General features: G+C 58.4%; 54 protein-coding genes (2 of these 54 cut by a window edge). 36 read left to right on the top strand and 18 right to left on the bottom strand.

Annotated elements, in window-relative coordinates; genetic code table 11:
• The 3 genes from L6D64_RS20275 to L6D64_RS20260 all read right to left on the bottom strand — a co-directional run.
• On the bottom strand, nt 1-10 hold the beginning of the coding sequence (locus L6D64_RS20275) for a TolC family protein (RefSeq protein WP_176510214.1). Its footprint begins 1,244 nt before the window's first position; only the first 10 of its 1,254 coding nucleotides appear in the window; its start codon is at nt 8-10; its stop codon lies off the left edge, out of view.
• A 470-nt stretch (nt 11-480) separates the two neighbouring features.
• Nucleotides 481-1,887, bottom strand: coding sequence for a heavy metal sensor histidine kinase (locus L6D64_RS20265; RefSeq protein ID WP_011953087.1), 1,407 nt, complete (start codon nt 1,885-1,887; stop codon nt 481-483).
• Entirely contained in the window at nt 1,887-2,564 is a 678-nt protein-coding gene (locus L6D64_RS20260; protein ID WP_011953086.1) for a heavy metal response regulator transcription factor, read from the bottom strand. The genes L6D64_RS20265 and L6D64_RS20260 overlap by 1 nt, the downstream gene beginning before the upstream one ends.
• Before the next feature lie 166 nt (nt 2,565-2,730).
• Between L6D64_RS20260 and L6D64_RS20255 the strand changes: the two genes are divergently transcribed.
• From L6D64_RS20255 to L6D64_RS20230, 6 genes are all read left to right on the top strand, one after another.
• Nucleotides 2,731-2,937 (top strand): co-regulatory protein PtrA N-terminal domain-containing protein, encoded by a 207-nt coding sequence (locus L6D64_RS20255; protein ID WP_011953085.1) that lies wholly within the window; start codon nt 2,731-2,733, stop codon nt 2,935-2,937.
• 182 nt (nt 2,938-3,119) lie between these two features.
• A complete protein-coding gene (locus tag L6D64_RS20250; RefSeq protein ID WP_023377932.1) occupies nt 3,120-5,030 on the top strand; it encodes a copper resistance system multicopper oxidase in 1,911 nt (636 codons plus the stop codon).
• A gap of 14 nt (nt 5,031-5,044) precedes the next feature.
• Nucleotides 5,045-5,344 (top strand): hypothetical protein, encoded by a 300-nt coding sequence (locus L6D64_RS20245; protein ID WP_176508570.1) that lies wholly within the window; start codon nt 5,045-5,047, stop codon nt 5,342-5,344.
• The gene (locus tag L6D64_RS20240; RefSeq protein WP_011953082.1) at nt 5,334-6,449 is read left to right on the top strand and encodes a copper resistance protein B; all 1,116 of its coding nucleotides are present in this window, start codon (nt 5,334-5,336) and stop codon (nt 6,447-6,449) included. The genes L6D64_RS20245 and L6D64_RS20240 overlap by 11 nt, the downstream gene beginning before the upstream one ends.
• Before the next feature lie 9 nt (nt 6,450-6,458).
• Nucleotides 6,459-7,238 (top strand): c-type cytochrome, encoded by a 780-nt coding sequence (locus tag L6D64_RS20235; protein ID WP_011953081.1) that lies wholly within the window; start codon nt 6,459-6,461, stop codon nt 7,236-7,238.
• On the top strand, nt 7,228-7,683 hold the full coding sequence (locus L6D64_RS20230) for a DUF411 domain-containing protein (RefSeq protein WP_011953080.1): 456 nt from the start codon (nt 7,228-7,230) through the stop codon (nt 7,681-7,683). The genes L6D64_RS20235 and L6D64_RS20230 overlap by 11 nt, the downstream gene beginning before the upstream one ends.
• A gap of 97 nt (nt 7,684-7,780) precedes the next feature.
• On the opposite strand, the gene L6D64_RS20225 is transcribed toward L6D64_RS20230, so the two are convergent.
• The 10 genes from L6D64_RS20225 to dnaA form a co-directional block, all read right to left on the bottom strand.
• Complete coding sequence (locus tag L6D64_RS20225; protein ID WP_011953079.1) at nt 7,781-8,113, bottom strand: DUF2790 domain-containing protein; 333 nt, start codon at nt 8,111-8,113, stop codon at nt 7,781-7,783.
• Nucleotides 8,114-8,484: 371 nt separating this feature from the next.
• Nucleotides 8,485-8,844, bottom strand: coding sequence for a histone-like nucleoid-structuring protein, MvaT/MvaU family (locus tag L6D64_RS20220; RefSeq protein ID WP_010951431.1), 360 nt, complete (start codon nt 8,842-8,844; stop codon nt 8,485-8,487).
• Nucleotides 8,845-8,900: 56 nt separating this feature from the next.
• A complete protein-coding gene (locus L6D64_RS20215; RefSeq protein ID WP_010951430.1) occupies nt 8,901-10,817 on the bottom strand; it encodes a TniQ family protein in 1,917 nt (638 codons plus the stop codon).
• 75 nt (nt 10,818-10,892) lie between these two features.
• A complete protein-coding gene (locus L6D64_RS20210; protein ID WP_010951429.1) occupies nt 10,893-11,852 on the bottom strand; it encodes a TniB family NTP-binding protein in 960 nt (319 codons plus the stop codon).
• Entirely contained in the window at nt 11,849-13,807 is a 1,959-nt protein-coding gene (locus tag L6D64_RS20205) for a DDE-type integrase/transposase/recombinase (protein WP_011953078.1), read from the bottom strand. Before L6D64_RS20205 ends, L6D64_RS20210 begins: the two co-directional genes overlap by 4 nt.
• Entirely contained in the window at nt 13,788-14,426 is a 639-nt protein-coding gene (locus tag L6D64_RS20200; protein ID WP_011953077.1) for a TnsA endonuclease N-terminal domain-containing protein, read from the bottom strand. The genes L6D64_RS20205 and L6D64_RS20200 overlap by 20 nt, the downstream gene beginning before the upstream one ends.
• Before the next feature lie 834 nt (nt 14,427-15,260).
• Entirely contained in the window at nt 15,261-17,681 is a 2,421-nt protein-coding gene (gyrB, locus tag L6D64_RS20195) for a DNA topoisomerase (ATP-hydrolyzing) subunit B (protein ID WP_176508569.1), read from the bottom strand.
• A gap of 4 nt (nt 17,682-17,685) precedes the next feature.
• A complete protein-coding gene (gene recF / locus L6D64_RS20190; RefSeq protein ID WP_176508568.1) occupies nt 17,686-18,789 on the bottom strand; it encodes a DNA replication/repair protein RecF in 1,104 nt (367 codons plus the stop codon).
• 15 nt (nt 18,790-18,804) lie between these two features.
• Entirely contained in the window at nt 18,805-19,908 is a 1,104-nt protein-coding gene (gene dnaN, locus L6D64_RS20185) for a DNA polymerase III subunit beta (RefSeq protein ID WP_054884436.1), read from the bottom strand.
• Nucleotides 19,909-19,948: 40 nt separating this feature from the next.
• Nucleotides 19,949-21,487, bottom strand: coding sequence for a chromosomal replication initiator protein DnaA (gene dnaA / locus L6D64_RS20180; protein WP_176508567.1), 1,539 nt, complete (start codon nt 21,485-21,487; stop codon nt 19,949-19,951).
• Between the two features lie 583 nt (nt 21,488-22,070).
• Between dnaA and rpmH the strand changes: the two genes are divergently transcribed.
• From rpmH to glmS, 21 genes are all read left to right on the top strand, one after another.
• Nucleotides 22,071-22,205, top strand: coding sequence for a 50S ribosomal protein L34 (rpmH, locus tag L6D64_RS20175; RefSeq protein ID WP_003253163.1), 135 nt, complete (start codon nt 22,071-22,073; stop codon nt 22,203-22,205).
• A gap of 13 nt (nt 22,206-22,218) precedes the next feature.
• Nucleotides 22,219-22,623 (top strand): ribonuclease P protein component, encoded by a 405-nt coding sequence (gene rnpA, locus L6D64_RS20170; RefSeq protein ID WP_082433472.1) that lies wholly within the window; start codon nt 22,219-22,221, stop codon nt 22,621-22,623.
• The gene (yidD, locus tag L6D64_RS20165; protein WP_079230263.1) at nt 22,616-22,861 is read left to right on the top strand and encodes a membrane protein insertion efficiency factor YidD; all 246 of its coding nucleotides are present in this window, start codon (nt 22,616-22,618) and stop codon (nt 22,859-22,861) included. The genes rnpA and yidD overlap by 8 nt, the downstream gene beginning before the upstream one ends.
• Before the next feature lie 2 nt (nt 22,862-22,863).
• The gene (yidC, locus tag L6D64_RS20160) at nt 22,864-24,540 is read left to right on the top strand and encodes a membrane protein insertase YidC (protein ID WP_176508566.1); all 1,677 of its coding nucleotides are present in this window, start codon (nt 22,864-22,866) and stop codon (nt 24,538-24,540) included.
• Between the two features lie 85 nt (nt 24,541-24,625).
• Nucleotides 24,626-25,996, top strand: a complete 1,371-nt coding sequence (gene mnmE / locus L6D64_RS20155) for a tRNA uridine-5-carboxymethylaminomethyl(34) synthesis GTPase MnmE (protein WP_176508565.1) — start codon at nt 24,626-24,628, stop codon at nt 25,994-25,996.
• Between the two features lie 557 nt (nt 25,997-26,553).
• Entirely contained in the window at nt 26,554-28,446 is a 1,893-nt protein-coding gene (gene mnmG, locus L6D64_RS20150; protein ID WP_176508564.1) for a tRNA uridine-5-carboxymethylaminomethyl(34) synthesis enzyme MnmG, read from the top strand.
• Nucleotides 28,443-29,093, top strand: coding sequence for a 16S rRNA (guanine(527)-N(7))-methyltransferase RsmG (gene rsmG, locus L6D64_RS20145; RefSeq protein ID WP_176508563.1), 651 nt, complete (start codon nt 28,443-28,445; stop codon nt 29,091-29,093). Before mnmG ends, rsmG begins: the two co-directional genes overlap by 4 nt.
• An 18-nt stretch (nt 29,094-29,111) precedes the next feature.
• Nucleotides 29,112-29,903, top strand: a complete 792-nt coding sequence (locus L6D64_RS20140; RefSeq protein WP_012316952.1) for a ParA family protein — start codon at nt 29,112-29,114, stop codon at nt 29,901-29,903.
• Nucleotides 29,904-29,912: 9 nt separating this feature from the next.
• Nucleotides 29,913-30,785, top strand: a complete 873-nt coding sequence (locus tag L6D64_RS20135) for a ParB/RepB/Spo0J family partition protein (protein ID WP_054884844.1) — start codon at nt 29,913-29,915, stop codon at nt 30,783-30,785.
• 149 nt (nt 30,786-30,934) lie between these two features.
• Nucleotides 30,935-31,342: a F0F1 ATP synthase subunit I gene (locus tag L6D64_RS20130; protein ID WP_008092225.1), complete on the top strand. Its 408-nt coding sequence runs from the start codon at nt 30,935-30,937 to the stop codon at nt 31,340-31,342.
• A 16-nt stretch (nt 31,343-31,358) separates the two neighbouring features.
• On the top strand, nt 31,359-32,228 hold the full coding sequence (gene atpB, locus L6D64_RS20125; RefSeq protein WP_176508562.1) for a F0F1 ATP synthase subunit A: 870 nt from the start codon (nt 31,359-31,361) through the stop codon (nt 32,226-32,228).
• A 143-nt stretch (nt 32,229-32,371) separates the two neighbouring features.
• Nucleotides 32,372-32,629 carry a F0F1 ATP synthase subunit C gene (gene atpE / locus L6D64_RS20120; protein WP_003097235.1) on the top strand — a complete coding sequence of 86 codons (258 nt, stop codon included), beginning with the start codon at nt 32,372-32,374 and terminating at the stop codon, nt 32,627-32,629.
• 57 nt (nt 32,630-32,686) lie between these two features.
• Nucleotides 32,687-33,157 (top strand): F0F1 ATP synthase subunit B, encoded by a 471-nt coding sequence (locus L6D64_RS20115; protein ID WP_027917106.1) that lies wholly within the window; start codon nt 32,687-32,689, stop codon nt 33,155-33,157.
• A gap of 12 nt (nt 33,158-33,169) precedes the next feature.
• On the top strand, nt 33,170-33,706 hold the full coding sequence (locus L6D64_RS20110) for a F0F1 ATP synthase subunit delta (protein WP_003253191.1): 537 nt from the start codon (nt 33,170-33,172) through the stop codon (nt 33,704-33,706).
• Nucleotides 33,707-33,727: 21 nt separating this feature from the next.
• Nucleotides 33,728-35,272, top strand: coding sequence for a F0F1 ATP synthase subunit alpha (gene atpA / locus L6D64_RS20105; protein WP_085676550.1), 1,545 nt, complete (start codon nt 33,728-33,730; stop codon nt 35,270-35,272).
• Nucleotides 35,273-35,320: 48 nt separating this feature from the next.
• Nucleotides 35,321-36,181: a F0F1 ATP synthase subunit gamma gene (gene atpG / locus L6D64_RS20100; RefSeq protein WP_013974905.1), complete on the top strand. Its 861-nt coding sequence runs from the start codon at nt 35,321-35,323 to the stop codon at nt 36,179-36,181.
• 27 nt (nt 36,182-36,208) lie between these two features.
• Complete coding sequence (atpD, locus tag L6D64_RS20095) at nt 36,209-37,585, top strand: F0F1 ATP synthase subunit beta (RefSeq protein WP_054884840.1); 1,377 nt, start codon at nt 36,209-36,211, stop codon at nt 37,583-37,585.
• A 44-nt stretch (nt 37,586-37,629) separates the two neighbouring features.
• Nucleotides 37,630-38,049, top strand: coding sequence for a F0F1 ATP synthase subunit epsilon (locus L6D64_RS20090; RefSeq protein ID WP_060507758.1), 420 nt, complete (start codon nt 37,630-37,632; stop codon nt 38,047-38,049).
• A 123-nt stretch (nt 38,050-38,172) separates the two neighbouring features.
• The gene (gene glmU / locus L6D64_RS20085; protein ID WP_176508561.1) at nt 38,173-39,540 is read left to right on the top strand and encodes a bifunctional UDP-N-acetylglucosamine diphosphorylase/glucosamine-1-phosphate N-acetyltransferase GlmU; all 1,368 of its coding nucleotides are present in this window, start codon (nt 38,173-38,175) and stop codon (nt 39,538-39,540) included.
• Between the two features lie 170 nt (nt 39,541-39,710).
• Nucleotides 39,711-40,487 carry a DeoR/GlpR family DNA-binding transcription regulator gene (locus L6D64_RS20080; protein ID WP_176508560.1) on the top strand — a complete coding sequence of 259 codons (777 nt, stop codon included), beginning with the start codon at nt 39,711-39,713 and terminating at the stop codon, nt 40,485-40,487.
• 2 nt (nt 40,488-40,489) lie between these two features.
• Complete coding sequence (gene glmS / locus L6D64_RS20075; RefSeq protein WP_176508559.1) at nt 40,490-42,325, top strand: glutamine--fructose-6-phosphate transaminase (isomerizing); 1,836 nt, start codon at nt 40,490-40,492, stop codon at nt 42,323-42,325.
• 140 nt (nt 42,326-42,465) lie between these two features.
• Here glmS and L6D64_RS20070 read toward each other — a convergent pair whose 3' ends face one another.
• Both L6D64_RS20070 and L6D64_RS20065 read right to left on the bottom strand, forming a co-directional pair.
• Nucleotides 42,466-43,635: an MFS transporter gene (locus L6D64_RS20070; protein ID WP_176508558.1), complete on the bottom strand. Its 1,170-nt coding sequence runs from the start codon at nt 43,633-43,635 to the stop codon at nt 42,466-42,468.
• A complete protein-coding gene (locus tag L6D64_RS20065; RefSeq protein ID WP_176508557.1) occupies nt 43,628-44,440 on the bottom strand; it encodes an alpha/beta fold hydrolase in 813 nt (270 codons plus the stop codon). Before L6D64_RS20065 ends, L6D64_RS20070 begins: the two co-directional genes overlap by 8 nt.
• A gap of 125 nt (nt 44,441-44,565) precedes the next feature.
• Between L6D64_RS20065 and L6D64_RS20060 the strand changes: the two genes are divergently transcribed.
• The 7 genes from L6D64_RS20060 (at nt 44,566) to L6D64_RS20030 (ending at nt 52,347) form a co-directional block, all read left to right on the top strand.
• Nucleotides 44,566-45,072, top strand: coding sequence for a MarR family winged helix-turn-helix transcriptional regulator (locus tag L6D64_RS20060; RefSeq protein WP_176508556.1), 507 nt, complete (start codon nt 44,566-44,568; stop codon nt 45,070-45,072).
• Between the two features lie 25 nt (nt 45,073-45,097).
• Nucleotides 45,098-46,036 (top strand): LysR family transcriptional regulator, encoded by a 939-nt coding sequence (locus tag L6D64_RS20055; protein WP_176508555.1) that lies wholly within the window; start codon nt 45,098-45,100, stop codon nt 46,034-46,036.
• A 129-nt stretch (nt 46,037-46,165) separates the two neighbouring features.
• Nucleotides 46,166-47,098 (top strand): TauD/TfdA family dioxygenase, encoded by a 933-nt coding sequence (locus L6D64_RS20050; protein ID WP_176508554.1) that lies wholly within the window; start codon nt 46,166-46,168, stop codon nt 47,096-47,098.
• Entirely contained in the window at nt 47,095-48,576 is a 1,482-nt protein-coding gene (locus L6D64_RS20045; protein ID WP_176508553.1) for an AMP-binding protein, read from the top strand. The genes L6D64_RS20050 and L6D64_RS20045 overlap by 4 nt, the downstream gene beginning before the upstream one ends.
• Nucleotides 48,577-48,587: 11 nt before the next feature.
• Nucleotides 48,588-49,199: a thermostable hemolysin gene (locus tag L6D64_RS20040; RefSeq protein ID WP_176508552.1), complete on the top strand. Its 612-nt coding sequence runs from the start codon at nt 48,588-48,590 to the stop codon at nt 49,197-49,199.
• A gap of 47 nt (nt 49,200-49,246) precedes the next feature.
• Nucleotides 49,247-50,437 (top strand): multidrug effflux MFS transporter, encoded by a 1,191-nt coding sequence (locus L6D64_RS20035; RefSeq protein WP_176508551.1) that lies wholly within the window; start codon nt 49,247-49,249, stop codon nt 50,435-50,437.
• 329 nt (nt 50,438-50,766) lie between these two features.
• Nucleotides 50,767-52,347 (top strand): glycosyltransferase family 39 protein, encoded by a 1,581-nt coding sequence (locus L6D64_RS20030; protein WP_176508550.1) that lies wholly within the window; start codon nt 50,767-50,769, stop codon nt 52,345-52,347.
• Between the two features lie 35 nt (nt 52,348-52,382).
• Here L6D64_RS20030 and L6D64_RS20025 read toward each other — a convergent pair whose 3' ends face one another.
• Nucleotides 52,383-52,805, bottom strand: a complete 423-nt coding sequence (locus L6D64_RS20025; RefSeq protein ID WP_176508549.1) for a DoxX family protein — start codon at nt 52,803-52,805, stop codon at nt 52,383-52,385.
• 328 nt (nt 52,806-53,133) lie between these two features.
• Here L6D64_RS20025 and tcuC point away from each other — a divergent pair, with 328 nt between their 5' ends.
• Together tcuC and L6D64_RS20015 are read left to right on the top strand one after the other, a co-directional pair.
• The gene (gene tcuC, locus L6D64_RS20020) at nt 53,134-54,432 is read left to right on the top strand and encodes an MFS transporter (protein ID WP_176508548.1); all 1,299 of its coding nucleotides are present in this window, start codon (nt 53,134-53,136) and stop codon (nt 54,430-54,432) included.
• Complete coding sequence (locus tag L6D64_RS20015; RefSeq protein ID WP_176508547.1) at nt 54,429-55,199, top strand: substrate-binding domain-containing protein; 771 nt, start codon at nt 54,429-54,431, stop codon at nt 55,197-55,199. The genes tcuC and L6D64_RS20015 overlap by 4 nt, the downstream gene beginning before the upstream one ends.
• On the opposite strand, the gene L6D64_RS20010 is transcribed toward L6D64_RS20015, so the two are convergent.
• Together L6D64_RS20010 and lpdA are read right to left on the bottom strand one after the other, a co-directional pair.
• Entirely contained in the window at nt 55,185-56,093 is a 909-nt protein-coding gene (locus tag L6D64_RS20010; protein ID WP_176508546.1) for a LysR family transcriptional regulator, read from the bottom strand. The genes L6D64_RS20015 and L6D64_RS20010 overlap by 15 nt on opposite strands.
• Before the next feature lie 73 nt (nt 56,094-56,166).
• Nucleotides 56,167-57,353, bottom strand: partial view of a dihydrolipoyl dehydrogenase gene (gene lpdA / locus L6D64_RS20005; RefSeq protein ID WP_176508545.1) — the 3' portion only. It continues 214 nt past the right edge of the window; only the last 1,187 of its 1,401 coding nucleotides appear in the window; its start codon lies beyond the right edge, outside the window — the gene reads right to left on this strand; its stop codon occupies nt 56,167-56,169.

Here is a 57,353-nt window from a genome sequence, read left to right as displayed (position 1 = left end):
GGGGAGTCATGGAAATGATTCCTCAAAAAATCAGCGCGCAAGCGCATGCCATCATCCGGCTGCAAAACAGGACGATGGGGTGAATTTAAGAGGTAATCAGGCGCGGGGTGGCCGCCAAGGGTCAGGAGGCGCCCTGTTTACGAGGCTCACCGCATAGGTATCTACTGGCCTAGGCGCAGAATAGGTGAGCGTGGGGTTAATTATTTCGACCTGAACTGTGCTCGCGGTTCTACACTCCTGGCCCACTTTGCAGGCTTTGGAGTGGTCGGCAGCTGATCCTGGATCAGTATCCTGGCAACAATCGTGATCCATCCCCGCCATCATCTCCATCCCCATGGTTTGCATGGGGCATGGTTCAATGGCTGAGTCGACTCCCGCCATGCCGTTGAGAGGAAGCGATGCGATTAGAAGCAGGATGGTGAACAGTCGTAGGAGCCGGTTCATGATGGCCGAGTATAGGTTACACGCATGAAATGAGCATTAAGCCGTTTGAGGCTTGGAAGTGGATTGTTTGGCGTGCGGCAGAGCGATGTGAAAACTCGTCACGCCGTCAGCGGAGGTACACCAAATTCGCCCACCATGAGCCTCGATGATCGAACGCGTTATGGCCAGACCCAAGCCGGCGTTGCTTGGGCTTCCTTCCCGCCTTGCAGGGTCAGCGCGATAGAACCGGTCGAAGATTTTGTTGATATGTTCCGGATCAATCGTGGCCCCATTGTTCTGGACGGACAGGTTCACTTGATCAGCCGCCTCGACAATCCGGACGGCGATATCGTGGCCTTCGGGGGTATAGCGCAAAGCGTTGGATAGAATGTTGGAAACCGCCCGGTCAATCATTAGCCGGTCACCACGGATCGTACCTTCGCCTTGAAGGGCAAGCCGAATGCTTCGGTCTTCGGCTGCAAGCTGGTAGTACTCAATCAGTCTGGACACTAGCCCGACCAGATCGATATCAACCTGCTCGGGGATGATCAAGCCGTTATCAGCTTTTGCCAGGAACAGCATGTCATCGATCATGCGCGACATGCGCTTGAGGTCTTCAAGATTGGAGTAGAGGTTGTCTTCGTAGGCATCGAGGTCGCGTTTTTTGGTCAGAACGACTTCGGTATGCGTCAGAAGATTACTTACCGGAGTCCGCAGCTCATGTGCGATGTCGGCTGAGAAGTTTGATAGCCGGACGAACGCGTCTTCCAGGCGTGCAAGCATTCCGTTGAAGGAGAGGATCAGCTCCTGCAATTCAAGCGGCACGGGCTCCAATGGAATTCGCTCGCGAAGGGACCGGGCAGACATGGATGTCGCCACCTTGGTGATCTGCCCAACCGGCCGAAGACCGCTCTTGGCCACGATCCACCCCAATCCTGCACTAACCAGAGCGCTGATGACCAAGCCAATGCCGAACCACCATTGCAGCGTCTTGAAAAAGTGGGCATGGCTGGTGACATCCAGCATCAACATGACTGTTACCGGCGCCTGCGCCTGCGCTATAGCCAGTTGAGAGGTAATCCCCCGGAAGTTCCGCGAGTCGATTTGCCAGTCCCAAACGGCGCCAGAAGAGGCCTGCTTAAAGCGCTCAGGGATGCGGGATGCCTTGGAGTCCGAGAACAGGACAGTACCGTCAGCATCAAGAATCTCCGCAGAAAGGTCCTGATGAGCCCCCAACAAAGCACGCAGTTGAGGCTCCTGATCCTCAAGTTCATCACGTGCTGCTGAAAGTGAAAGGATGTGCCGGGTGGATTCGAGTTTCTCGGCCAGGGCTTGCTCATCCAGCATCTGGAAATGGTGCTGACTGAGCATGTAGAAGCTCACGCCGGCAACGACCAATACGGCGATGACCGCGAACATGAACATGAGGGTAAGGCGTTTAACGAGCGACGATTGGGCGCGCATTACTCGGGAACATCCATCAGATAGCCCATGCCACGAACTGTATGTATGAGCTTGGGGGCGAAATCGTCATCAATCTTGGCCCGCAACCTACGAACAGCAACCTCGATCACGTTAGTGTCGCTGTCGAAGTTCATATCCCACACCTGCGATGCGATCAGGGACTTCGGCAGTACCTCGCCGCGTCGGCGCATGAGTAGTTCCAGTAAGGAGAACTCCTTGGCTGTGAGGTCGATCCGCTTGCCATTTCGGGTGGCCCGGCGCTTAAGCAGGTCTACCTCCAGGTCAGCCATCTTCATAGTGGTCTGAGCATAGCCACTGCTGCCTCTTCGCAGCAAAGTGCGCACACGCGCTAGCAGTTCCGAGAATGCAAAGGGTTTGACCAGGTAATCGTCAGCCCCGAGTTCTAACCCTTTCACGCGATCGTCCACGCCATCACGGGCCGTCAAAAACAAGACTGGGACCTCTTTCCCTGCCGCACGTACCATCCGCAGCACCTCCCAGCCGTCTAGCCCCGGCATCATTACATCAAGAATCAGCAGGTCATACGCCTCGCTCAAAGCGTATTGCAGCGCGTCGGTCCCTGTGACCACACGATCGACGGTAAAGCCTGCCTCCGTCAGCCCTTGCTGCAGGTAGGCCCCGATTTTTGGCTCATCTTCGGCTACGAGTAATTTCATCTGCTGCGCCCCCTTGGATGCCCTTCAGTGTGCAGCAAAAAAGGCACCCAACCAGAAGCTGACGGAAAAGTAATGTCGGGCTCAGCTTGCTGACAGTGCCGGGTAGCTAGCTTGAGCACTGTGAACGGCGCCAATCAGGCGAAACTGACCCTTAGAGGAAACGCAAATGAACATGATCAAAGCGATTGTGATGGTAGTCACCTTCGGCATGGCGAGCCTCGCCCTGGCTGAAGGCGGCGCGGATCGCACCTTCGCCAGGATGGAAGCTGCACGTGCATCTTCCATGCAGGCTTACCAGGTTGCTCAGGAGAAAAAAGCAGAGGCTCCTGTTACCGCCCAAAGCCAAAAGCACCCCGGCCACGAGAGCTGCTGAGCTTAGCTTACAGAAATGTAATCACCCCGGAATCTGAACTATGTCAGCTTTCGGGGTATTGCCTCCCGCAATCCTTGTGCTTTGGCGAAAGTCTACGAGGCTTGGGGGAGCTCAATTGAAACCAGATGGCTGCGGATCCCGCAGTCTGGATATCAGCGATCTACCTGATTGGACGCAACGGCATGCAAAGCAAAACCACGAGACGTTCATTCGTCAAAGGCCTGGCTGCTACCGGACTACTGGGTGGGCTGGGCATGTGGCGCGCGCCGGTCTGGGCCGTAACCAGCCCTGGCCAGCCTAACGTACTGACCGGCACCGATTTTGACCTGTACATCGGGGAGCTCCCGGTGAACATTACCGGGGCAGCTCGAACGGCGATGGCCATCAACGGTTCGCTGCCAGGACCAATACTCCGTTGGCGCGAAGGCGACACGGTCACGCTACGGGTTCGCAACCGCTTGAAGCAGGACACGTCCATCCACTGGCACGGCATCATCCTGCCGGCGAATATGGACGGCGTGCCGGGTCTAAGCTTCCATGGCATCGCTCCCGACGGCATGTACGAGTACAAGTTCAAGGTCCACCAGAACGGCACCTACTGGTACCACAGCCATTCGGGCTTCCAGGAGCAGGTCGGTGTTTACGGTGCGCTGGTGATTGATGCCAAGGATCCAGAGCCTTTCACCTACGATCGTGACTATGTCGTCATGCTGAGTGATTGGACCGACGAAGACCCGGCGCGGGTTATGTCCAAGCTCAAAAAACAGTCGGACTATTACAACTTCCACAAGCGCACCGTTGGCGACTTCGTCGACGACGTGAGCGAGAAAGGTTGGTCTGCTGCTGTGGCCGATCGAAAGATGTGGGCCGAGATGAAGATGAGCCCAACCGATCTCGCTGACGTGAGCGGGCACACCTACACCTACCTCATGAACGGCCAGGCGCCAAATGGGAACTGGACGGGAATCTTCAAGCCAGGGGAGAAAATCCGGCTTCGCTTTATCAATGGCTCGGCGATGACCTATTTCGACGTGCGGATCCCCGGCTTGAAAATGACGGTTGTCGCAGCCGACGGTCAGTACGTTAAGCCAGTGTCGATCGATGAATTCCGGATTGCCGTTGCTGAAACCTACGATGTCATTGTCGAGCCTGAAAACGAGCAGGCTTACACCATCTTTGCTCAATCCATGGATCGCACCGGCTATTCAAGGGGTACCTTGGCTGTCCGTGAGGGCCTGCAGGCACCGGTGCCGGCTGTAGATCCAAGGCCTCTCATCTCCATGAGTGATATGGGGATGGACCACGGCAGCATGGGTGGCATGGATCACGGCAGCATGGCCGGTATGGACCACAGCAAGATGGCTGGCATGGACCACGGCAGCATGGCCGGTATGGACCATAGCAAGATGGCTGGCATGGACCACGGCAGCATGGCCGGTATGGACCATAGCAAGATGGCTGGCATGGACCACGGCAGCATGGCCGGTATGGACCATAGCAAGATGGCTGGCATGGACCACGGCAACATGACCGGTATGGACCAAAGCAATATGGCCGCCAGCGGTGCCATGCAGAACCATCCCGCCTCCGAAACAAACAACCCTCTGGTCGATATGCAGACCATGACCCCTACGCCAAAGCTGAGCGATCCGGGGATCGGGCTTCGCGATAACGGGCGTCGGGTTCTCACGTATTCGGATTTGCGTAGCACCTTCATCGACCCTGACGGCCGGGAACCTGGCCGGACAATCGAACTGCACCTTACCGGGCATATGGAAAAGTTCGCTTGGTCCTTCGATGGGATCAAGTTTTCTGACGCAGAGCCGCTGCGGCTCAAGTACGGCGAGCGCCTGCGTATTACCTTGGTCAACGACACCATGATGACTCACCCCATCCATCTGCACGGCATGTGGAGTGACCTGGAGGATGAGGACGGCAATTTCATGGTGCGAAAACACACGATCGATATGCCGCCTGGCTCGAAACGAAGCTATCGCGTAACCGCAGATGCACTCGGGCGCTGGGCCTATCACTGTCACCTCATGTACCACATGGAGATGGGCATGTTCCGAGAAGTCCGCGTGGACGAATGAACTGGAGATACGAGATGAGCAAACCAATGAAACGAAGCGCCTTTTTCCTCTCTGCCGCGATGGTTGGCCTGCTCGCGGTGTACGCCCCGTCTTCCTGGTCCAGTGACAACCATGATCAGCACTCTCAAAAGTCGTCCAACGCGGCGCAATCGAACGGCTCGAAGAGCAAGCAAGCCCAGGGCATGAACCATGAAGGCATGGATCACGGCTCCATGAAAGGCATGGATCATGGTTCCATGGAAGGAATGGATCACAGCAAAATGATGGAATCGCATGGCAGCGACAAAGCTAAGGCAGGGAAAAATGGCCAATAGCGTTGCACGACCATCGCTGCTGGCATTCGCCGTTTCTTTAGGTGTGCTGGGCGTTTCGCCCAGCTTCGCCGCTGAAATGGATCATTCCGGAATGGACCACTCGGCAATGGGCCACGGTGCCATGCAGATGGACCACGCCTCATCACAGGCTGCGATGCCGGGCATGGACCACAGCCAGATGGGCGCGAGCAAGCAACCCACGCAACCTGCACCCGTTGATCACAGCAAAATGGGCCATGGCCAGCCCAAAGCGAAACCCGCCTCGATGGACCACAGCAAGATGGACCATGGAAGCATGAAAGGCATGGATCACGGGTCCATGGAAGGCATGGATCATGGCGCGATGGGTCATTCCACGATGGGAAACGGGAACGCTGATTCGCCGACCCCGACCAGCCGTACGCCAATCCCGGTGCTGACTGATGCCGACCGGCAGGCTGCCTTCCCCCCGCTTGACGGGCACAAAATGGATGACAGCGGGTTCAACAGCTTTTTCTTGCTAGACCAACTGGAATACCAAGATGCCGATGAAGGTAGCACGCTTGCTTGGGATGCATCCGGCTGGGTGGGCGGCGATATCAATAGGCTCTGGATTCGCTCGGAAGGTGAACGAACCAATGGTGTGACTGAAGATGCTGAGCTGCAGCTCCTCTATGGCCGCTCGGTAAGCCCGTGGTGGGATGTTGTCGCCGGCGTCCGGCAGGATTTCAAACCGGAGGATCCGCAGACCTGGGCTGCGTTCGGTATTCAGGGCCTGGCCCTGTATGACTTCGAAGCTGAAGCCACCGCCTTTATCGGCGAGAACGGTCAAACCGCTGCCCGTCTGGAGGGCGAGTACGACATCTTGCTAACCAATCGTTTAATTCTTCAGCCAACCGCTGAGGCCAACTTTTATGGCAAGAACGACCCGGAACGCGGCGTCGGCTCTGGCCTGGCAAACACCGAAGTCGGGCTGCGGTTACGGTACGAGATTGTTCGCCAGTTCGCGCCATACATAGGTGTCACCTGGAGCCGTTCCTACGGCAAAACCGCCGATTTCATTCGGGATGAAGGCGGGGACGTGGACGAAGCTCGTTTTGTGGCCGGTATTCGGATGTGGTTTTGAGAACTCAACATGAAAAAAACAATTACAACGCTGGTGGCGGCAGGTGCTGTTACTAGCGCAGCAGTGCTAGGTGCTGCTTACTTCGGTCTCGTGAACGTTGGTGCGGACGACCCACACTTCCCCGCTGTGCATGCGTTTTTGGCCATGGCGCGGGATCGCTCGATTGAAGTCCGAGCAAGCGACATTGAGGTGCCAAACCTTAAAGATCCTGCTCTCATCCAAGCAGGGGCAGGCAACTACAACGCCATGTGTATCGGTTGCCACCTCGCGCCAGGGGTGGAGAAAACTGAACTCAGCCAAGCCCTATACCCATCCCCACCAAACCTCACCGAGATAGGTGTAAGCGGTGACCCTGCTGCTGCGTTTTGGACCATCAAGCACGGTATCAAAGCGACAGGCATGCCAGCCTGGGGTAAGAGCATGGACGACCAGTACATCTGGGGAATCGTCGCGTTCCTGGACCAGCTACCGCAACTCAATGCTGAGCAGTACCAGATGATGGTCGCTTCCAGTGGTGGTCACCAACATGGCGGTGGCGAAAGCGATATGCATAACCATGAAGGCCAACACGGTGGTGCGAAATCAGGTCATGGAAATCATGATGATTCCGCAGCAAACGGCGTGGCTGAGGAAAGTCATGATCATGGCAGTTCGCATTCGGAGTCTTCATCAGTAGCGGAGCACCACGGTGAACACGAGTCCGGCGAGGCGCACTCGGACCACCACACAGGTTCTACTCCCAAAACCCATGTGCACAAAGACGGGAAGGAGCACACTCATGACAAGTAAGCGCCGCTTCCTCGGTTTAAGTACCGCAGCGTCACTTCTAATCGCCTCAGCCGCCTTTGCTGCGGAGCCCCTGACTATCGATGTGCACCGGGACGCTAATTGCGGTTGCTGTAAGAAATGGATAGCGCACTTGGAGGCAAACGGCTTCAAGGTCGTCGACCACGTTGAAACGGACATGAGGGCGGTGAAGCAAGAGCTAGGAGTAGCTCCGAGGCTGGCTTCGTGTCACACCGCGGTTATCGATGGCAAGTTTGTGGAAGGTCACGTCCCCGCAGCCCAGGTGCAGGAGCTCATAAAGCGCAACGACCTGGCAGGCGTCGCGGTACCTGGCATGCCCGCTGGCTCACCAGGTATGGAGGTTGATGGCATGAAACACGCCTATCAAGTCATCGGCCTCACCAAGAGTGGGGACGATCAAGTAGTTGCCAGTTATCCTGACACGTAATGCAAGATGCCCCGGGGGAAGGGCTTCTGCCGGCCAGCCGACCAGCTGCAGCGCTGGTCGTGGTCAGCTTACTCCAAGACTTACCCTGTCCCTTCGGTCAGTTTTGACCTCTACAGTTAATTCCAGCAGAGCGATATTCGAGGATTTTCAACTCACCTGTTGAGTCCTCGTAATTCATCTGTGTCGGCATCACGTCGCAGCTACCTTTGAGCGAAGTCATACTGATAACTCTCGCCACATCCAGTTTCATTCCGTAGCGATAATGGATCACTTCAGGTGGTTTTTTTCCATTGGCAGCGGCGTAGGCACGCATTGCTTGCTCATTTGCCTGAATCATCTTTCCGTGTAAGCGATCAGATCCTCCTTCAGCTAAAGCGGATGAGGAGGCGATTACGAGCATGAGGGCGGCAATGCTTTTAGCGGTGTTCATTTCTGTTACTCCATGAAGACATGAGTGAAGCTTACCGACTGGGAGCTGTCATCCACGTGATCCAGGAATTACATGTTTGTAAGCAGGCTATCGATAATGATGGCTCTGAATACACGTGAAAGCCGCGTCGTTTCAGGCTGCGACAGTTTTAATTCTCTAGCGAATCAGTCTGAACCGGCGTTTTGGGTGATTGCGACAGTTTTGCGTTTCCTCTCCAAATGGCTGCAGGCCGCGAAAGACGGGACCCTCTAGCGACAGTTTTAATTCTCTAAATCCACCACCCGCAGAAAATTTCGTCACGCCCCAGAATGGGAATTTGCATTCGGGGCGCACCACGATTCATCTCGTGCCAGAAGCCGCCTGCAGTGCAATCAATTGGCGAGCCAAGACTCGACTACCTCAGCGCCATACTCGTTTTTCCAGGCCTTAAGCGTACGCTGATTACCACCCTTGGTCTCAACAACCTCTCCGCTGTGTGGATTCTTGTAGACCTTCACTTCGCGTGGTTTCCGAGAGGTTTTTGGGGCCATATCAGTGGAAGCCACCGCTTGCGGATCGAGGATCAGCACCACTTGGCGCAGGCCGTAGCCATACTCGTTGAGCAAACTGCGCAGCTTCGTTTCAAATTCCATTTCCTGCTTCAGGGCAGAGTCATTTTTCAGCGCTTCCAGCTCCGCCAGTTGGGCTGCGAGCTGTTGTTCGAGCAGGCGGAATTCAGCGAGACGGGACATAAGATTCTCCAAAATGGGTTCGATGATTTTAGCAATCAAGAAAGAAAGCGTGCTAACTATCTTGATCCCACATGCCTGAATCGGCAATCACGAGGCTGAGCGATCGGTGTGGATAAAAACGTGATGGCTTCAGGATCGTCGATCTGGGCGGCTTCACTTGCGAGGTAATCGATCAGCTTTTTGCTTCTTACCCAAACGTACTGCCGGCAAGCCGCGTTTGGAATGGATGGCCCCGCAACGGGGCGAAACCTGGCCTCCCAAAGGTGCTTGAACGCCTCCCTGGTCGACTTCCCCAAATACACCGCAATCTCCGGTCCCAAGATATAGCCACGCCTGAATCTGTCGATGGCTTGAGGCTTAACCATCAATTGCGTACGCCGGCCTCGTTCGACAGCAGTGCTCCATAGCAGACCCAGTCGAACGAACGCGTATGCGCATTGTTCTTTGACGCCTAACAGCGCAGCAGCCTTGACTACCGACAGGCCGGGAAAGACCGGACTCTTGTTCTCAGCTCGGGCTTGTTGCCACGCTGCAAAATCTTGCGGCTTGAGTAACCACGCCCCTACCGCAACCGAGCCATTCTCAGCTGGGCCGTAAGCGCGAAGTTCACCTGCACGTATTGCCTGAACCAACTCGACCAACCCACCCCCCTTGGGCAGAGAATGCTTGGCCAAGTAGTTGATCGACACCAGGCTCTGGTCAGAGCTGGTAGGCAGCTTCTCATCAATCAATTCGTTGATCGAGCGGCAGTCAATCAGCCACCTTTCGCCTGGGCGCGGTTCTCCACCAAAGAACTGGAGGGTACCACCAGCTAGCAGCTGCCTAACCCGATTGCGACAGAGGCTTAGCAAAGTCGAGGTTTCTTTCATATCAGCCACGCCCTGGAGATGCTGCGAGATTGCCTTCAAATGATCCAGGTCCACGACCGTAAAGACTCGATCTTCATGGACCTTCTCCCGATAGGCGATTTGTCCCTCCTGATGAAGGCGTTTTATGACTGATACCCCGAGACCACAAGCTTCAGCAGCAGAATCGAACGACACCCAACGATGTCTCTCAATCGTCTCCTCACTCAAATTGCGATTTCGCTTCGCTAACGGTGCTTCCCACGCATGCTGCAGAAATGATTCGAACTCTCGACGAAGAAAGTCAAAACAAGAGTCATCCAGATCACGGTGGATGTCGTGGTATATCGGGCCGAACGATCTGCTGAGCGTCCAATGTTCGTTATCGGAATGGACTGCCTTGAGGCCACTCAGCAGTTCTCTGAATGCGAGAGGCCAGTTCATGAGAACCACGCCCGCCGCGTTTGCCATAAGCCGCGATATCTCTAGCGAACCCGAATCAGCAACCTTCAGCGGCTGGGTTCTTTCCGTAGGCAAACTTCTGACAGCGAGACGCGATGACAACTCGTGAAACTGTTCGTAGGTGAGGGCCGCCAATCCCGCGTCAGCTGGCAACGAGTCGGCGTAAAACCTATCTTCAAAGCCAGAGGTGAGCCAGGCGGCCGTATCACTCGCCGGCGCGATCTCAAAATTGGTCCCACTCAATGAGGTGCCACACGCTTGGCAACTATTCGCACTCATTGCGCTTGGATCGGTTTCCTTCAGACAGTTGGGGCACCGCCCGTGGAGTTCAGTGCCGTGGACAGAACACGTCGTAACCAGGGTCAAGCCCCAGCTTTCTCTCCAATAACCGGCTTCGCCCAAACAGATCGGACAGTAACGAGCGTGATGAGTCGTCCATAACTTGACCCCCTTGGGCCTTGGATCACGAAACTCAGCAGATACCGCAGGCCAGCTCAGTGGTCCTTCCATCATCTGCAGCCAGTCCGCAACATCGGTCTCGTCGGCTCGTGCAAAGGCGGTGAGCAGTTCCTTTCTGGGTAATCCGTTGGCTTTCGCCAGGCGCTGCAGGTACCCCAAAAGACTTTCGTCTTGGTGTGGTCGTGGGTTGATTAAAAGACCAAACATTCCTACACATCCATGAAATCGAAGACATAAAAATCAGGGGAGTAGAGCCGGGCCGATAAGCCCGGCCCTTGGCCGTCAGGTACTGCTCTCTTCGAACGTCTCAAACGGCTCCCGCTTCCCGAACAGAGGCTGGAAATTGAAGCTCGCACTGAAGGGGTTTCGATCCTCGGTGGCGTAGCTCCAAACCTCGTCTTCAAAAGCCTGGGCCAGCACAGGAAGTTCAATCCCGACAAGGTCCTGGACTTGAACCAGCCAAACAGCCCTGTCCACAATCTTGATGAGGTAGTCGATCAATCCATAGGAAGCCAGGTAGAAGCGTTTAATCATCGCTGGCTCTACAAAACTGATGGTTTGAACAGGCAGTTCGCCCTCGATTGCCTGCAACAACATCACGAAATGAAGAGACGTATTAGCGGAGAAGGTGAAGCGATCGTATGCCACCGTGGCCGAAAACCTGCGTCGCAGTTGCTCGTTTGCTAGCAGGAGATTTTCGGTGCGCTTCAGCCCAATCAGAACAAACGCGATACTGGTTTCATTCATCAGACTCTTGATCCAGTCTGCTGCCTCATACGCACCATTACGACGATAATCGACCAGGTGCTGCGCCTCATCGAGGACCAACATCTCCACGCCAAGGTTCTTCAGCAGCAGGACTACTCGCGCAAATTTAACCTCTGCCGAATGTCCTCGTGCCTCTGCGAAGGGATCCTTCAGCTCTGCCAAAATGGCTGCTGCCAGGTTCTTTTTGGTTGGAGACGAAGGCATCTCGACGAACAGAACTGTCCGCTTCTGTGGGTCATGGCTCTCCAATTCCTCCAATGACCGAATGTACTCCTTGACCAATGTGCTCTTGCCCACTCCGCTTGGACCTTGGATCAGCAACCCTTTACTTGCTCTGGTACGCCGACTATCGCCGTGGATATCGCCTAGTCGCGTCAACGCTCGCTCGACTTGAGGGCTGTGAATAAAACGATCGCGGAGCGTAAAGCTGTATTCACCATGCTCGTAGCATTCGTACAGATTGATGGCGTTCATGGCTTAGAACTCCCAGCAGGGCGACGAACCGAGACCTTGAAGGCTGCTGGCGGAATGTTAGGAATAGAGTCACCGGTCCATTCCACTTCAGCGAGTACCTTGGGTGGAGGCGTGCTTTCGGTCACTCGACCCTCCTTGTCGATTTTCGCTATGGCAGCTGCGCGTCGTTTTCTGAGCGTCTGCGAACGGCGGGCCTCGTCTGCATCTTCCATAATTTCCTGGTAGCACCTGTGCGTAGCCTCGAAGCTAGGCTGCTCATTATATTTTTCTCGCAGCGCTTTCTCGGCAGCCTTCCACACCTCCCTGCTCTTACCGGCCATTCGCTCATCTTTGGCGGGCACTTTGAAGAACAAGTTTCTGAAGCGGTCGTGAACCCAAACGTGCCCGGCTTCGTCTCGATAGCGGACGTTTACCTTTTCTCCGTCTGCCAAACGCATACGGAGCTCAGCAAGTTCCGTAGAGTGGTAGCCCACTTTGGCAACCTCGATGCCGTAATGGTGAACCTTCACCGAGGCCCGCTTGGCCAGAATGCACTCCAACGAGTCCAGGTCGACGGGAAGGCTGATGACATGGTTCGCCTCGCTAGTCCCCCAGACTTGAGCCGGTGTTCTGTTGTCCAGCCCCCGATGAGGAGTCTGGTGGTAACCATCGACGATCCATTTCACTACCACCGCCTCCAATTGAGGGAGCGTGAAACATGCATTCTTCTCCGAGTCGTAATCGCCACGCTGCTGGATATTCGAGAAGGTGGTACCCGGGAGGTTGTGGATAAGCCCCAGGTTCTGTGTGCTGAAAAAGCGTTCGACGGCACCTTTCCTTTGAGGGGCCCTTGAAGCGGGATACATGATCTCGATACCCAACTCGTTGAATCCCATGATGAGATCGCCCGCGTGAAATTCCGCTGCGTTGTCTGGGACTATTCGAGCCGGCAGCCCACGTGCCCACCATTCATTTCTCACTTTCGGAAAGCGCTTCAGCAATTCGGCTTTTGGACGGATTGAGCGTTCGATCACACGAAGCACGGTTTCCGTATTTGGCGCCGACAGGTGGAGCAAATATCCCATCACCATTCGAGAGAAGCGGTCGAGGACGATCGTCAGATAGGGGCGCCCAATGCACAGCCCCGAGGTTTCATCCACAAGCTGGACGTCCAACAAGGTGTGATCAATTTCCCAACGTTCCAAAATCTCATGGACACGTAGGACACCCGCCGCAACACGGTGCTTCTTGTCTGCTGCGTGTTTTCCGAGCCTCTCCTTATCCACAAGGTACGGATCCAGCTTGGCGATGTACCTTCGGACAGTCATTCCGCTTGGGATCTTGAGCTGATCCGAAGGCAAACGACTTTTGTTCCTCTCTTTTATCTGATCCTCGAATTCTGAAACGACCACGCTGACCGCTGGAATCGTATCCTGCAGGTAGGTTTTATTAATCACCCCTTCAAGAATAACTTCGAGCTCTCCCTGTATCGCGGCAGCCCGACCCTTTTTGGCATGCTGAGGGATAAGCTTTACTACGTTCTGGCCAATGTATTTGGCTGCCCAACGTCGAATAGTGGAAACCGAGGGTGCGCACGCATCCCCAATCTTTTTGGCGATATCTCTAAGCTTCTTGATCATGTCTTCGTCACCCGGTAGCTTGTATTTACCGCGCTTAGTTAGGTCGTCCAGATACTTGCGTCGACGCAATGCCTCATCTCCATGTTTTTTGGGGAAGCATGAAATATCTGGAGGGACGTTCCGCACATACGGAACCCTCCCAAGGTATGGCTGATCAGCGGAGATCTCGATCTCGCGCTTCTCGTAGGCCTCATAGAACTCCTTCTCGGATAGCTTCGTGGGCTCACCAAGCTCATCGAAAAAGAGCAGCTTCCGGTCAATAAGCCTCTTCTCAAGCACCATCAGTACGCCACGAACGATGACGACCAATTTCACCCTAAGGGAAAAGGTTTGCATGACGGTGCCCCCCTTGCAGGAAGACCGGGGAGTCAGTGTCAATTGACCTATCAAGGTCAATGCCCACCACCCCAAGGCCTAACAAGCGCCAGGCTTTCCCCTCACCAACCACGTAGAGCAGATCTGCAACGGTCATAGGCGGCCATTCGTTGAAGGTCGCCATTACCTCCTCCAACGCCTGATGCGAAAGCTCTGGACCGCGCCGGTGATACATCAGCCTTCTAAGATTGGTAGCCAGGGGTTCAGCTTCAATTAACTTTTCAGTGATCACCGAAAAGTTACGGGCAGTGGCGTTGAAGTAGCGCTCAGCGGCATCCAGTCGCTGCCTGACGCTGGCAATCTTCAGTCGGTCGTGAGGCTTCACTTCAAACCACCACTCGCGCCCATCCGCGAGGAAAACCTGTACGTCTGGGTAATATTTGAAGTAGCCCTGGAGCGATGGAACACGTTCCTCACTGGGCTGCGGGACGTAGCCGATGACCGCAGGAGACAGCTCAAGAAGCCGAAAAAGAGCGCCTTCGAGCTGGGACTCCCAGGGCACAGGCTTTTTATTTTTGAGCGATGGGAAGTAGCCGCGGTAATGGTTGGACCGCCGCGTGACCACCTTTCGTACTGTCATGAAACACCTCCGAAAATCTCGAAACGAGCGCCGACGCTGCGCCAAAAAATCAAGGCGCAGGGCGGGCGAAGTGAGGCCTTTCGACAGGCAACACTGTGCCGTCGAGTAACCTCGCTAAGGTCGAAAAAATGGGAGAGGATTGACAGTCGCTTCGAAAAAGCAGACATTGCGGGTTCTGAGGACGCAAGTCTGCTTCGCTAAGCGCGGTCAGTCCTCTCGGGATTGATCGCGTTTTTCTACATTTTCAGGTCTCCTTTTCTCTCATTGGTCATGACTCTCATGACTGATCAGAATCTAAAGCAATCGGCTTGCTCTCTTTATTTCTAAACGGCCACTTCGTGATCGCTGGAGCAATTTGGATCAGGTCTGAAGCTCTCGCTTCAAACAGCTGATTTGGCTGAAAATCTTCAGTGCAAAGCGGAAAAGTTGGTCATAGATCTTATTCCAACATCCCTTCGAAATCTACAAAAAATCCAAAATGGCAACTTCCACCAAATTCCATTTCCATACTAAATTGTTCAAATTAATACTTAACACGTACGCTTAATTAATTATTAAGGTGTTCAAATATTAGTTTTAAAGTCCTCTCAATCTCTCTGCTGCTCAGATCCGCCCGCCGACCCTCTCAGCACTTCCAGCGCCCCATCAAATCACTTCCTCAAATCCCCCCATCTGCATCATTTTCCAATGAGCGGAGTAGGGCGCCCCGGCAGGAATTCCAGGCAAAAAAAAGCCCGCGAAGGCGGGCTTGATGGTGACCGACAGGGGCCATGGTTGAAGCCCGGCCGGTCATCTATTTGTGAAAGCGTGCAGCTTTTCTGTGAACCTACAGTATCAGAAGTCCAGGTTCGACACCGACAGCGCATTGCTTTCGATGAAGTCACGGCGTGGCTCCACCGCGTCGCCCATCAGGGTGTTGAAGATCTGGTCGGCGGCTATCGCGTCTTCGATGGTGACCTTGAGCATGCGGCGGACGGTTGGGTCCATGGTGGTTTCCCACAGCTGCTCCGGGTTCATCTCGCCCAGACCTTTGTATCGCTGAATGGTGTGGCGCTTGGTGCTTTCGTTCATCAGCCAGTCGAGCGCTTCCTTGAACTCGGTGATCGCCTTGCGACGTTCACCGCGTTGCACGTAAGCACCCTCGCCGAGCAGGGTAGACAGCTTGGCCCCTACGGTGACCACCGAACGGTAGTCGTTGCTGCCGAAGAAGTCGCGGTTGAAAGTAACGTAGCTGGCAAGACCGTGGGAAGTGACTTCTACTTCCGGCAGCCAGACATTGCGTTCCTTGTCTTCGCGCAGGCTGGCCTGATAGACCAGGCCCGACTTCTGGCTGCTGTTCAAACGCTCCTGGAACTTCACCAGCCACGCTTGCATCACGGCGTGATCGGCCAACTGTTCCAAGGTGATTTCCGGCAGGTAAATGAAGTGCTCGGTGATGTCTTCCGGGTACAGCCGCGACAGGCGCTTGAGGGTCTTCATCACCGCGCGGAATTCGTTCACCAGCGTTTCCAGTTGTACACCGGAAACGGCTGGCGCCGATTCGTCCAGATGCAAGCTGGCATCTTCAAGGGCCGATTGGGTCATGTATTCTTCCATGGCCTCGTCGTCCTTGATGTACTGCTCCTGCTTGCCTTTCTTGACCTTGTACAGCGGCGGCTGCGCAATATAGATGTAGCCGCGCTCGACCAGCTCCGGCAACTGACGGAAGAAGAAGGTCAGCAGCAGGGTACGGATGTGCGAACCGTCGACGTCAGCATCGGTCATGATGATGATGTTGTGATAACGCAGCTTGTCGATGTTGTACTCTTCGCGGCCGATACCACAGCCCAATGCGGTGATGAGCGTGCCGACTTCCTGGGACGAGATCATCTTGTCGAAGCGTGCTTTCTCGACGTTGAGGATCTTGCCCTTCAGCGGCAGGATCGCCTGGGTGCGACGGTTACGGCCTTGCTTGGCCGAACCGCCTGCGGAGTCACCCTCCACCAGGTACAGTTCGGAGAGGGCAGGGTCCTTCTCCTGGCAGTCCGCCAGTTTGCCCGGCAGGCCGGCGATATCCAGTGCGCCTTTACGGCGAGTCATTTCGCGGGCTTTACGCGCCGCCTCACGGGCACGGGCAGCGTCGATCATCTTGCCGACAACGGCCTTGGCTTCGTTCGGGTTTTCCAGCAGGAAGTCGGCGAAGTACTTGTTCATCTCTTGTTCCACGGCGGTTTTCACCTCCGAGGAGACCAGCTTGTCCTTGGTCTGCGAGCTGAACTTCGGATCCGGCACTTTCACCGAAATGATTGCGGTCAGGCCTTCACGGGCATCGTCACCGGTGGTGGCGACTTTGTTCTTCTTGGCCAGGCCTTCCTGCTCGATGTAGCTGTTCAGGCTACGGGTCAGCGAGGAGCGGAAGCCGACCAGGTGCGTACCGCCGTCACGCTGCGGAATGTTGTTGGTGAAACACAGCAGGTTTTCATTGAAGCTGTCGTTCCACTGCAGCGCAATCTCGACACCCACGCCATCGTCACGCTGGACGTTGAAGTGGAAGACCTGCGAGTTGACCGGGGTCTTGTTGGTGTTGAGGTATTCAACGAAGGCCTTCAAACCACCTTCATACTTGAAGAACTCTTCCTTGCCCGAGCGCTCATCCTTCAACAGGATGCCAACACCCGAGTTGAGGAACGACAGTTCGCGGATCCGCTTGGCCAGGATGTCCCAGCTGAAGTGGATGTTCTTGAAGGTTTCAGCCGACGGCTTGAAGTGGATGTGGGTACCGGTAGTTTCGCTGTCACCAACAACGGCCATCGGAGCCTGCGGAACCCCGTGAACGTAGGTCTGCTCCCAGATCTTGCCACTGCGGCGAACAGTCAGCACCAGCTTCTCGGACAGGGCGTTCACGACCGATACACCGACACCGTGAAGACCGCCGGATACCTTGTAAGAGTTGTCGTCGAACTTACCGCCGGCGTGCAGCACAGTCATGATGACCTCCGCTGCCGAAACGCCTTCTTCTTTGTGCACGTCAACCGGAATGCCGCGACCGTTGTCGCGCACACTGATGGATTCGTCCGTGTGGATGATCACCGTGATGTCATCGCAGTGACCGGCGAGGGCTTCGTCGATCGAGTTGTCGACCACTTCGAAGACCATGTGGTGCAGGCCGCTACCATCATCGGTGTCGCCAATGTACATGCCGGGACGCTTGCGTACGGCATCCAAACCTTTCAGCACCTTGATGCTGGAGGAGTCGTACGTTTGATTTTCGCTCATGCCTTCACTCCCGATGGTCGTGGGTCTGGGTGATACGGCCATGTTCCACGTGGAACAAGGCAACTGGCGTTTCCGTTTGCCAGCCTTCCCTCAGTAATTCGTGATCTACACAGGTGATAAACACCTGGCAGCGTAATTCTTCTAGCAAGCGGCACAGTGCGCGACGATGCTGGTCATCCAGCTCGGACGGCAGGTCGTCAACGAGATAAATACAGTGGCCGCGACGAGCCTGACTGACGAGATGGCCCTGTGCGATGCGCAGAGCGCACACCACCAGCTTTTGCTGACCACGCGACAGGATGTCGGCTGCATTATTGGCAGCCAGACGAAGACGCAGATCCGCACGCTGCGGGCCGGCCTGGGTATGGCCCATCTGCTGATCGCGAAGGACAGAGGAGGCGAGTACTTCTTGCAGTTCCCGGTCCTTGTCCCAGCCTCGGTAGTAGCTCAGGGTCAACCCGTCCAGCTCGACCAGTTCGCTCAGGGTTCGCTCGAAGACGGGCTTCAAGGCCTTGATGTAGTTGCGACGGTATTCATCTATTTCCGCGCTGGCCAGGCATAACTCTCTGTCCCAGGCGGCTTGCGAAGCAGGGTCAAGTGTACCATGCCGCAACCATGAGTTCCGCTGCCGCAGCGCCTTCTGCAAGCGCTGCCAGGCAGGCAGAAAACGAGGTTCCACGTGGAACACTCCCCAATCGAGAAACTGTCGGCGGATTTTCGGAGCACCTTCCAGCAACCGAAAACTGTCCGGGTTGATCAGTTGCAGCGGCAACAGTTCAGCCAGTTGAGCGGCGCTCCTGGCATTCTGCCCGTCAATGCGGATAGTGAATTCGCCCGCCCGCTCCCGTGAAACACCCAGGTTGCAGGTACCACCTTCAGCCAACTGCACTTCGCCAAATACCGTACAGGCGGGCTGTTCATACTGAATGACCGGGTTCAACCGGGTACTGCGAAATGACCGGGCAAGGCCAAGCAGGTGCACGGCTTCGAGCACACTGGTCTTGCCGCTGCCATTGGCGCCGTAGAGGATATTGATGCGGGGGGACGGTGAGAGGGTCACCGGGTGCAGATTGCGCACCGCGGTGACCATGATACGTCGAAGGGACATTTCGTCTGCTACGAGTTACAGACGCATCGGCATGACAACGTAGGAGGAATCGTCGTTGCCAGCTTCCTGCAGCAAAGCACTGCTGTTGGAGTCAGACAGAATCAGACGAACTTGCTCGGTAGTCATAACGCCCAGCACGTCAAGCAGGTAACTGACGTTGAAGCCGATCTCCAGCGAGCTACCTTCGTAGTCCACACCGATCTCTTCTTCTGCTTCTTCCTGCTCAGGGTTATTGGCCTGAATTTTCAATTGGCCGGCAGCCAGCTGCAGGCGAATGCCACGGTACTTCTCGTTGGAGAGAATCGCAGTACGGCTGAACGCTTCACGCAGCGCTTGACGGTCACCCACCACCAGCTTGTCACCCCCCTTCGGCAGTACGCGCTCATAGTCCGGGAACTTGCCGTCGACCAGTTTCGAAGTGAAGGTGAACTCACCGGTGGTCGCACGAATGTGATGCTGGCCGAGTACGATGCTGACCATGCCTTCCGGATCGGTGAGCAGGCGCGCCAGTTCAAGGATACCCTTGCGTGGAACGATGACCTGATGGCGATCATCCTGTTCGATCGGTGCGCTCATCGAGCACAGCGCCAGGCGGTGACCGTCGGTGGATACCGCACGCAGGGTGTTGCGCGACACTTCCAGCAGCATGCCATTGAGGTAGTAACGCACGTCCTGCTGGGCCATGGCGAAGCTCGTGCGCTCGATCAGACGGCGCAGTTTGCTTTGCTCCAGGTTACAGGTCAGCGAGCCCGGGCCTTCTTCAACCGTGGGGAAATCATTGGCAGGCAGAGTCGACAAGGTGAAGCGGCTACGGCCGGCTTTGACCAGCAGCTTCTGCTCGTCCACCTTGATGTCGATCAGTACATCGTTGGGCAGGCTCTTGCAGATGTCCATCAGCTTGCGCGCCGGGACAGTGATCTCGCCTGGCTCGGCCGGCTCTTCCAGTTGCACGCGGCCAACCAGTTCGACTTCCAGATCGGTACCGGTCAACGACAGCTGCTGGCCTTGCACGACCAGCAGGACGTTGGACAGCACCGGCAAGGTCTGGCGGCGCTCGACGACACCGGCGACCAGTTGCAGGGGTTTCAACAGGGCTTCGCGTTGAATGGTGAAATGCATGGTCTAGTCCCTTGCCTTCAATTAGCTGCGCTGGCGATCATCACGTCGTCAGCGTCCGCAGCAGGTTCTTGTAGTCCTCGCGGATGTCCGCGTCGGATTCCTTCAATTCATTGATCTTGCGGCAGGCGTGCAGCACCGTCGTGTGATCGCGACCGCCAAACATGTCGCCGATCTCCGGCAGACTGTGGTTGGTCAGCTCCTTCGACAGTGCCATGGCAACCTGACGGGGGCGCGCAACGGAGCGCGAGCGGCGTTTGGACAACAGATCGGCAATCTTGATCTTGTAGTACTCGGCCACGGTACGCTGGATGTTATCCACACTCACCAGCTTGTCCTGCAGCGCCAGCAAGTCTTTCAACGACTCGCGAATCAGCTCGATCGTGATGTCACGACCCATGAAGTGCGAGTGAGCGATCACCCGCTTCAGGGCGCCTTCAAGTTCACGCACGTTGGAGCGAATACGCTGAGCGATGAAGAACGCGGCATCATGCGGCAGCTCGACCTTGGCCTGGTCGGCCTTCTTCATCAAGATCGCCACACGTGTTTCCAGTTCAGGCGGCTCGACGGCAACCGTCAGGCCCCAACCGAAGCGCGACTTCAGGCGCTCTTCCAAACCTTCGATTTCCTTCGGGTAACGGTCGCTGGTGAGAATCACCTGCTGGCCACCCTCGAGCAACGCATTAAAGGTGTGGAAAAACTCTTCCTGGGAACGCTCTTTACGGGCGAAGAACTGGATATCGTCGATCAGCAGCGCATCGACCGAACGGTAAAAACGCTTGAATTCATTGATCGCGTTCAGCTGCAGCGCCTTGACCATATCCGCGACGAAGCGCTCGGAATGCAGGTACACGACCTTCGCATTCGGATTCTTCTTCAGCAGGTGGTTACCCACAGCGTGCATCAGGTGGGTCTTACCCAGGCCGACGCCGCCATAGAGGAACAGCGGATTGTAGCCATGCTTGGGATTGTCGGCGACCTGCCAGGCAGCAGCGCGGGCCAACTGGTTCGACTTACCTTCTACAAAGGTCTCGAAGGTGAACGTTCGATTCAGGTAACTGGTGTGCTTGAGCGCGCCTTCCACCTGAACAGTGCGCTGTTCGGTACGGCTGCCGGCCGCCGTTGCCGAAGGGCTGTCCCCCATGCCGTCGAAGCTGTCACTCGAAGCCGGTTCAACGACCTCGTTCGCTTGCACCGCCTCTGTTGCCGGGGCCTGCGCCGGTTCGGCAACAGTGGTAATCGCAGGCGCAGCGGCCTGTTGCGTCTGGCTTTGCGCAAGTGTGGCAGCCACTGCGGCGCTGACGGGTGCATTAGGTGCAGCACGTGGGGCAGAGCTGCGACGACTACCTATTAACAAGGAAAGGGCGGGCGCAATGCCATCGCCGTTTTCACCCAACAGTTCGAGCAGACGGCCGAGGTACTTTTCATTCACCCAGTCGAGCACGAAACGGTTCGGCGCATAGACGCGCAACTCGTCGCCTTCGGCTTCGACCTGTAGCGGACGGATCCAGGTGTTGAATTGCTGGGCAGGCAGTTCATCGCGCAGAAGCTCCACGCACTGCTGCCAAAGTTCCACTGACACGGATATCCCCTGAGTTGAAAGCCGGATGAGGCAAAAACAAACCGCCATTGTACCGGTCGAGCGATCAGTTATCCACATGTGGAAACATTCTGAGCCATGACAAAACAGCCATTTAGCGGCCAAAACGTCTCTCAGCGACTGTGAATAAGCTCTGTGGATAACCGGCCATGAGGGCTATGCACAACCCAGTGATGCAGTCTGTTGATAACTCTGCTGTGGATAACGACCTTTTCTATCCACAGCCTTTCAGCAGCTCCATCACAAGCGCAGCACCTGTTACCGACAAGGTTTCGGATTTCTGTAGGCCGCGTGATTACAGGGCTGTATTAGGTTATCCACAGAAGGTTATCCACTTAAGATCTATAAGTTCTTCAGAAAAGCTTTTTATATGTCTCTTCTTTTTTTCATTTTGTCGTCCGTCTACGTGACTGAGCAACCCTTCCTGGCCCAGCAGCAGTCAGGACGCCTTCTATAAGGAAAGACTGGTTGGAAATTGACCTATGGGCTTGCTTTCTCTAGAATCGCCGATCTCTTAAAAAGGGGGCCATTCCGGCCCGTAGTCGACAAACCAGGTAACAACGCCATGAAACGTACTTTCCAACCAAGCACCATCAAGCGCGCTCGCACCCACGGCTTCCGTGCCCGTATGGCTACCAAGAACGGCCGCGCTGTTCTGTCGCGTCGTCGTGCCAAAGGCCGTAAGCGTCTGGCCATTTGATTTTTCGGCACAGGTGGTGAGTCAGGACTTCAGTCGGGAAAAGCGTCTGCTTACACCCCGGCACTTCAAAGCGGTCTTCGACTCCCCAACCGGCAAGGTTCCAGGGAAAAACCTGCTGATCCTTGCTCGCGAGAACGGCCTGGATCATCCAAGGCTTGGCCTGGTGATCGGCAAGAAGAGCGTCAAGCTCGCCGTTCAACGCAACCGCCTCAAGCGCTTGATGCGCGATTCCTTCAGGCTCAATCAGCAATTGCTGGGTGGCCTGGATATAGTGATCGTCGCGCGCAAGGGATTGGGTGAGATAGAAAACCCGGAATTGCACCAACACTTTGGCAAGCTCTGGAAACGCCTGGCACGCAGCCGGCCAACTCCAGCGGCAAACGCCGATTCCGCAGGGGTAGACAGTCAAAATGCGTAAACTGGCCCTCGTTCCGATCCAGTTTTACCGTTACGCCATCAGTCCCCTGATGGCCAATCACTGTCGTTTCTACCCCAGTTGCTCCTGTTACGCTCTTGAAGCCATTGAAAACCATGGCCTCTTGCGTGGCGGGTGGCTAGCCGTTCGTCGCCTGGGGCGTTGTCATCCGTGGAACGACGGCGGTTTCGATCCCGTTCCCCCCGCTCCTTCCTCCCGAACTTCTTCGATAGCCGAGTAATCATGGATATTAAACGCACGATCCTGATCGTCGCCCTGGCAATCGTGTCCTACGTCATGGTCCTCAAGTGGAACGAGGACTACGGCCAGGCTGCCCTGCCGACTCAGAATACTGCTGCCAGCACTGCTGCCCCGGCCTTGCCCGACGGTGTGCCGGCCGGTACCGCCAGCGCCGATGTGCCGAGCGCCAATGCCGAATCCAGCCCTGCCGAACTGGCTCCAGCTGCAGTCAGCAAGGACCTGATCCGGATCAAGACCGATGTCCTGGACCTGGCTATCGATCCGGTCGGTGGTGACATCGTCCAGCTGAACCTGCCGAAATACCCACGCCGCCAGGACCATCCGGACATTCCGTTCCAGCTGTTCGACAACGGTGGCGAGCGCGTCTACCTGGCGCAAAGCGGCCTGACCGGCGCCAACGGTCCGGATGCCCGTTCGTCGGGTCGTCCGTTGTACGCTACCGAACAGAAGAGCTACCAGCTGGCTGATGGCCAGGACCAACTGGTCGTCGACCTCAAGTTCAGCGATAACGGCGTCAACTACATCAAGCGCTTCAGCTTCAAGCGCGGTGAGTACGACCTGAATGTCAGCTACCTGATCGACAACCAGAGCGGCCAAACCTGGAACGGCAACCTGTTTGCCCAGCTCAAGCGTGACGCCAGTTCCGACCCATCGTCGAGCACCGCCACCGGCACCGCCACCTACTTGGGCGCCGCCATGTGGACCGCTTCCGAGCCTTACAAAAAGGTCTCGATGAAGGACATCGACAAGGGTAGTTTGAAAGAAAATGTGTCCGGCGGCTGGGTCGCCTGGCTGCAGCACTACTTCGTGACCGCCTGGATCCCGGCCAAGTCGGACAACAATGTTGTCCAGACCCGCAAGGACAGCCAGGGCAACTACATCATCGGCTATACCGGCCCTGCGCTCAGCGTACCGGCTGGCGGCAAGGCTGAAACCAGCGCCATGCTGTATGCCGGCCCGAAGATTCAGTCGAAGCTGAAAGAATTGTCCCCAGGTCTGGAGCTAACCGTCGATTACGGCTTCCTGTGGTTCATTGCCCAGCCAATCTTCTGGCTGCTGCAACATATCCACAGCCTGCTGGGTAACTGGGGTTGGTCGATCATCGTACTGACCATGCTCATCAAGGGCTTGTTCTTCCCGCTCTCGGCTGCCAGCTATCGCTCGATGGCGCGCATGCGTGCCGTGGCGCCGAAGCTTGCCGCGCTGAAGGAACGCTTCGGTGACGATCGCCAGAAGATGTCCCAGGCGATGATGGAGCTGTACAAGAAAGAGAAGATCAACCCGCTGGGCGGCTGCCTGCCGATCCTGGTGCAGATGCCGGTGTTCCTGTCGCTGTACTGGGTACTGCTGGAAAGCGTCGAGATGCGCCAAGCCCCATGGATGCTGTGGATCACCGACCTTTCGATCAAGGATCCGTTCTTCATCCTGCCGATCATCATGGGCGCCACCATGTTCATCCAGCAGCGTCTGAACCCGACGCCACCGGATCCGATGCAGGCCAAGGTGATGAAAATGATGCCGATCATCTTCACCTTCTTCTTCCTGTGGTTCCCAGCTGGTCTGGTGCTGTACTGGGTTGTGAACAACTGCCTGTCGATCACTCAGCAGTGGTACATCACCCGCCGTATCGAAGCAGCCACCAAAAAAGCTGCTGCTTGACGGGCTACTGCGCTAGCCTGTGAATAAAAACGCCCCTTCGGGGGCGTTTTTGCTATCTGTCGTTTTGTCGTAGAGGCTTTCGAGCATGAACACTGTGCGTGAAACCATCGCTGCCATCGCCACCGCCCAAGGCCGCGGTGGCGTCGGTATCGTCAGGCTGTCCGGGCCATTGGCAAGCAAGGCTGGCCAGTTGATCACCGGCCGGACGCTGAAGCCACGCCATGCCCACTACGGGCCATTCCGCGATGAGGATGGCCTGGTGCTGGATGAAGGCATTGCGTTGTACTTCCCTGGGCCCAACTCGTTCACCGGCGAGGATGTACTTGAGTTGCAGGGACATGGCGGCCCGGTTGTCCTGGATATGCTGCTGCAGCGTTGTGTGCAAGTCGGTTGCCGTCTGGCGCGCCCAGGCGAGTTCAGCGAGCGGGCGTTCCTCAACGACAAGCTTGATCTGGCCCAGGCCGAAGCCATCGCCGACCTGATCGAGGCGAGCTCCAGCCAGGCTGCACGCAATGCCTTGCGCTCGCTGCAGGGCGAATTCTCCAAGCGTGTGCACAGCCTGACAGAGGCGCTGATTGCCCTGCGCATTTATGTCGAGGCCGCGATCGACTTCCCCGAAGAAGAGATCGACTTCCTCGCCGATGGCCATGTGTTGTCGATGCTTGATACCGTCCGCGGCGAGTTATCCACTGTACAGCGCGAGGCCGGGCAGGGCGCCTTGCTGCGTGACGGCATGACGGTGGTCATTGCCGGCCGGCCAAACGCCGGCAAGTCGAGCTTGCTGAACCAGCTGGCGGGGCGTGAGGCGGCCATCGTCACCGACATTGCCGGCACCACCCGGGATATTCTGCGGGAACATATCCACATAGACGGCATGCCCCTGCACGTCGTCGATACGGCCGGCCTGCGAGATACCGACGACCATGTGGAAAAGATCGGCGTGGAACGCGCGCTCAAGGCTATCGGCGAGGCCGACCGGGTACTTCTCGTAGTCGATTCCACCGCACCCGAGGCCAGTGACCCGTTCGCCTTGTGGCCCGAGTTTCTTGACCAGCGTCCAGATCCGGCGAAGGTCACGCTGATTCGCAACAAAGCGGACCTCAGCGGTGAGCGGGTAGGGTTGGAGTTGTGCGAAGACGGCCATGTAACCATCACCCTCAGCGCCAAAGGTGACATCCAGGGGCTGCAGTTGCTGCGCGACCACCTGAAGGCCTGCATGGGTTATGAACAGACCGCCGAGAGCGGTTTCAGCGCCCGTCGGCGCCACCTGGATGCCTTGCGCCAGGCCAGTTCGCACCTGGAGCATGGCCGCGCCCAACTGACCCTGGCTGGCGCGGGTGAATTGTTGGCAGAAGACTTGCGGCAGGCACAGCAGGCCCTGGGTGAAATTACCGGCGCGTTCAGTTCCGATGACCTGCTGGGGCGGATCTTCTCCAGTTTCTGCATCGGCAAATAGTCCACAACCAGGCAAATCCAAGGCCGCTCCGTTGGGAGCGGCTTTTTTTTGCCTGCGATTTATCCACTCGTCGGATCTTTAGCACCCACTCTGGCCCCTGTAGGAGCGGCTTTAGCCGCGAAGAGGCCAGTACAGTTCCACATAAAATCATCCACAGACACGATTTCATGTTCAGGAGCCCTGTGGAAAACCCACCTTCAGCCCTCTTGATAAGCAGGCTTTTTTGCTGAGGGCAAATCCGCCTGTGGGTAAACCATCATTTAATCCACAGGCTAAAGGACGTTATCCATAACCCTCATGGTGGGTAAGCCACAGGGTTCAATTTCGATGTAAACCTTACATTGAAAGGGCTACAGAACCTTATCCACAGGTGAGGCTGTGCATAAGAATAAACATAAAAACAAAGCTTTTATAAAATTTTCTTCTTTGATTTCTGTTGTCTGCCATTCATCCACAGACTGGTCAAAATTTGCTCAGACGGTTCCTTTGCAGGGGGTGAAGTCCCTATACTTGTCCGCTTACCTTCTCTATTCGCAAAAACAGGCACGAGGTGCGTGGTGGATTTCCCTTCCCGTTTTGAAGTGATCGTCATCGGCGGCGGCCATGCCGGTACCGAGGCTGCGCTTGCGTCAGCACGCATGGGGGTGAAAACCCTGCTGTTGACCCATAACGTGGAAACCCTCGGTCACATGAGCTGCAACCCGGCAATTGGTGGCATCGGCAAGAGCCATCTGGTCAAAGAGATCGATGCACTCGGCGGCGCCATGGCGCTGGCCACCGACAAGAGCGGCATCCAGTTCCGCATCCTGAACAACCGCAAGGGCCCGGCCGTACGCGCCACCCGCGCCCAGGCCGACCGCGCCATCTACAAGGCCGTGGTACGCGAAATCCTGGAAAACCAGCCGAACCTGTGGATATTCCAGCAGTCCTGCGACGACCTGATCGTCGAACAGGACCAGGTCAAAGGCGTGGTGACCCAGATGGGGCTGCGTTTCTTCGCTGAATCCGTGGTACTGACCACCGGTACTTTCCTCGGCGGGCTTATCCACATCGGCCTGCAGAATCATTCCGGCGGTCGTGCCGGTGATCCGCCGTCAATCGCCCTGGCTCACCGCATGCGCGAACTGCCGCTGCGCGTCGGCCGCCTGAAAACCGGTACCCCGCCACGTATCGATGGGCGCTCCGTGGATTTCTCGGTGATGACCGAACAGCCCGGTGACACCCCGATCCCGGTGATGTCGTTCATGGGCAACGCCGCCATGCACCCCCGCCAGGTGAGCTGCTGGATTACCCACACCAATGCCCGCACCCACGAGATCATCGCCTCGAACCTTGACCGTTCACCGATGTATTCCGGCGTGATCGAGGGTGTCGGCCCGCGCTATTGCCCATCGATCGAAGACAAGATCCACCGCTTCGCCGACAAGGAAAGCCATCAGGTATTCATCGAGCCGGAAGGCCTGACCACCCACGAGCTGTACCCCAACGGTATTTCCACTTCGCTGCCATTCGATGTGCAGCTGGAGCTGGTGCGCTCGATTCGTGGCATGGAAAACGCTCATATCGTCCGCCCGGGTTATGCCATCGAGTACGACTACTTCGACCCGCGTGACCTGAAGTACAGCCTCGAGACGAAAGTCATCGGCGGCCTGTTCTTTGCCGGCCAGATCAACGGCACCACCGGTTACGAAGAAGCCGGCGCCCAGGGCCTGCTGGCCGGTACCAACGCCGCGCTGCGTGCGCAAGGCCGCGAAAGCTGGTGCCCGCGCCGTGACGAGGCGTACATCGGCGTGCTGGTCGACGACCTGATTACCCTGGGTACCCAGGAGCCGTACCGCATGTTCACTTCGCGTGCCGAGTACCGGCTGATCCTGCGCGAAGACAACGCGGACCTGCGCCTGACCGAAAAAGGTCGCGAGCTCGGTCTGATCGATGACGAGCGTTGGGCTGCGTTCTGCGCCAAGCGTGACGGCATCGAGCGTGAAGAGCAGCGCCTGAAATCGACCTGGGTGCGTCCGAACACCGAGCAGGGGCAGGCCATTGTGGATAAGTTCGGCACGCCGCTGGCCCACGAGTACAGCCTGCTTAACCTGCTGGCGCGTCCTGAGATCGACTATGCCGGGCTGATCGAAGCGACCGGCGGTGCAGAAATCGATCCACAGGTCGCCGAGCAGGTCGAGATCAAGACCAAGTACGCCGGTTACATCGATCGCCAGCAGGACGAGATCGCCCGACTGCGAGCCAGCGAAGACACCCGACTGCCTGTGGATATCGACTACACCACGATTTCCGGGCTGTCGAAGGAGATCCAAGGCAAGCTTGGCCAGACCCGTCCAGAGACGCTGGGCCAGGCTTCGCGTATTCCAGGCGTTACCCCGGCGGCCATTTCACTGTTGTTGATTCATCTGAAAAAACGCGGCGCAGGCCGCGAATTGGAGCAAAGCGCTTGAGTTCCCTGGTCACCCCGCAACATGCCGAAGAGTTGTCCACAGGTGCGCGCCAGCTGGGCGTCGAACTGAGCGTCGAGCAGCATGAAAAGCTGCTGGGCTACCTGGCCCTGTTGATCAAATGGAACAAAGCCTACAACCTCACTGCCGTGCGTGACCCGGACGAGATGGTCTCCCGCCATCTGCTCGACAGCCTCAGCGTCATGACGTTTATCCACAGCGAGCGTGACAACTGGCTGGATGTCGGCAGCGGCGGTGGCATGCCCGGCATTCCTTTGGCTATCCTGCATCCGCACAAGCAGGTGACGGTGCTGGACGCCAATGGCAAGAAGACGCGCTTCCTGACCCAGGTGAAGATGGAGCTGAAGCTGGAAAACCTCAGGGTTATCCACAGCCGGGTCGAAGCCTTCCAGCCGTCGCAACCGTTCAGCGGCATCATCTCCCGCGCCTTCAGCAGCATGGAGAACTTCACCAACTGGACCCGCCATCTGGGCGACACCGGGACGCAATGGCTTGCAATGAAGGGGCTGCATCCTGCCGATGAACTGGTAGCATTGCCCGCAGACTTCACAGTGGAAAGCGAGCAGGCCCTGACCGTTCCAGGTTGCCAGGGCCAGCGCCATCTGCTGATACTGCGCCGCAAGGCTTGATTGGGAACACACGCAACAATGGCTAAGGTATTCGCAATCGCGAACCAGAAAGGTGGTGTCGGCAAGACCACCACCTGTATCAACCTCGCAGCATCGCTGGCCGCGACCAAGCGTCGTGTGCTGCTGATCGACCTCGATCCGCAGGGCAACGCGACCATGGGTAGCGGTGTGGACAAACACGAACTCGAGCATTCGGTCTATGACCTGCTGATCGGGGAATGCGACCTTGCCCAGGCCATGCACTACTCCGAGCACGGCGGCTTCCAGCTGCTGCCGGCTAACCGCGACCTGACCGCCGCGGAAGTGGTGCTGCTGGAAATGCAGGTCAAGGAAAGCCGCCTGCGCAACGCCCTGGCGCCGATCCGCGAAAACTACGATTTCATCCTCATCGACTGCCCGCCGTCGCTGTCGATGCTGACGCTCAATGCACTGGTCGCCTCCGATGGCGTCATCATCCCGATGCAGTGTGAGTACTACGCACTGGAAGGGCTCAGCGACCTTGTGGATAACATCAAGCGCATCGCTGCCCGGTTGAACCCGGAGCTCAAGATCGAAGGCCTGCTGCGGACCATGTATGACCCGCGCCTGAGCCTGAACAATGATGTTTCGGCGCAGCTCAAGGAGCATTTCGGCGAGCAGTTGTACGACACGGTCATCCCGCGCAACATCCGCCTGGCCGAGGCTCCGAGCTTCGGCATGCCGGCGCTGGCCTACGACAAGCAATCGCGTGGCGCGCTGGCTTATCTGGCCTTGGCCGGTGAACTGGTACGCCGTCAACGCCGTCAATCACGCACTGCACAGACAACTTAAGGAATCCGCATGGCCGTTAAGAAACGGGGTCTCGGACGTGGGTTGGATGCACTGCTCAGTGGTCCTTCCGTCAGCGCGCTCGAAGAGCAGGCTGTGAAGATCGACCAGAAAGAACTGCAACACCTGCCCGTCGAACTGATCCAGCGCGGCAAATACCAGCCGCGCCGCGACATGGACCCCGAGGCACTGGAAGAACTCGCACACTCGATTCGCAACCATGGGGTGATGCAACCGATCGTGGTCCGCCCGATCGACGGTAGCCGCTATGAGATCATTGCCGGTGAGCGCCGCTGGCGCGCCACCCAGCAAGCCGGTCTCGACACCATCCCGGCGATGGTGCGCGAAGTGCCGGATGAAGCCGCCATCGCCATGGCGCTGATCGAGAACATTCAGCGCGAGGACCTCAACCCGCTGGAAGAAGCCCTGGCCCTGCAGCGCCTGCAGCAGGAGTTCGAGCTGACCCAGCAACAGGTGGCCGATGCCGTGGGCAAGTCGCGGGTGACCGTGGCCAACCTGTTGCGCCTGATTTCGCTGCCCGAGGCCATCAAGACCATGCTCGCCCACGGCGACCTGGAGATGGGCCATGCCCGCGCATTGCTCGGCCTCGAGGAAGAACGTCAGGAAGAGGGGGCGCGTCATGTTGTCGCACGTGGCCTGACCGTGCGCCAAACTGAGGCACTGGTCCGTCAATGGCTCAATGGCAAGCCTGATCCGGTCGAACCGAGCAAACCTGATCCGGACATTGCACGCCTTGAACAGCGGCTCGCAGAGCGCCTTGGCTCCGCCGTGCAGATACGTCACGGCAACAAGGGCAAAGGCCAGTTGGTTATCCGCTACAACTCGCTTGACGAGTTGCAAGGCGTGCTTGCTCACATCCGCTGAAACAATTCCCGTTGTAGCGCGCAGTCGGAAATCACTACCGAAGAGTTGAATAGGGGTTAATCCACCCCTATACTCTGCGCGCATTTTGTCGGCACAAATTATGCCAAGTCATAACTGACTTGTTGGTCGACTTCCGAGGAGCAGTTGTGATGGAAATCCGCACGCCAAACCGCCTGCCTTTCCATCGCTGGGCGGTTTTTCCGGTACTGCTGGCTCAATTCGTCGTACTGCTGCTGGCAACCTTGGTGTTGTGGCAGTGGAAAGGGGCGGTCAGTGGATATTCAGGCCTTTGCGGAGGTTTGATTGCCTGGCTGCCCAATGTGTATTTCGCCTGGAAGGCTTTTCGCTTCAGCGGAGCTCGGGCGGCACAAGCCATCGTCAAGTCGTTTTACGCTGGCGAGGCAGGCAAGATGATTTTGACGGCAGTGCTCTTTGCACTGACCTTCGCAGGAGTGAAGCCACTGGCGCCGTTAGCAGTCTTCGGCGTCTTCGTGTTGACCCTTTTGGTCAGCTGGTTCGCGCCCCTGCTGATGAATAAAAGACTTTCGAGACCTTAGGGCGTTTGAGGCAACCATGGCAGCAGAAACCGCTTCGGGCTATATCCAGCACCACTTGCAGAACCTGACCTACGGTCAACTACCAGACGGCAGCTGGGGCTTTGCCCATTCGGCTGCAGAAGCCAAGGCAATGGGCTTCTGGGCGTTCCACCTGGACACCCTGGGTTGGTCCGTCGCGCTGGGTCTGATCTTCCTGTTCATCTTCCGCATGGCGGCCAAGAAGGCGACTTCTGGTCAACCAGGCGGCCTGCAGAACTTCGTGGAAGTGCTGGTGGACTTCGTCAACGGCAGCGTGAAGGACTCCTTCCACGGCCGTAGCCCGGTAATCGCCCCGCTGGCGCTGACCATCTTCGTCTGGGTATTCCTGATGAACGCCATCGACCTGGTACCGGTCGACTGGATTCCTCAGCTGGCCATGGCAATCTCGGGTGACCCGCACATTCCGTTCCGCGCCGTGTCGACCACCGACCCGAACGCGACCCTGGCCATGGCCTTCTGCGTGTTCGCCCTGATCATCTTCTACAGCATCAAGGTCAAGGGCCTGGGCGGCTTCATCGGCGAGCTCACCCTGCACCCGTTCGGCAGCAAGAACATCTTCGTTCAGATCCTGCTGATCCCGGTGAACTTCCTGCTCGAATTCGTCACCCTGATCGCCAAGCCGATCTCGCTGGCACTGCGTCTGTTCGGCAACATGTATGCCGGCGAGCTGGTGTTCATCCTGATCGCCGTGATGTTCGGCGCCGGCATCCTCTGGCTGAGCGGCCTGGGTATCGTGCTGCAGTGGGCGTGGGCCGTGTTCCACATCCTGATCATCACCCTGCAAGCTTTCATCTTCATGATGCTGACCATCGTCTACCTGTCGATGGCGCATGAAGATAACCATTAAGACCGCCTGGCGTGTCTTGTAGCCTTCCCCGCTCGTTTGGGGGGAGGGCTTTAAAAGTCCGCAAGGGCAGCTGTACCAAACGATTTGTTTTACCGCTTCAACTTAAAAACCTAACCAATACGACGTAAAAGTCGGGAGGAAAGATGGAAACTGTAGTTGGTCTGACCGCTATCGCTGTTGCTCTGCTGATCGGCCTGGGTGCTCTGGGTACCGCCATTGGTTTCGGCCTGCTGGGCGGCAAATTCCTGGAAGGCGCTGCTCGTCAACCAGAAATGGTTCCGATGCTGCAGGTGAAAATGTTCATCGTTGCCGGTCTGCTCGACGCCGTAACCATGATCGGTGTTGGTATCGCTCTGTTCTTCACCTTCGCGAATCCGTTCGTTGGTCAGATCGCCGGCTAATCACTCGTAACCACGAGTTGATGGCTGTGATGAATTAAGACCGAGCGAGGTGTTGGCGTGAACATTAATGCAACCCTGATTGGCCAATCCGTTGCCTTCCTGATTTTTGTACTCTTCTGCATGAAGTACGTATGGCCTCCGGTCATCACTGCTCTGCAGGAGCGTCAAAAGAAGATTGCCGACGGCTTGGACGCTGCCAACCGCGCAGCTCGCGACCTGGAGCTGGCCCAAGAAAAAGTGGGTCAGCAACTGCGTGAAGCTAAAGCACAGGCAGCCGAAATCATTGAGCAAAGCAAGAAGCGCGCTGCTCAGCTTGTCGAGGAAGCCCGTGACCAGGCCCGCGTCGAAGCTGACCGTGTGAAGGCTCAGGCTCTGGCCGAGATCGAACAGGAACTGAACAGCGCGAAAGACGCCCTGCGTGCCCAAGTGGGTGCCCTGGCTGTTGGCGGTGCTGAAAAGATCCTTGGCGCCACAATCGATCAAAACGCGCATGCGGAGCTGGTTAACAAACTGGCCGCTGAAATTTAAGCGAGGGCGATCATGGCAGAACTGACCACGTTGGCCCGACCTTACGCTAAGGCTGCCTTTGAGCATGCCCAGGCCCATCAGCAACTGGCCAATTGGTCAGCCATGCTCGGCCTGGCTGCTGCGGTGTCTCAAGACGACACCATGCAGCGCCTGCTCAAGGCCCCGCGACTGACGAGCGCAGAAAAGGCCGCCACGTTCATTGACGTGTGCGGTGACAAGTTCAATGCACAGGCACAGAATTTCATTCATGTTGCCGCGGAAAATGACCGTCTCCTGCTTTTGCCGGAGATTGCCGCCCTGTTCGACCTGTACAAGGCCGAGCAAGAGAAATCCGTGGACGTGGAAGTGACCAGTGCCTTCGCGTTGAACCAAGAACAGCAAGACAAACTCGCCAAGGTTCTCAGTGCACGGCTAGGCCAGGAAGTTCGCCTGCACGCGTCGGAGGATGCCAGCCTGATTGGCGGCGTCGTCATCCGCGCTGGTGACCTGGTAATCGATGGCTCTGTTCGCGGCAAGATCGCGAAACTGGCCGAAGCATTGAAATCTTGAGTTTGAAGGGGCAGCAGAGCAATGCAGCAACTCAATCCTTCCGAAATTAGTGAAATCATCAAGGGCCGCATCGACAACCTCGATGTGAGCTCCCAAGCCCGTAACGAAGGTACCGTTGTTTCGGTATCCGACGGTATCGTGCGGATCCACGGTCTGGCCGACGTCATGTACGGCGAAATGATCGAGTTCCCTGGCAGCGTATTCGGCATGGCCCTGAACCTGGAGCAAGACTCCGTAGGTGCAGTGATCCTGGGTGCCTATGACACCCTCGCCGAAGGCATGAGCGCCAAGTGCACCGGCCGCATCCTGGAAGTTCCGGTTGGTAAGGAACTGCTGGGTCGCGTCGTTGACGCACTGGGCAACCCGATCGACGGTAAAGGTCCTCTGGGCAACACCCAGACCGACGCGGTCGAGAAAGTGGCTCCAGGCGTGATCTGGCGTAAGTCGGTAGACCAGCCTGTACAGACTGGCTACAAGTCCGTCGACGCCATGATCCCTGTCGGCCGTGGCCAGCGCGAGCTGATCATCGGTGACCGTCAGATCGGCAAGACCGCCATGGCCATCGACGCCATCATCAACCAGAAAGACTCCGGTATTTTCTGTGTTTATGTTGCAGTCGGCCAGAAGCGTTCCACCGTTGCCAACATCGTTCGCAAGCTGGAAGAAGCCGGCGCCCTGGCCAACACCATCGTCGTCGTTGCCAGTGCTTCGGAATCCGCCGCACTGCAGTTCCTGGCGCCATACGCCGGCTGCACCATGGGCGAGTTCTTCCGTGACCGCGGTGAAGACGCCCTGATCGTTTACGATGACCTGTCCAAGCAGGCCGTTGCCTACCGTCAGATTTCCCTGCTGCTGCGTCGTCCACCAGGACGTGAAGCGTACCCAGGTGACGTGTTCTATCTCCACTCCCGTCTGCTGGAGCGTGCATCGCGCGTTTCGGAAGAGTACGTCGAGAAGTTCACCAACGGCGCAGTCACTGGCAAGACCGGTTCCCTGACCGCCCTGCCGATCATCGAAACCCAGGCTGGCGACGTTTCCGCGTTCGTTCCGACCAACGTGATTTCCATCACCGACGGTCAGATCTTCCTGGAATCGGCCATGTTCAACTCGGGCATCCGCCCTGCAGTGAACGCCGGTGTTTCGGTATCCCGCGTAGGTGGTGCCGCTCAGACCAAGATCATCAAGAAGCTGTCCGGTGGTATTCGTACCGCTCTGGCTCAGTACCGTGAACTGGCTGCATTCGCCCAGTTCGCTTCCGATCTGGACGAAGCGACCCGCAAGCAGCTGGAGCATGGTCAGCGCGTAACCGAGCTGATGAAGCAGAAGCAGTACGCGCCAATGTCCATCGCGGACATGGCCCTGTCGCTGTACGCCGCTGAGCGTGGTTTCCTGACTGACGTGGAAGTCTCCAAGGTCGGTAGCTTCGAGCAAGCGCTGATCGCCTACTTCAACCGTGATCACGCCGAACTGATGGCGAAGATCAACGTGAAGGGTGACTTCAACGACGAAATCGACGCTGGCATGAAAGCCGGTATCGAGAAGTTCAAGGCCACCCAGACCTGGTAAGCCGCAGCGGGGGCTCCGGCCCCCGCTTGCTAACCTGATAGGTGATACATGGCAGGCGCAAAAGAGATTCGCAGTAAGATTGCGAGCATCAAAAGCACGCAAAAAATTACCAGCGCCATGGAGAAAGTGGCGGTCAGCAAGATGCGCAAGGCACAAATGCGCATGGCTGCTAGCCGTCCTTACGCGGAGCGTATCCGCCAGGTGATCGGTCATCTGGCCAACGCCAACCCGGAGTACCGCCACCCGTTCATGATCGAGCGCCCTGTAAAGCGCGCCGGTTATATCGTGGTGAGCAGTGACCGTGGTCTGTGCGGCGGCTTGAACACCAACCTGTTCAAGGCCCTGGTCAAGGACATGAACGAAAACCGCGAACAGGGCGTTGAAATCGACCTGTGCGTGATCGGCAGCAAGGGTGCGACTTTCTTCCGCATCTTTGGCGGCAACGTGGTAGCCGCGATCAGCCACCTGGGCGAAGAGCCATCGATCAACGATCTGATCGGCTCCGTCAAAGTGATGCTGGACGCCTACCTGGACGGCCGTATCGATCGCCTTTCGGTGGTTTCGAACAAGTTCATCAACACCATGACCCAAAAACCGACGGTCGAGCAATTGGTACCGTTGGTGGCAACCCCGGATCAGGATCTCAAGCACCACTGGGATTATCTGTACGAACCTGACGCAAAAGAGCTGCTGGACGGCTTGATGGTGCGTTACGTGGAGTCGCAGGTATACCAGGCGGTGGTCGAGAACAACGCTGCTGAACAGGCAGCCCGGATGATCGCCATGAAGAACGCCACAGACAACGCCGGTGATTTGATCAAAGAGCTGCAGTTGATCTACAACAAGGCGCGTCAGGCTGCGATCACCCAGGAGATCTCGGAAATCGTCGGCGGCGCTGCCGCGGTTTAACGGTTCAAAAATTCAGAGGATCCAGCTATGAGTAGCGGACGTATCGTTCAAATCATCGGCGCCGTCATCGACGTGGAATTCCCACGTGACGTCGTACCGAGTGTTTACAACGCGCTGAAAGTTCAAGGCGCGGAAACCACCCTCGAAGTTCAGCAGCAGCTGGGCGACGGCGTGGTTCGTACCATTGCGATGGGCTCGACCGAAGGCCTGAAGCGCGGTCTGGATGTCGTCGACACCGGCGCTGCCATCTCCGTTCCAGTTGGTAAGGCCACCCTGGGCCGTATCATGGACGTACTGGGCAACCCGATCGACGAAGCCGGCCCGATCGGCGAAGAAGAGCGTCGCGGTATCCACCAGCCAGCGCCTTCGTTCGCTGACCAGGCAGGCGGCAACGACCTGCTGGAAACCGGCATCAAGGTTATCGACCTGGTCTGCCCGTTCGCCAAGGGTGGTAAGGTTGGTCTGTTCGGTGGTGCCGGCGTCGGCAAGACCGTAAACATGATGGAACTGATCCGTAACATCGCCATGGAACACAGCGGTTACTCCGTGTTCGCTGGTGTGGGTGAGCGTACTCGTGAGGGTAACGACTTCTACCACGAGATGAAGGACTCCAACGTTCTCGACAAGGTAGCGCTGGTCTACGGTCAGATGAACGAGCCACCAGGAAACCGTCTGCGCGTAGCGCTGACCGGCCTGACCATGGCTGAGAAGTTCCGTGACGAAGGTAACGACGTTCTGCTGTTCGTCGACAACATCTATCGTTACACCCTGGCCGGTACCGAAGTATCTGCACTGCTGGGCCGTATGCCTTCGGCAGTAGGTTACCAGCCGACCCTGGCCGAAGAGATGGGCGTTCTGCAAGAGCGTATCACTTCGACCAAAGAAGGTTCGATCACCTCCGTTCAGGCCGTATACGTACCTGCGGACGACCTGACCGACCCGTCGCCAGCGACCACCTTCGCCCACCTGGACGCCACCGTCGTTCTGTCCCGTGACATCGCTTCCCTGGGTATCTACCCAGCGGTTGACCCACTGGACTCGACTTCGCGCCAGCTGGACCCGAACGTGATCGGCAACGAACACTACGAGACCGCTCGTGGCGTTCAGTATGTGCTGCAGCGCTACAAAGAGCTGAAGGACATCATCGCCATTCTGGGTATGGACGAACTGTCCGAAAGCGACAAGCAACTGGTAGCCCGTGCTCGTAAGATCCAGCGCTTCCTGTCGCAGCCGTTCTTCGTGGCCGAAGTCTTCACCGGTTCGCCAGGCAAGTACGTTCCCCTGAAAGACACCATCGCTGGCTTCAGCGGCATCCTCAAAGGTGACTACGACCACCTGCCAGAACAAGCGTTCTACATGGTCGGCAGCATCGACGAAGCGATCGAGAAAGCCAAGAAACTGTAATCCCGGCGCCCCGCAAGGGGCGCTAATCAGGTTGAGGCAAGCAGATGGCTATGACAGTCCATTGCGATATCGTCAGCGCGGAAGGAGAAATCTTCTCCGGCCTGGTCGAGATGGTAGTAGCGCACGGCAACCTGGGCGATCTTGGTATCGCTCCAGGCCACGCCCCGCTGATCACCAATCTCAAGCCTGGTCCGATCACGCTGACCAAGCAAGGTGGCGATCGTGAGGTGTTCTACATCTCCGGTGGCTTCCTCGAAGTGCAGCCGAACATGGTGAAGGTTCTTGCCGACACCGTGCAGCGCGCTGCCGACCTGGACGAAGCTCAGGCTCAGGAAGCCCTCAAGGCTGCTGAGAACGCCCTGAACGCGAAAAGCTCGGACTTCGACTACGGTGCTGCTGCCGCACGTCTGGCCGAGGCTGCAGCTCAGCTGCGTACTGTCCAGCAAATGCGCAGAGGCAAGTAATCCGGCGTTGGCCGCATACTTCCGTTGCGATTGAGTTAAAGGGTAGCCTCGGCTACCCTTTTTCTTTTTCCGAATTCTTCCCAGGTCACACATCCCTGACCGCCCAGGATTGGTAGCCAGTCAATGTCCCTTGATATCGTTATTCTCGCCGCCGGCCAAGGTACCCGCATGCGCTCGGCGCTGCCCAAGGTGCTGCACCCGGTAGCCGGCAATTCCATGCTCGGCCACGTTATCCACAGCGCGCGCCAGCTCGAGCCGCAGGGCATACACGTGGTCATCGGCCACGGTGCCGAGCTGGTACGCGAGCGCCTGGCCGCCGACGACCTGAATTTCGTCATGCAGGACAAGCAGCTGGGGACGGGCCATGCCGTTGCGCAGGCATTGCCGGCGATCACCGCCGACACGGTGCTGGTACTGTATGGCGACGTACCACTGATCGAAGTGGAAACACTGCAGCGTCTGCTGGCCAACGTCAGCGACCAGCAGTTGGGCCTGCTCACCGTCACCCTGCAAGACCCGACCGGCTATGGCCGCATCGTGCGTGATGCACAGGGCCAGGTCACCGCTATCGTCGAGCACAAGGACGCCAGCGAAGCGCAAAAGGCGATCAAGGAAGGCAACACTGGCATCCTGGCCATGCCGGCCGCGCGACTGGCCGACTGGATGGGCCGGCTGTCGAACAACAATGCCCAGGGTGAGTACTACCTCACCGACGTCATCGCCATGGCGGTGGCCGATGGGCTGGTGGTCGCCACCGAACAGCCGCACGACCCGATGGAAGTGCAGGGCGCCAATGACCGTCGCCAGCTTTCGGAACTCGAGCGCCATTACCAGCTGCGTGAAGGCCGCCGCCTGATGGCCCAGGGTGTCACTTTGCGCGACCCGGCCCGTTTCGATGTGCGTGGCGAAGTGACCGTGGGTCGCGACGTGCTGATCGACATCAATGTCATCCTGGAAGGCAAGGTGGTCATCGAGGACGACGTGCAGATCGGCCCGAACTGTGTGATCAAGGACAGCACCCTGCGCAAGGGCGCGATCATCAAAGCCAACACGCACCTCGACGGCGCGGTGATGGGCGAGGGCAGCGATGCTGGCCCGTTCGCCCGCCTGCGCCCGGGCAGCGTGCTGGAAGCCAAGGCCCATGTGGGTAACTTCGTCGAACTGAAAAACGCCCACCTGGGTGAAGGCGCCAAGGCCGGTCACCTGACCTACCTGGGCGACGCCGAGATCGGCGCACGTACCAACATCGGCGCCGGTACCATCACCTGCAACTACGATGGTGCGAACAAGTTCAAGACCGTGATGGGTGAGGACGTGTTCATCGGCTCCAACAACTCGTTGGTGGCGCCCGTGGAAATCAAGGCCGGTGCGACTACTGCCGCCGGTTCGACCATCACTCAGGCCGTCGAAGCGGGCGAGCTGGCGGTAGCGCGTGCGCGCCAGCGCAATATCTCGGGCTGGAAGCGGCCGGAGAAGATCAAGAAGAGCTGAGTTATACACAGCTGTTTCGATCGAAAGCCGACTTATGTGGATAAGTCGGCTTTTTTTTGCCTGATCCACAGGGATATGTGTAGCCAGGAATTTTGTTCCACACCTTGACGAACCGGCGAACTTAGGTTTTGATTGCAACCAATATCTTTCGAATCGAAACTTATCAGAACATGTCGAAACGAAACACCCCCCAGCGCCGCCACAACATCCTGGCCCTGCTCAGCGAGCAAGGCGAGGTGAGCGTCGACGCCTTGGCCAAGCGTTTCGAAACCTCGGAAGTCACCATCCGCAAGGACCTTGCCGCGCTGGAGGCCAACGGCCTGTTGCTGCGCCGCTACGGCGGTGCGGTGCCGGTACCCCAGGAGATGCTCGTTGAGATCGCGCAACCTGTCTCTGCCTACAAAAAGGCGATCGCTCGTGCAGCGGTCGGGCGTATTCGCGAGCATGCGCGGATCATCGTCGACAGCGGCAGCACCACCGCGGCGATGATTCCGGAGCTGGGCCGCCAGCCCGGTCTGGTAGTGATGACCAATTCACTGAATGTGGCCCGCGCCATCAGCGAGATCGAGCACGAGCCGGTGCTGCTGATGACCGGGGGTACCTGGGACCCGCATTCCGAGTCGTTTCAGGGTCAGGTCGCCGAGCAGGTACTACGCTCTTACGATTTCGATCAGCTGTTCATCGGTGCCGACGGCATCGACCTGCAGCGCGGCACCACCACCTTCAATGAGTTGCTTGGCCTGAGCCGAGTAATGGCCGAGGTAGCCCGCGAAGTGATCGTGATGGTCGAGTCGGACAAGGTCGGGCGCAAGATCCCCAATCTCGAGCTGCCGTGGGGCAGCGTGCACACCCTTATTACAGACGAACGCCTGCCCGCAGCGGCACGCGAACAGATTCAAGCCCGCGGCATCAACCTGATTTGCGCCGCGATCAGCCAGGAGCAATAAACATGTGTGGAATCGTTGGTGCCGTAGCCGAGCGCAATATCACTGCCATTCTCATCGAAGGCCTCAAGCGTCTTGAATATCGTGGTTACGACAGTGCTGGCCTGGCTGTCTACACCCAGCAGGGCGAACTGCAGCGCCGCCGCCGGATCGGCAAAGTTGCCGAGCTGCAGGCCGCTGTTGCCGCCGAGCCGCTGAACGGCCAACTGGGCATCGCCCACACCCGCTGGGCCACCCACGGAGCACCGACCGAAGGCAATGCCCACCCGCATTTCTCCGGCAACGAAGTGGCGGTGGTGCACAACGGCATCATCGAAAACCACGAAGAGCTGCGTGAAGAGCTGAAAGGTCTGGGCTACGTGTTTAGCTCGCAGACCGACACCGAAGTCATCGTGCACCTGATCCACCACACCCTGAAGACCCTTCCGGACCTTGCCGATGCGCTTAAATCGGCAGTGAAGCGTCTGCACGGTGCCTATGGCCTTGCGCTGATCAGCGTGGCACAACCTGACCGCCTGGTAGCCGCACGCAGCGGCAGCCCGCTGGTAATTGGCCTGGGCCACGGCGAGAACTTCCTGGCTTCCGACCAACTGGCCCTGCGCCAGGTCACCGACCGTTTCATGTACCTGGAGGAGGGTGATATCGCCGAGATTCGCCGCGACCAGGTGAAGATCTGGGACCAGGCTGGCCACCCGGTACAACGTGAGACCGTGCAATATCACGAAGGCGCCGAGGCCGCCGACAAGGGCGCCTATCGTCACTTCATGCTCAAGGAGATCCACGAGCAGCCGACCGTGGTCCAGCGCACCCTGGAAGGCCGCCTGGGCAAGGACCATGTGATGGTCCAGGCTTTCGGCCCGCAGGCGGCCGAGCTGTTCGCCAAAGTGCGTAACGTGCAGATCGTCGCCTGCGGTACCAGCTACCACGCCGGCATGGTCGCCCGTTACTGGCTGGAGAGCCTCGCTGGCATTCCATGCCAAGTCGAAGTGGCCAGCGAATTCCGTTATCGCAAGGTAGTGGTGCAGCCAGATACGCTATTCGTCTCGATCTCCCAGTCTGGCGAAACCGCCGACACCCTGGCTGCCCTGCGCAACGCCAAGGAGCTGGGCTTCCTTGGTAGCCTGGCCATCTGCAACGTCGGCATCAGCTCGCTGGTGCGTGAGTCCGACCTGACCCTGCTGACCCTGGCCGGCCCGGAAATCGGCGTGGCCTCGACCAAGGCCTTTACCACCCAGCTGGTCTCGCTGATGCTGCTGACCCTGGCGCTGGGCCAAGTGCGCGGCACCCTCGAAGCGGGCGTCGAAGCCGAGTTGGTGGAAGAGCTGCGTCGCCTGCCAGCGCGCTTGGGTGAGGCCCTGGCCATGGACAGCACCGTAGAGAAAACTGCCGAGCTGTTTGCCGACAAACACCATACCCTGTTCCTCGGCCGAGGTGCGCAGTACCCGGTGGCCATGGAAGGTGCGCTGAAGCTCAAGGAAATCTCCTACATCCACGCCGAAGCCTACCCGGCCGGTGAGCTCAAGCACGGTCCGCTGGCGCTTGTGGATAACGACATGCCAGTGGTCACTGTAGCGCCGAACAACGAACTGCTGGAAAAGCTCAAGTCCAACCTGCAGGAAGTGCGTGCCCGCGGTGGTGAGCTGGTGGTGTTCGCTGACGAGAATGCCGGCATGAGCAACGGCGAAGGCACTCACGTGATCAAGGTGCCGCACATCGTCGACGAACTGGCGCCGATCCTCTACACCATACCGCTGCAACTGCTTTCGTACTACGTGGCGGTGCTCAAGGGTACGGACGTCGACCAGCCGCGTAACCTGGCCAAGTCGGTGACAGTGGAGTAAGCGAATTCCACCTGGAAAGTGGTTTCCGACAATAAAAGCCGTCATGCGCGATCACGGCCCCCTTTAGGGGGGCGTGGTCGCGTCAGTTCAGAAAGGATGGGGCGGCACGGTGAAGTTCATCGGCCGCGTGGTCAAGCTGACTAGGCACCGCTCGCTTGCGTCGCTGGCACTACCGGTGGGCGCAGCAGTGTGGCCAGGCCCAGCAGGCACAACGCGCCGATGACCATGATGCCCCAGGCCCAGTGCAACGAGCTCAGCTGATCGCGCACGATACCGGCGATCAGTGGCACGCTGGCCGCGATCAGGTAGCCACCGCCTTGTACGAAGGCCAGCAGCGCACCGGCTTGGGCCGGTGAGTCAGCGTGGTCGAGAGTGACGATGAGCGACAGCGGAAACAATGCGCCGATGCCAAGGCCCAGGCAAAGGGTGGCGAAGATCGCCAGTTGCAGCGGTGCGCTCATCAGGCAGATCAGACCGGCCAGCAACAGCAGAATGACCAGCGTCAGTGGCTGGCGACGGTCCGGATAGCGATGGATCAGTGCCGACACCATCAGCCCGGCGGCCACCTCAGTGAGGGTCAGGGCACCCAGCAAATAACCGGCCTCGGCAGCGCTCCAGCCAAGCTCCACATAGAACGGTGGCAACCACGCCAGCACCAGGGTGTAGGCACCGGTGCCGATGCCAAAGAACGCCAGCAGCAACCAGGCCCGCGCGCTGTCGTACGGCAACCTCGCATCGGTGGTACGCGCCGGGGCGCTACCGGCGGCCAGCACCCAGGCGATCAAGCCGGTCAGCGCAGGCAAGGCCGCCCAGCCGAGCGTCAGCTGCCAGCCGAAGGTTGCTGCGCCGGGCGCCGCGAAAGCAGCCGCCAGGGCCGCACCGGCCATGATTCCGGTGGTGAACAACCCCATGAGCATGCCGGCGCTCTGCGGGTGGCTGCGCTTGAGAAACGCAGGCATCAGCGCCTGGATCACCGCGATGCCCACGCCGCCGAGCATGGCCGTGGCGATCAACGCTGCGCCAGAAGTGATATAGGCGCGCGCCGCGCAACTGATGGCGATCAAGGTGATGCCCAACGCTACCCCTTTGATCTCGCCAATCAGGCGTAACAACCAGGGGCCGCAGAGGGCGAACAAACCCATCATCATCACCGGCAAGGTAGTCAGCAGCCCGGCCTGCGCGTTGCTCAGGCCAAGGTCCTGCTGCAAGGTGCCGAGCAGCGGGCCGATGGCCGCCATGATCGGGCGCAGATTCAGGCCAATCAATACGGCCAACAGGCCGACACAGGCTTTACTCGGTACGTTACTCATGCTCAGGTTGCTCCCGCAGAAAACTGCCCATCGCCTGGTTGAACGCTGGGGCGAGCGGAATGTTGAAGACGTGACCGTCGCCTGCCAACGTCAGCAGCTGGGCATCGCCGATGCGCTCACTCAGAAGCTCGGCTTCCGAACGCGGGCTGAGCTGGTCGCCTGTGGCCGCCAGCACCAGGGTCGCGGCCTGGATCGCCGGCAGCTGCTCCCTGAGGTCGTACTGCTGCATGCCCTGGCACCAGTTCACCTGGTTGGCGGTGGTCAGCTGCGCGGCCTGGGCATGCCAAGCCTGGTACAGCCGTTGACCACGACGGGTAGCGGCGAACTCGGCTCCGACCAATGCTGGCCAGGTCGACTTGAAGCGCTTCAAGCACCCATCGGTTTGCCGCAGGCCGTCGGCCCAGTCGCTGAGCGTGGCTTGGCGGTGGCGATCGTTCATGTGGGCGAAGGTGCCGGCGACGATCAGCTTCTGCACGGCATGCGGCGCATGACAGGCCATCTCCAGCGCCACCATGCCGCCGAGTGACAGGCCGATGACATGCGTGGATTCCAACCCCAGGTGATCGAGCAGTGCAAGCATCTGCAGTGCCTGGGCGTGGGCTGTGATACCTTCCGGCGCTCGGCTGGAGGCGCCGTGGCCCAGCAGGTCAGGTACGATGACACGGTGACCCAGGCCCAGCAGCGCGCTGACCTGGGGCATCCAGGCGCGCCCACTGTTGCCCAGGCCGTGCAGCAACAGCACCGGGCTTCCGGCCCCGGCATCGTAGTAATAGTGGCGGTGCGGCCCCTGTGTGAAAAATGCCATGTGTCTCTCCTGATCCTTCAGTCGCATCTTCGTCAAGATAACTTAACGTTAAGATACTTTAAAGGTGCAGGGGTTCAGGTTTGTGTGCGGGTTAACAGTGATGAAGGGCTCGGTCGAGGAAAACGATGGACGATCATGTGGATTTCGTGGTGGCGCAGTGGGCGCAGGCGATGCCCGAAGTGGACGTTTCTTCCATGGCGATATTCGGGCGCATGATGCGCATCCATAAGCATCTCGAACGCCTGCGCGCCGAGGCGTTGGCCCAGTATGGCTTCAAGGAGGGCGAGTTCGACGTGCTGGCCACGTTGCGGCGCGCAGGGGCGCCGTATCGGCTCACCCCCACCGAGCTCTACCGCTCGCTGCTGGTCACCTCCGGAGCCATGACCAATCGGCTGGCACGGCTGGAAAGCGCCGGCATGGTCGAGCGGATCGCCGACAGCCAGGACAAGCGCAGCTCGCAAGTCGCGCTGACCGCAGGGGGTAAGGAATTGATCGACCAGGCCGTCCTTACCCATACCGAAATACAAGAGTTGGTATTAGCCCCTTTAAGTGAACAACAGCGCGCAGACTTCGCCCAATTGTTGAAGCACGTGCTCGTGCATTTACCCGGCGAGGGCGCGCCAACGCCATGAACTGGAATATTCAGGAGGAATTTCCATGCTCCACAGCAACTACCTCAAACAGTTGGATCTGCAGGACATCGTGGTGTTTCTCAACTTGCTGGAGTTGCGCAGTGCCAAACGCACCGCCGAGCTGATGAGCGTGAGTCAGCCGACGGTCAGTTATTGTTTGAAGCGGCTGCGCGGCTGCTTCGACGACACGTTGTTCTCTTCATCCCAAGGGGTGCTGCAACCCACCAGCAAAGCTGAGAAGATCGCGCCTTATTTGCGCGTGGTGGTCGAGTCGGTCAACCGCTGCGCTGAAGACGAAAGCCAGGCATCTGCGCAAGCCGTGCGCAAGGTCTGGCGGCTCTGCGCGCCGGAGTATTTCGAGTTGTCGTTCCTGCCGCAAACCCTGGCGATGCTGTCGCGCACTCATGCCAATACATCGCTGCACCTCGATCGCCTGAGCCGCGACCTGCCGGTGGATCAGTTGATGTCAGGGGAAATCGACATCGCCATCGGCTTTGGCCCGGGCTACCACCAGATGCACCCGGAGTTGCAATGGCAAGCGGTGGTCAACGACGACTTTGTCTGCCTGACCAGTCAAAACGGCTTGGCCAACGACGCGGTCATGAGTCTGGATGAATTCTGCGCCTCGCCCCATGTATTCCCGACACCGTGGATTTCGGAAAAGAACATGGTCGACAGCTGGCTGGATAAAGTCGGCCGTTCGCGCAATGTGCTGGTGCGCGCCAATGGCTACCAGGCCTGCGTCAACATCGTCGCTGCAGTACCGGCCACGCTCGCACTGCCGGCGCGCCTGTTGCCGCACCTGCGCATTCCGTCATCAGTGAAAGTCTGCCAGCCGCCGCTGGGTTTCCCAACGTTCACCTTGGACATGATCTGGGCGCGCGACCGTAGCGACAGCAAAGATATAGCCAGCCTGCGCAGGTTGATCGAACAGGTGGCCGAGGTGTTGTTGACGGCACGATGAAACAGGCTTTTAAATTTTCACCACGCTTTTAGATTTCTTAAAACCAGCCAGCCGCTCATTTCTCTTATCGTGTGGTCATCGGGTAGCGCAAGACCTACCTGAGTCCCACACTTCACGGAGGAATGAGTCATGCTGGCGCACGCCCAACCTGTGGTATTTCCCTATTTCCGACAACCGACGCCGTGCTACGGCTTCGAGTGTGTCATTGCGGTCGATCGCGACATGCGTGTAAGCGATTCGATCAGCGGCGCTTCATTGTATGAAGACCTCGCCCACAGCGGTGCGGTGATCTACCGCGACTTCGCCGACAGCCTGTCCGACTTCAACGAGTTCGTCAGCGCGCATTCGTCGCGGGTTACCTTCGACCCAGCGCGCAAGGCGGCCACGGCCAATACCGCCGAGATCGAAGCCGGTATTCACGAAATGGGCCTGCACCGCGAAAACGGCAACTTGCCATTCAACCCCGACTTGCAATGGTTCTATTGCCTGGAAGCGGCCGATGTCGGTTCGCAAACCACACTGTGCGATGGCCAGCGGGTCCTGTTCGATCTGTCAGCGAAAACCCGCAAGTTGTTCGAACAACGCGAGATTCGCTATAGCCGGCGCATCCCTTGGCAGAACGTCAAACGCTTCCTGAGCATTGAACTGCAACTGCCGCTCGAGGCCATTACCGACGAACACCTGCAACAGGTCAATGATCAAGTGGCGGGGCAAACCTATCGGCGCATCGACCAGAACCTGATTGCCTCGCAGTTGATCATTTCGGCGGTGGAAACCAGCTGCTTCAGCGGCCGCAAGGCGTTCTGCAATTCGATGCTCGGCCCCAGCGTCAACTACGAACCGCCGCGTATCACCTGGAGCGACGGCGAAGATATCGCCTTGGAAATCTGGGATGAAATCAAGGAAGTGACCGAGCGCAATACCTACAGCCACTTCTGGAAGAAAGGCGATGTCATCGTCATCGACAACACCCGCGTCATGCACGGCCGTCGCCGTCTGGATGACCCTTCGCGGCGCATTTTCGGTGCGCAAAGCTACCGCCTGGGAGGCAACGGCCAATGATCAGCCAAAAGATGCAGGACTATCTGGCAAGCACGCCTGACCGCGTCGTCATCCGTGAAATGGATGGCCGTGAATACACCTTGCACGAACTACGCCGCGACGTACTGCGCCTGGCCAGCGCCCTGGAGGGGCGCGTGGGGCGCTGCGAACGCAAGGTGTTCGGGATTGCCATGCGTTCGTGCTACGAGTGGGTCTATACCTTGCTGGCCATTCAAAAGGTAGGTGCGGTGCTGCTGCCGGTGCCGATCGAGTTCTCCGACGACCAGATCGCCAGTTTGCTGGGCAAGGCCGCGGCAGTGCTGGTGCGCGACGAGAAAACCGCCAAGCGGCTGCACAACATCCTGCCGGACAAGCCCTGCTTCATTCCCGGCCAGTTGATGAACCAGGCCATCGGGGAAGAGTGGCGCAATGAGGACGAGCTGATTCCGGATGGCATCGTCTCGATCATCCATACCTCGGGCACCACCTCCAAACCCAAGGGCGTGATGATTCGAGACGAGGCGGTCAGCCTGTTGGTGGACAACGTCATGAAGCGCTTGCCCCAGCACCCGCTGCATTATTTCTCGATCGTGCCAATGAGCTTGCTGATCGAGCAGGTGCTAGGCGTGTTCATTCCGATCCTGTCCGGCGGCACCCTCACGCTGATGCCCGAAGGCGTGCCCGAGTACGGCGCGGCAAGCGGTAACGCCAGGCATTATCTGGAGCTGATCGCACCCAACGAGCCGAATTTCCTCTACCTGCCGCCCAAGCTGCTGGAGGAAGCCAACACGCTGCTGCAGGACTGTTCGGTGCAGCAGCTGTTCGGTGCCCAGCGCCCACACATCATCACCGGCGGCGCGAAGATCCCGGTCAGCGTGCTGGAGGCGCTGGAGGCCCATGGCGTGCAGGTATTCGAGGCCTATGGCCTGAGCGAAAACTCATCGATCATCTCGCTGAACTCGCCAGCCGAGCGGCGTATCGGTTCGGCCGGCAAGCTGCTCGACGGCATCGAGCCCAAGCTGGTCGACGGCGAGTTGCTGGTGCGCACGCCTACCTTGTGCGCCGGCTACTACAACGCCGATGACACTGCTTGCGACCTGTCAGATGGCTACCTGCACACCGGGGATATCGCCGAACTGCGCGACGGATTCCTGTACATCACCGGGCGCAAGAAGCACGTGATCATCCTCTCGACGGCGCGCAACATTTCGCCCGAGTGGGTCGAGAACGTCTACAAAGAAAGCCTGTTGGTAGACGACATGATCGTCATGGGCGAAGGCAAGGACGAGCCCTGCGCCATCGTGCTCAGCGGCGCCGGCAGCGACCAGGTACGCCGCGAAATGGCGCGCCTGGAACACCGCCTGGCCGATTTCGCCCGGGTCCGGCAGATTCGTGTAATCGAGGACATCGCGCAGTTCCGCGAGCAGTTCTACACCGTGACCGGGCGACCGCGACGGGCCGAGATCGAAGCGCGTTTCATCGACCAGATGTACGCCTGAGGAAGAACCCCATGTACATCGTGCGCAATTTCTACAAAGGCCGGCCCGGCTACCGTTGTCTGCAGGAGGCGGTGCGTGCCCACTACCTCAAGCACTACGATGCCACCCCCGAGCCGCAGCCGGACCTGTTCGTTTGCCTGACCGGTTCCAATGGCGGCGCGCCAGGTTACGCCTGCGCCGGCATCAGCTACGGCGATTCGGGCAAGCTGTTCAGCGAGTATTACCTGGACCAGAGCCTGGACCAGCGTTATGGACTGGACCGGGCGCGGATTGCCGAAGTGGGCGCCTTCGCTTCGTTTCGTAGCGGCAGCGGCGCCGGCAAATACCTGCTCAACAACGTGATCCAGACCCTGGCCCTGCGCAACTTCGGCCTGGTGGTGCTGACCGCGACCGAACAGGTGCGCCAGCTGCTGACCCCGATCGTCGATACCCTCGACGATCTGGGCGGCGCCGATCAAGCCCGGGTCAAGGATCCGCAGGTCAATTGGGGTTCCTACTACCAACAAGGCCCGCGCGTGGTGGCCGCGCGACTGTCGCCCCCGAGCATCTGGATGAGCGCACCGGCATCTGCCGCGGGCCTGGGCCATTCCCTGCCCCATTTCAATTGCCAGGCCTCGGCCTGACCACGACGCGCGCCGGGCATCCTCTGCCCGGCGCGCCGGAGGTAAGCATGAACGCGACCAAACGTTACGAGAATTTCATTGTATTCCTGGCGCCGCTGATCAACAGCGTGGGCGGTATTGCCATTGACCTGTACGCGCCGAGTATCCCCTCCATTGGCCGTGAGCTGTCAGCCAGCCCGGCACTGATGCAGAACACCATCACCATCACCCTGCTGTTCTACGCACTGGGGCAGTTGTTCTTCGGCATCATGGCCGATGCCCGTGGGCGGCGGCCGGCGGTGCAATTGGGGCTGCTGGTGTTCCTCGCGGGCAGCCTGCTGGCAACCGTGGCCACGTCCATCGAGATGCTGCTGCTCGCCCGCGCCCTGCAAGGCTTCGCCATCGGCGCCTGCCAGGTAGTTGCCCGTGCGCTGCTGGTGGACATCGTCAAAGGGCCGCGTTTCTACGTGGCGATCATCTACCTGAGCCTGGCCTTCGGCCTGGGGCCGGTGATCGCGCCCTACATTGGCGGGGTGATCGAAGTGCACCTGGGCTGGCGCTACAACTTCGTCCTGTACGCCGTATACGCGGTGATCGTGTTGGCCTTTGTGCTGGCAGGGCTCAAGGAGTCGTTGCCCGCAGTGAACAGACGTAGTGCCTTGCAGACCTGCGCCGGCTACCGCCCCATCCTGGCTGACAGCCGCTTTCGTGCCTCGGTGGTCGTGCTCGGCTCGAGTTTCTCGGCGTTTCTGTTATGGAACGTGTTCGGCCCGCACATCGTCCAGGAACGCTTGGGGCACAGCGCGCAATACTTCGGCACCACCGCCCTGGCCGTGGGCAGTTGCTACCTGGTCGGCACCCTGGTCAACCGTGCGTTGATTCGGCAGGTCAAGCCACGGCGGCTGATGTGGGCAGGCATGGCGGTGTTTGTGCTCGGCGTGGTGACCATCGCCGCGCAGCCAGAGGACCTTCACCTGGTCTCGATCCTGGGCGGCATCATGCTGGTCGCGTTCGGTCAGGGCTTCATCTTCTCCAACGCCATGGCCAACTCGATGTCGCTGTTCCCCGACCGCGCCGGGGTTGCCGCCAGCCTGCAAGGCTGCCTGATGCTGGTGTACGGGTCACTGGCCTCGGCGCTGGTCAGCGCTTTGCCGCTGACCTCGAACCTGGCAATTGCCTGCGTGTTTCTGGTGCTTTGGTTGATCTCGTTGTCGGGCATGCTGAGCGTGCGCGTGCAGCGTCAGGCCTCGGTGGCCTGACGCGTGCCGACCCCGGTGGTGCAGCACATCTGCTGCCGGGGTCTGCCAGGCAGCGCCGAGCAGCCCCTTGATGAAGCGCGAAAGTACCTTGATCCGGGTGGTTGATCGGCAGGTACAGGAGATTGATCGACGCATCCACGGCAGCAGGCGGAGAGCGCTGCCGAAGGTCCTCGATAAGCAGCAGGTGGGTAACCGTGTACTACATTTTGAGAGTGGTACTCAGGTTTTGACGATTTCCATGAGGAATGCCTGGCGCTGATCGATTGACCCAGTGATTGCAATACGTCGCATAAAAGCGCTCACAAAGGCTGCGCTGGGCTGGAGGAAACATGAGGTTTCACGAACGCAACGTCAGCGCGCAAGCCCCAGTGCCCGGCAATGCGATCAAGTTCGAAAAACTCGCGCTATGGGCCAAGAGACTCTGGCCGGTGCCAATCCTGTTTCTCGCCATGCTGGCTCGAGTCTATGGCTCAACGGCCTCCGCAATATGGTGCGATGAGGGCTCCAGTTTGTTAATGAGCCAGTACTCACCCTCGCTCATCTGGACCCACAGCGCCCATGACGTACACCCACCCCTTTACTTTCTCCTTCTGCATGCCTGGATAGGCGCATTCGGGGACAGTGTCTTCTCGGTCCGGTTCATCAGCGTGCTGACAGGTGTCGGTACTGTAGCCCTGGGCATGTGGCTGGTTTGCCTGATTGCCACACGTCGTGCAGCAGTAATGGCCGGTGTTTTGTTGGCCTTGCTGCCCATTGCCGTGCGTTATAGTCAGGAAGCGCGCATGTACGCCCTGATGGGTTTCTTGCTGCTGGGAGCCACCATTGCGCTTGTATATTGGATAAAGAAACCTGAGCGACACCGCTACCTTTTCGTCTATGTACTATTGATGGCGGCAAGTTTCTATACGCATTATTTCACGGGCCTTTGCGTACTGTCCCACTGGGCGTATCTATTGCTTGTACGAGGTGAAAAACGCCGCCTGGTCGCTCGGCCAGCATGGTGGATAGCCAACGGCATGATCGTCCTGCTGTATACCCCGTGGATTCCCAGCTTGATCGACCTGTTGCAGCACCTTGACCAACTCAAGGCGGGTGGTGACATTGGCTGGATACTGCCCGTTACCCTGTATTCCCTGCCATCGACAATCTGGCAGTTCATGGTCCTTTCCGATGGCCAGAATCTGACATGGCCAGTCTACCTTGCTCTGCCACTGGCGTTGGCGCTGGTAACGGGCGCTGTCTGTGTGCATGATCGAAGCCGCCATAAATTCCATGTGCTCATGGCGATATATACGTTTCTCCCGTTGATCGTCGTGTTTTCAATCTCATGGATAACGCCACTTCTGGTCGAGCGCTATCTGATGTTTTCGGCCCTGGGCTTACCGGTCGTGCTGGCAGTCGCCATTGATCGAATGAAGCGTCATTATCGCTACACCGCACTCATCACACTGGCGACCTTATTGGCCGTAGAGGTGGTTGGCCTGAGTGGTTATTACCAAAAGGATGATGATCAGTTCAACAAGCTGGTCAACTTCGTCAATGAAAATTATCGTGCGAATGACCGGATCGTCGTCAGCGATCTTTTCTGGTATTTCAGCTATGTCTACTACAACAAGACCGGTTCTGTTCCACTGCTCTATACGCCCCCCCTGGCCAACGGCGCGTCGGGTCGGCCAGGCAATTATGGATTTGGCACGCTGGTGAACAATGATGCCGATAAAATCTACCTCGACAGCCTTGATAAATTACCCGTCAGCCAAAGCAGAGTCTGGTTGATAAGTAACAGCGAACCGCCTGATGATTTCGCTTCCATACCGAACAATTGGAACAAGGTAAGTAGGCTGAAAGTCGGCGATACCCAAGTGCGCCTTTACACTATTAACGCGCCCTACAATGCTAAAGCGAACTAATTTGCGGCCTGGCCGCCTGAACCTTCAATTTGCCTTCAGGCCGTTTTCATCACCGTCTTGCCTACCCGCCGCGCCAGCAGCGCATCCACGCTCAGCGCACCGCCGCCAAACGCTGCAATCTGCAAGAGGCCGCCTGCGATCGAGAGGTTTTTGAAGAAGTTGATGAACTGCCCTTGGTCCGCCAGGTTGTTATGAAAAGCGAAGGCTGCCATTACGGTGAACAGCGCCATGACCACGGCGACGATGCGGCTTTGAAAGCCGATGATCAGCAATGCTGCGAGACCGAGTTCAACACCCAGTGCTGCCAGGTAGCTCAGTACCGGGAAGGGCAGGCCGCTTGATTCGATATACGCAATGGTGCCTTCCGGCGAGGTCAGCTTGCTGAAGCCGCTCAGCAGGAATAGCACGGCCAGCAACACGCGGCCTACGACTGCAGTTGTACCTTTGAAATTGATCATTTTGTAGCTCCTGATGCTTGAGTTCGAATGGCTCACCGCGCTGTGCTCGGTGGCGTTGTCTGCGGTATGGGGCCATTCTGGAGCGAAGAACCGATCAAGACAATTGGTGTTGAAAGTGAATGATTGTTCCATAAAACAGGACAATTAGAACGCTCAACAAAAGGCTGGACCGAGTCCACTGTCTGCTTCAGAAAGCGCAGTGCTGGCCTGATTGATCGCCCCTGTGCATCAATTAATGAAAAATGAACGATTATCTCCAGCGCCGCTTTCGACGATCATTCTCGAAATAAGCACTTACAATTATTAAGAAACGCTGGAGATCCACACCATGAGTCTGCCATCACACTCGGTGCCTGAGGGCAAGTCCAAGGCCGGTATGGTCTTCCGGGTCACGTCCGGAAACTTCCTCGAACAGTTCGATTTCTTCCTGTTCGGCTTCTATGCCACGCATATCGCGGCGGCCTTCTTCCCCGCGTCCAATGAATTCGCCTCGTTGATGATGACCTTCGCCGTGTTTGGCGCAGGCTTCCTCATGCGCCCACTGGGTGCGGTGATCCTTGGTGCCTACATTGATGACGTAGGCCGGCGCAAAGGGCTGATCGTAACCCTGGCGATCATGGCCAGTGGGACCTTGCTGATCGTGCTGGTGCCCGGATATGAGAGCATCGGACTACTGGCCCCGGCGCTGGTACTCATCGGGCGCTTGCTGCAAGGATTCTCGGCTGGCGCGGAGCTCGGCGGCGTGTCTGTGTACCTGGCCGAAATGGCCACGCCGGGGCACAAGGGCTTCTACGCCAGCTGGCAGTCCGCCAGCCAGCAGGTGGCGGTCGTCGTCGCTGCGGCGCTCGGCTTTGCCCTCAACCAGTGGCTGACGCCTGACCAGCTCACCCAGTGGGGTTGGCGGGTACCGTTTGCTGTGGGCTGCATGATCATCCCGGTGATCTTCCTGCTGCGTCGCAGCCTGCAGGAAACCGAGGAGTTCGCCGCGCGCGAACATCGCCCAACCATGAAACAGGTACTGGCGACGCTGGCTGCCAATTCCGGCATCGTGCTGTACGGCATGCTGATGGTGGCCATGACCACCACTGCCTTCTACATGATCACCGTGTACGCGCCGACCTTCGGCAAGACCGTGCTGCAACTGAGTACCGGTGATGCGCTGCTGGTGACCTTGCTGACTGCGGTGTCGAACTTCATCTGGTTGCCCATCGGCGGTGCGCTCAGCGATCGCCTGGGGCGCAAGCCGCTGCTGCTGGCCATGTCGCTGATGACCTTGATCAGCGCTTACCCGGCCCTGACCTATCTGGCCCAGGCACCGACCTTCGGCCACATGCTTGAAGTGCTGCTGTGGTTCTCGTTCCTGTACGGCATGTACAACGGCGCGATGATCCCGGCGCTGACCGAAATCATGCCGGTGGAAGTCCGTGTAGCAGGTTTTTCGCTGGCTTACAGCCTGGCGACTGCCCTGTTCGGCGGGTTCACCCCGGCAATCTCGACGTGGATGATCCATGTCACCAATGACAAGGCGGCACCCGCCTACTGGATGATGTTTGCCGCGCTCTGTGCATTCGTCGCTACCTGGATGCTGTACCGTCGCTTGGCCAACCACGCACCGGTGGCTGTATGAGGAACTCGATGAAAGCGTTACTGACCGCTGCTCTCCTGGCTGGCTGCAGCCTTGCCCAGGCTGCCGAACTGACCGTTATGACCTCGGGTGGCTTCACCGCCGCCTACAAGCAACTGGGGCCCAAGTATGCCGCGCAGAGCGGCGATAAACTGGTCACCGTGCTCGGGCCTTCGATGGGCAAGGCACCCGAGGCGATCCCCAATCGCCTCGCTCGCGGCGAGCACGCTGATGTGGTGATCATGGTTGGCTATGCGCTGGACGAGCTCATCCGTCAGGGTAAGGTCGACCCGGCTTCGCGCGTCGAGCTTGCCGACTCGCGCATCGGTATGGTGGTCAAGCAGGGCCAGCCCAAGCCGCAGATCGGTACCCCCGATCAGCTGAAGCAGACATTGCTGGCGGCAAAGTCGGTGGCCTATTCGGATAGCGCCAGTGGCGTGTATATCAAGACGGAGCTGTACAAGAAGTTGGGTATCGAGGACCGCCTGGTCGGCAAGAGCACCATGGTCGAGCGCATACCGGTGGCCTCGCAGGTGGCTCAGGGCACCTATGAGCTTGGTTTCCAGCAGGTTGCCGAGTTGCTGCCGGTGCCGGGTGTGACCTTGGTTGGCAAGATTCCGGAAAGCCTCCAGTCGGTGACCCGCTACGCTGCCGCTATTCCAAAAGGCGCCGAACACCCCGCCGAGGCAAAAAAGCTTCTGCAGTACCTGGCCTCACCTGCCGCGCAGCCTGACGTACGTGCTACCGGGCTGGATTCAGTCGCCCGCTGATACCCCGGGCAATTCGCGAATCAGCCTTACCATCTCGAGTGCCGCAGGCGTGAGTGTGCGGCCGCGGCGCTTGAGCAGGCCCATCTTGCGGCTGACCTGCGGTTCCACCAGTGCAACGCTGGCGAGGATCGGGTGGGGTGATAGCGGTAGCGCAATCGAAGGCACCGCGGCAATTCCCAGGCCCGCTTCGATCAGGCCGAGCAGGGTGGTCACATGCCTGGCCTCGCAAACACTCTCTTTGCTCACCTGCATGCCGGCCAGCGCCCGATCCAGGACCAGGCGGTTGCCAGACGACTTGCCCAGGCTGATGTACTCATGTTCGTAGGCTTGCGCCCAGGTCACCGTGTCCTGCTTGGCCAACGGGTGGTCCTGGCGGCAGGCGATGACATAGCGTTCTTCAAGCAAGTCGCTGAACTCGATCTCCGGTGCAAGATTGCCCGTGAAGCTCAGGCCGAAGTCCGCTTCGCCGGAGGCCACGGCGGCACTCACTTCGTTGGCCGAGGCGTCGTACAGGTTGATGCGCACTTTCGGATATTGCCCATGGAAGGCACGAATGGCATGGGGCATGAAGTAGTAGGCGGCTGACGGCACACAGGCGATGGTCAGGGTGCCGGTACGCAGCGAGCCACCATCACCGACGCTGAGCAGCGCCAGGTCGAGATCGTCCAGCAGGCGCTCCACCTGAGGTAGAAAGGCACGCCCGACATTGGTCAACGACACCTTGCGCGTGGTGCGTTCGAGCAGTTTCACGCCCAATGCCGATTCGAGTTTTTCGATACGCCGGCTCAGCGCCGATTGGGTGATGCGAATGGTATCGGCGGCGCGGCGGAAGCTGCCTTGCTCGACCACTGCACGAAACGCCTGCAGGTCGTTCAGATCGAAATTGATGCTCACCCGGTGGGCCCCGCTGGTTTGATCGAAAACGTGCATCAATGGTATTTCGAAAAAACCAGCAGAGCCAGCTAGGTCAGATCTGCATGGCCATGCCGTGCACGTTCATCGCTGCCTGGCGCAGGGCTTCGGAACGGGTCGGGTGCGGGTGGCAGATCAGCGCGATGTCTTCAGCCGAGGCGGCGAACTCCATGGCCACGCAGAACTCGCCGATCATCTCGCTGACGCTTGGGCCGACCAGGTGCACTCCGAGCACTTCATCGGTATTGGCATCGGCGATGACTTTGGCGAAGCCTTCGGTCTCATGGTTGATCTTGGCACGGCTATTGGCGGTGAAGGGGAACTTGCCGATCTTGTAGGCGCGGCCTTCGGCCTTCAGCTGCTCTTCGGTCTTGCCAACGGTAGCCAGCTCCGGGCGGGTGTAGATCACGCCCGGAATCAGGTTGTAGTTCACTTCATGCGGTTTGCCGGCAATCCGCTCAATGCACGCGACCGCTTCGTCTTCGGCCTTGTGTGCCAGCATCGGGCCGGACGTGACGTCGCCAATCACCCATACACCTGCTACCGAGGTGCGGTGATGCTCGTTGCTGAGCATGCCGCGCTTGTCGGTTTGCAGCCCGACGCTTTCAAGGTTCAGGCCCTTGGTATAAGGACGACGGCCGATGGCGACCAGGACGTAGTCGGCCTGCAGCGTTTCGGCGGCCCCACCCGCAGCCGGCTCCAGGGTCAGGCTGACACCTTCGGCTTGCGTCGTCGCTTGGGTGACTTTACTACCGAGCCTGAAGGCCATGCCTTGCTTGGCCAGCGCTTTTTGCAGGGTCTTGGCGGTTTCTTCATCGGTGCCCGGGCAGATGCGGTCGAGGTACTCGATGACGGTGACCTGTGCGCCCAGGCGGCGCCATACCGAACCCAGTTCCAGGCCGATGACGCCCGCACCGATCACCACCAGGTGCTTGGGAACCTGAGGCAGGGCCAGGGCACCGGTGGAATCGATGATCCGCTGGTTGTCGATGGTCACGCCGGGCAGGGGAGTGGGCTCTGAGCCGGTGGCAATGACGATGTCCTTGGCCTGCAGTGCGGTCTCGCTGCCATCTTCAGCCTTGACGATGACCTTGCCGACGCCATCCAGGCGGCCCCAGCCTTTGATCCAGTCGACCTTGTTCTTGCGGAACAAGTACTCGATGCCCTTGGTCAGGCCGGTCACGCTCTCGTCCTTTTGTTTCATCATCTGGGCGAGGTTTAGCGTCGGCTTCACTTCGATGC

The sequence above is a fragment of the Pseudomonas urethralis genome, assembly GCF_021602465.1.
Taxonomy (GTDB): domain Bacteria; phylum Pseudomonadota; class Gammaproteobacteria; order Pseudomonadales; family Pseudomonadaceae; genus Aquipseudomonas; species Aquipseudomonas vlassakiae.
The sequence above is the reverse complement of the archived record's forward strand: the minus strand, read 5'-3'. Positions and strand labels throughout refer to the sequence as shown.

What these genes read in the sequence shown, in the direction of transcription:
- L6D64_RS20225 (WP_011953079.1), bottom strand. Translation starts at nt 8,113, where the DNA reads ATGAACACCGCTAAAAGCATTGCCGCCCTCATGCTCGTAATCGCCTCC.
- L6D64_RS20040 (WP_176508552.1), top strand. Translation starts at nt 48,588, where the DNA reads ATGTACATCGTGCGCAATTTCTACAAAGGCCGGCCCGGCTACCGTTGT.
- yidC (WP_176508566.1), top strand. Translation starts at nt 22,864, where the DNA reads ATGGATATTAAACGCACGATCCTGATCGTCGCCCTGGCAATCGTGTCC.
- atpB (WP_176508562.1), top strand. Translation starts at nt 31,359, where the DNA reads ATGGCAGCAGAAACCGCTTCGGGCTATATCCAGCACCACTTGCAGAAC.
- L6D64_RS20250 (WP_023377932.1), top strand. Translation starts at nt 3,120, where the DNA reads ATGCAAAGCAAAACCACGAGACGTTCATTCGTCAAAGGCCTGGCTGCT.
- atpE (WP_003097235.1), top strand. Translation starts at nt 32,372, where the DNA reads ATGGAAACTGTAGTTGGTCTGACCGCTATCGCTGTTGCTCTGCTGATC.
- L6D64_RS20265 (WP_011953087.1), bottom strand. Translation starts at nt 1,887, where the DNA reads ATGCGCGCCCAATCGTCGCTCGTTAAACGCCTTACCCTCATGTTCATG.
- L6D64_RS20245 (WP_176508570.1), top strand. Translation starts at nt 5,045, where the DNA reads ATGAGCAAACCAATGAAACGAAGCGCCTTTTTCCTCTCTGCCGCGATG.
- glmS (WP_176508559.1), top strand. Translation starts at nt 40,490, where the DNA reads ATGTGTGGAATCGTTGGTGCCGTAGCCGAGCGCAATATCACTGCCATT.
- tcuC (WP_176508548.1), top strand. Translation starts at nt 53,134, where the DNA reads ATGAGTCTGCCATCACACTCGGTGCCTGAGGGCAAGTCCAAGGCCGGT.
- L6D64_RS20130 (WP_008092225.1), top strand. Translation starts at nt 30,935, where the DNA reads ATGGAAATCCGCACGCCAAACCGCCTGCCTTTCCATCGCTGGGCGGTT.
- L6D64_RS20060 (WP_176508556.1), top strand. Translation starts at nt 44,566, where the DNA reads ATGGACGATCATGTGGATTTCGTGGTGGCGCAGTGGGCGCAGGCGATG.
- L6D64_RS20090 (WP_060507758.1), top strand. Translation starts at nt 37,630, where the DNA reads ATGGCTATGACAGTCCATTGCGATATCGTCAGCGCGGAAGGAGAAATC.
- yidD (WP_079230263.1), top strand. Translation starts at nt 22,616, where the DNA reads ATGCGTAAACTGGCCCTCGTTCCGATCCAGTTTTACCGTTACGCCATC.
- L6D64_RS20240 (WP_011953082.1), top strand. Translation starts at nt 5,334, where the DNA reads ATGGCCAATAGCGTTGCACGACCATCGCTGCTGGCATTCGCCGTTTCT.
- atpD (WP_054884840.1), top strand. Translation starts at nt 36,209, where the DNA reads ATGAGTAGCGGACGTATCGTTCAAATCATCGGCGCCGTCATCGACGTG.
- L6D64_RS20030 (WP_176508550.1), top strand. Translation starts at nt 50,767, where the DNA reads ATGAGGTTTCACGAACGCAACGTCAGCGCGCAAGCCCCAGTGCCCGGC.
- L6D64_RS20140 (WP_012316952.1), top strand. Translation starts at nt 29,112, where the DNA reads ATGGCTAAGGTATTCGCAATCGCGAACCAGAAAGGTGGTGTCGGCAAG.
- L6D64_RS20230 (WP_011953080.1), top strand. Translation starts at nt 7,228, where the DNA reads ATGACAAGTAAGCGCCGCTTCCTCGGTTTAAGTACCGCAGCGTCACTT.
- atpA (WP_085676550.1), top strand. Translation starts at nt 33,728, where the DNA reads ATGCAGCAACTCAATCCTTCCGAAATTAGTGAAATCATCAAGGGCCGC.
- L6D64_RS20260 (WP_011953086.1), bottom strand. Translation starts at nt 2,564, where the DNA reads ATGAAATTACTCGTAGCCGAAGATGAGCCAAAAATCGGGGCCTACCTG.
- L6D64_RS20200 (WP_011953077.1), bottom strand. Translation starts at nt 14,426, where the DNA reads ATGACAGTACGAAAGGTGGTCACGCGGCGGTCCAACCATTACCGCGGC.
- L6D64_RS20110 (WP_003253191.1), top strand. Translation starts at nt 33,170, where the DNA reads ATGGCAGAACTGACCACGTTGGCCCGACCTTACGCTAAGGCTGCCTTT.
- mnmE (WP_176508565.1), top strand. Translation starts at nt 24,626, where the DNA reads ATGAACACTGTGCGTGAAACCATCGCTGCCATCGCCACCGCCCAAGGC.
- gyrB (WP_176508569.1), bottom strand. Translation starts at nt 17,681, where the DNA reads ATGAGCGAAAATCAAACGTACGACTCCTCCAGCATCAAGGTGCTGAAA.
- L6D64_RS20070 (WP_176508558.1), bottom strand. Translation starts at nt 43,635, where the DNA reads ATGAGTAACGTACCGAGTAAAGCCTGTGTCGGCCTGTTGGCCGTATTG.
- L6D64_RS20220 (WP_010951431.1), bottom strand. Translation starts at nt 8,844, where the DNA reads ATGTCCCGTCTCGCTGAATTCCGCCTGCTCGAACAACAGCTCGCAGCC.
- L6D64_RS20050 (WP_176508554.1), top strand. Translation starts at nt 46,166, where the DNA reads ATGCTGGCGCACGCCCAACCTGTGGTATTTCCCTATTTCCGACAACCG.
- atpG (WP_013974905.1), top strand. Translation starts at nt 35,321, where the DNA reads ATGGCAGGCGCAAAAGAGATTCGCAGTAAGATTGCGAGCATCAAAAGC.
- dnaN (WP_054884436.1), bottom strand. Translation starts at nt 19,908, where the DNA reads ATGCATTTCACCATTCAACGCGAAGCCCTGTTGAAACCCCTGCAACTG.
- L6D64_RS20215 (WP_010951430.1), bottom strand. Translation starts at nt 10,817, where the DNA reads ATGTTTGGTCTTTTAATCAACCCACGACCACACCAAGACGAAAGTCTT.
- L6D64_RS20205 (WP_011953078.1), bottom strand. Translation starts at nt 13,807, where the DNA reads ATGCAAACCTTTTCCCTTAGGGTGAAATTGGTCGTCATCGTTCGTGGC.
- L6D64_RS20235 (WP_011953081.1), top strand. Translation starts at nt 6,459, where the DNA reads ATGAAAAAAACAATTACAACGCTGGTGGCGGCAGGTGCTGTTACTAGC.
- L6D64_RS20080 (WP_176508560.1), top strand. Translation starts at nt 39,711, where the DNA reads ATGTCGAAACGAAACACCCCCCAGCGCCGCCACAACATCCTGGCCCTG.
- L6D64_RS20255 (WP_011953085.1), top strand. Translation starts at nt 2,731, where the DNA reads ATGAACATGATCAAAGCGATTGTGATGGTAGTCACCTTCGGCATGGCG.
- L6D64_RS20055 (WP_176508555.1), top strand. Translation starts at nt 45,098, where the DNA reads ATGCTCCACAGCAACTACCTCAAACAGTTGGATCTGCAGGACATCGTG.
- rpmH (WP_003253163.1), top strand. Translation starts at nt 22,071, where the DNA reads ATGAAACGTACTTTCCAACCAAGCACCATCAAGCGCGCTCGCACCCAC.
- L6D64_RS20045 (WP_176508553.1), top strand. Translation starts at nt 47,095, where the DNA reads ATGATCAGCCAAAAGATGCAGGACTATCTGGCAAGCACGCCTGACCGC.
- recF (WP_176508568.1), bottom strand. Translation starts at nt 18,789, where the DNA reads ATGTCCCTTCGACGTATCATGGTCACCGCGGTGCGCAATCTGCACCCG.
- L6D64_RS20035 (WP_176508551.1), top strand. Translation starts at nt 49,247, where the DNA reads ATGAACGCGACCAAACGTTACGAGAATTTCATTGTATTCCTGGCGCCG.
- L6D64_RS20210 (WP_010951429.1), bottom strand. Translation starts at nt 11,852, where the DNA reads ATGAACGCCATCAATCTGTACGAATGCTACGAGCATGGTGAATACAGC.
- L6D64_RS20015 (WP_176508547.1), top strand. Translation starts at nt 54,429, where the DNA reads ATGAGGAACTCGATGAAAGCGTTACTGACCGCTGCTCTCCTGGCTGGC.
- L6D64_RS20065 (WP_176508557.1), bottom strand. Translation starts at nt 44,440, where the DNA reads ATGGCATTTTTCACACAGGGGCCGCACCGCCACTATTACTACGATGCC.
- L6D64_RS20135 (WP_054884844.1), top strand. Translation starts at nt 29,913, where the DNA reads ATGGCCGTTAAGAAACGGGGTCTCGGACGTGGGTTGGATGCACTGCTC.
- L6D64_RS20025 (WP_176508549.1), bottom strand. Translation starts at nt 52,805, where the DNA reads ATGATCAATTTCAAAGGTACAACTGCAGTCGTAGGCCGCGTGTTGCTG.
- glmU (WP_176508561.1), top strand. Translation starts at nt 38,173, where the DNA reads ATGTCCCTTGATATCGTTATTCTCGCCGCCGGCCAAGGTACCCGCATG.